This window comes from Absicoccus porci (assembly GCF_003725415.1).
Taxonomy (GTDB): domain Bacteria; phylum Bacillota_I; class Bacilli_A; order Erysipelotrichales; family Erysipelotrichaceae; genus Absicoccus; species Absicoccus porci.
On sequence record NZ_RJQC01000001.1, the window covers coordinates 288,205 to 345,875 of the forward strand.

The following is a 57,671-nucleotide window of genomic DNA, read 5'->3' on the forward strand; positions in this document are numbered from 1 at the left end:
GACGTTTCCATGCGTTAAATGGATAAGTGGATATCGATTCGATATCAATTCAGGTGGTACCGCAGAATTTGTATTTTGTCCTGTATGCGTTTATGCATACAGGCTTTTTTTGTTAGAGAGGGAGGATGTGTATGAAGAAATTATTAGCTATTCTATTGGCAATGAGTTTGTCTTTGTCTTTGAGTGGTTGTCAATCCGTGACGCATGATAAACCGGTTGTATCGGTAGCTCAATTGGTTTCGCATCCATCGTTAAATTTGATTCGTGATAACTTTAAAAAAGAGATGAAACGATTAGGTTATGTGGATGGGAAAAACATTGAATTGAATTATGCCGATGCATCGGGTCAAGTGGCAAACTTAAATTCCATTGTGAATCAGTTTGAAGATAAACAAAGTGATGTGATCGTAGCAATTGCGACGCCAACAGCTCAAATGGCTGCACGTGTATCCAAAGATATACCCGTGGTATTTTCGGCTGTATCGGATCCAATCGGTGCGCAATTGGTTTCGAATTTAAAACATCCAGGCGGAAATATTACCGGTACAAGTGATGAGGTGCAGATTGATCAGATCTTGGAGTTGGCTAAAACGTTGACTCCAAATATGAAGACGGTTGGATTTTTGTACAATGCGTCGGAAACCAATAGTGTGGCCAATTTAAAAAAGGCAAAAACCTATTGTGCGAGTCATGGCTTAACATTGATTGAAGGAACGGGAAAAGATATTACCGAATTAGAAACTTCGGCTTCGGTTCTTTGTCAGAAGGTAGATGTCCTTTTATCGCCAAACGACAATACAGTGGCAAGTGCCATGCCTTCTTTATCGAAGACCGCAACCGATGCGGGCATTCCGTATTATGTAGGTGCGGATTCTATGGTCAAAGATGGTGGATTGGCTACGGTTGGTATTGACTATGCCCAATTGGGAAAAGAAACTGCAGATATGGTCGATCAGATCTTAAAAGGCAAAAAAGCGGGTGACATTCCAGTGAAAGTCTATAAAAAGAATTTATTCATTTATGTGAATAAGAAGACATTAAAAGCACTGAATATTACTTTGCCAGATTCGGTAGCACAAAATAAAAAACTTCAAATAGTAGGTTAGAGGGGAGAATTTATGTCGAGTGCAGTTATTTTAAAAGCGATAGAACTGGGATTGGTTTTATCTGTATTATCTTTAGGCGTATATATATCGTTTCGAATTTTGGATATTCCGGACTTAACAGTGGATGGTTCTTTTTCAACCGGAGCAGCGACGGTTGCTGTTATGACGATGGCAGGAGCGCCGATGGTGGGTTTATTTGCCGCGTTTTTAGCGGGATGTGTTTGTGGTATCATTACCGCTTTGTTGCAGACCAAGATGCATATTCAGCCCTTATTGGCAGGTATCATTACGATGACAGGGTTGTATTCGATCAATTTGCGAATCATGGGTAATTTACCAAATATGCCACTGATTTCTTTAGATCCAGCCAATGCGACATTATTTGATAAAATTGATCAGCCATTGTTGGCTTTGATTCCCATCGTTGCGGTGATTGGATTGTTGCTGTATTGGTTTTTCAAGACGAATTTGGGATTAGCGATTCGTGCAACAGGTAATAATGAGGCAATGGTTCGTTCGAGTTCCATCAATGCGGATACCATGAAGATCATTGGTTTTGCGATTTCCAATGGTTTGGTTGCTTTATCGGGTGCATTGTTTGCCCAATATAATCATTTTGCGGATGTGACTGGTGGTACCGGTATGATGGTCATTGGTTTAGCAGGTATCATTGTTGGTGAGGCCATCTTACAGAAACATACGATTGGATTTGGTTTGTTTGCGGCAATCTTAGGTGCTTGTATTTATCGTTTCTTGTATACACTGGCTTTACAGTTTGGTGTGCCTTCGGGCGATATGAACTTGATTTCCGCTATCTTAGTTGCGATTACGATTTCGATTCCGTATCTACGTAAAAGAAAGGGGACAGAAAATGCTTAGTCTACAAGATGTATCTGTTACTTTTAATGAAGGTACTTCATTAGAAAAGAGAGCTTTATCACACGTCAGTGTGGATGTTAATGATGGCGATTTTATCACGATTTTAGGAAGTAATGGTGCTGGTAAATCCACTTTCTTTAATGTGATTGCCGGAAAGCTACCAGTCAGTGATGGTAAGATCATTTTGGGTGGTAAAGATATCACCCATGAAAAAGAGCATGTGCGAGCTCGCAACATTGGTAGATTGTTCCAGGATCCTTCCATGGGTACGGCGAGTCGATTGAGTGTAGAAGAAAACTTGGCATTGGCATATTCTCGTTCCAATCGTGGTTTATTTTCAATGGCGGTCAATAAAAATGAACGTGCTTTCTTTGCAGAAAAGTTAAAAACGTTGAATATGGGATTGGAAGATCGAATGAAGACGCCGATTGGTTTATTATCAGGTGGTCAACGACAGGCTGTAGCTTTGATGATGGCGGTTTTAAATCCACCAGAAGTCTTGTTGTTGGATGAACATACGGCTGCATTGGATCCGAATAGTGCGAAAAAAATATTAGAAATCACCAATGAGTTGATCAGGGAAGAACATATTACGGCATTGATGATCACGCATAATATGAAAGACGCTTTAGAGAATGGCAATCGTTTATTGGTATTCCATGATGGCCAGATTCGTAAAGACTTTCATTCTGAGGAAAAAGCCAAATTGAAGCCAGCGGATTTGTTGGCGTACTATGAAGTTTGACAAAATAGGACTTTTATCATAGACTGAAAACAGAGGTTAGGACAATGTCACATATTTTAAAAGAATTGAAGCATGCGAATCTTCCAAAGCGAATTGATACAACGATTGAGTATAAATGTAAGACGGATGAAGATAAGGAAGCTGTTTATTCCATGCTCCATGATATGTTGGAAAATCATTTGGAAGAATTTGCGAAAGTCACATATGATTTAGAACCAGATAATGTTGTAAAAGTAGAAGTTATCGAAAATAGATAACTTCTATTTTTTATTCTTCTTCTTTTAAGCGGTTTAAGATCGTCATGATGCCATAAGAAATGGTATATTGCGGATTGGGACTGATAAAAAAAGGAACATTAAGTTGTTGACGTAAAATGGTATCTATATGGGGAATTTCCATTAATCCGCCACAGCAGACGATGCCTCGTTTTAAAAGGTCGCCTTGTTGTTGATTGGATAAGGTCGTTAAGAAGGTATAGATCCATTGACTCCAAGCATAAACAATGCGCGATAATACTTGACCGATTTGGTTTTGGGTGATGGTAATCCTGCGATTTTGCTGGGTACGCATGTCGGTGCCATGAATCACGATGGCTTCTTTGGTTTGACCAAACTGCAACAATAGATTTTCGATAAATGGTTGACTGACTTGGAGATCATAGTTGGTTTGGATCCATTTATTGAAGGCATGCAGAATTTGTGCACCGCCATATGGAGAATGACTTTCTTTTTGAATGATGCCATTAGAGAAACAAGCAATATCACAGGAAGCATGTCCCATGTACAACATACAGGCGGATACGGATGTGTTGATTTGTAGTTTAGCACCAATGGCTGCACACCACAGTTCTTTGTCATAGATAACTTGGGTTGCACCTTGTTCCAAAATGTGATTACGGATTTTTTCGCATTGTTTTTTATCAAAGGTAGAAGGAGTTGTAAAGAAAACGGTTGTTTTATGAAACAAACGAAAACTATCGTAGCGCGTAAAGATTTCATCTAAATAACTATAGAGTTCGGATAGACGTCGATAGCTACGAACATGACGAGTACCGCGTAGTTGACTGGCTTCGGTACCGATGGCCATTGTTTTTTTATTGGCGTCGAATGCCAGTAGGGCGGGTTGATCAAATAAAATATTGTTATCTTTGATGTAACGAATGGTGTGTGTACCAATATCTAATCCAATGTATTCCATATATCTATTTTACTATTGAAAAAAGAATGCTACAATACATTTACAAATGGAAGAATTAATGAAGTTTCCACAAGGAACATGTATGATTGTTTTATTGGATGCATTGGATAAGCCAAAGAGTGAGCGTGCGTTACGTCTTTGTATGGAATGGCAGCCACTATTGGAAGAAATGGGTGTTCCAGCGTATATTGTTTCTTCTTCGGATACGCGTTTGTATTCCATTCCTTATTTTCAATTGTGTTCGGATCTGGATTGTCATTTGCATCGTCGTTTTGGTGCCATTCGTTCAAAAGTGATTTATGGCAAATCAAGAGATTGTATCCAGGGTACGATCGTAGTGATGCAAGATAAGGATGTCGTACAAATCAATCATCGTGTGAATGAAAAAGCGATGCGTGCGGCGTGTATGTGTGCTTTAAAGAAAAGATATCAAGAGTTATTAAAAAAAGTGCAGAAAATTAATTGACAAAGAGTTTGTCTCTTGGTAATATATAAAAGCGCTAAGCAATACGGAGGTTTAGCTCAGTTGGGAGAGCATCTGCCTTACAAGCAGAGGGTCAGCGGTTCGAGCCCGTTAACCTCCACCATTTAAATATTTTTCTGGAGAGGTAGCGAAGTGGCTAAACGCGGCTGACTGTAACTCAGTTCCTTCGGGTTCGACAGTTCGAATCTGTCCCTCTCCACCATTCATTGGGGTATAGCCAAGCGGTAAGGCACAGGACTTTGACTCCTGCACTCGTTGGTTCGAATCCAGCTACCCCAGCCACTTTTTTATGCAGGTGTAGTTCAATGGTAGAACTTCAGCCTTCCAAGCTGACTACGTGAGTTCGATTCTCATCACCTGCTCCATCTGGAGGTTTAGCTCAGTTGGGAGAGCATCTGCCTTACAAGCAGAGGGTCAGCGGTTCGAGCCCGTTAACCTCCACCATTTCTTATTTGCCGACTTAGCTCAATTGGTAGAGCAACTGACTTGTAATCAGTAGGTTGAGGGTTCAATTCCTTTAGTCGGCACCATCGTGACCCGTTAGCTCAGTTGGTAGAGCATTTGACTTTTAATCAAAGGGTCAGGCGTTCGAATCGCCTACGGGTCACCATTTTTTTATGCAGGTGTAGTTCAATGGTAGAACTTCAGCCTTCCAAGCTGACTACGTGAGTTCGATTCTCATCACCTGCTCCATTGATTTGCCGACTTAGCTCAATTGGTAGAGCAACTGACTTGTAATCAGTAGGTTGAGGGTTCAATTCCTTTAGTCGGCACCATCTTTTTTTTTGACCTGTTAGCTCAGTTGGTAGAGCATTTGACTTTTAATCAAAGGGTCAGGCGTTCGAATCGCCTACAGGTCACCAAATGCATGAAACAGGCTTGTCCTGCTTTTTTTTTACTTGGCAAGGCGTATAAAGTTTAGTATAATGGTAATTGGCTTTTTATGCCTATCATTTCATCAGAAAAGGAGGAGTCAAGGTTCATGGCTAAGCAAGATGTGATCGAATTAGATGGTATCGTTGTTGATACTTTACCAAGTGCTGCTTTTAAAGTGAAATTGGAAAACGGACACGAAATCATGGCTCACGTTTCTGGTAAAATCCGTATGCACCACATTCGCATTTTACCAGGTGATCGTGTAACCGTAGAAATTTCACCCTATGATTTAACACGTGGGCGTATTACATTTAGAAGAAAGTAGGAGGTTATTAATATGAAAGTAAGACCATCCGTAAAACCAATGTGCGATAAATGTCGAGTCATTCGACGTAAGGGAAGAGTCATGGTAATCTGTGAGAACCCAAAGCACAAACAGNTATGAAAGTAAGACCATCCGTAAAACCAATGTGCGATAAATGTCGAGTCATTCGACGTAAGGGAAGAGTCATGGTAATCTGTGAGAACCCAAAGCACAAACAGAGACAAGGAAACTAACAGGAGGAAAAAATGGCACGTATTGCAGGTGTAGATATTCCAAACAATAAGCGTGTAGTGGTTTCATTGACATATATCTATGGCATTGGAAACAGTACCGCAAAGAAAGTATTGGAAAGCGCAAATGTCAGTGAAGATATTCGAGTAAAAGATCTGACAGATGAGCAGATGAATGCGATCCGAAAAGAGATCGACAACATCAAAGTGGAAGGAGATCTTCGACGCGAAGTCCAATTGAACATCAAACGATTGATGGAGATTGGATGTTATCGAGGAATCCGACATAGAAAAGGATTGCCCGTACGAGGACAGAGAACGAAGACCAATGCGCGTACGCGTAAAGGAAAAGCCAAGACAGTGGCAAACAAGAAGAAGTAGGGAGGTTGTGTAGAGTATGGCACAGAAGAAAACCAAAGCGAAACGTCGTGCAAAGAAGAATGTTGCGCGTGGAGTTGCACATATCCACTCAACTTTCAACAACACGATCGTAACGATCACAGATGAACAAGGAAATGCTGTATCATGGTCCAGTGCAGGAGCATTAGGCTTCAAAGGAAGCCGCAAGAGCACACCATATGCTGCGCAGTTAGCGGGAGAAGCAGCTGGAAAAGCGGCAGCCGATCATGGTATGAAGACGGTAAGTGTAGAGATCAAAGGACCAGGTCCAGGACGAGAAGCAGCGGTACGTGCTTTGCAGGTAGCCGGACTTGAGATCAAAATGATCAATGATGTTACACCAATTCCACATAATGGATGTCGTCCACCAAAACGACCTCGTGGATAGTAAAGGAGGACTAGAATGCAGGAATTTGAAAGAGCCATTTTTCATCTAGAGTCTTGTAATGATGAAAATACTTCTGGTTCCTATATTTTCGAACCATTAGAAAGAGGCTTTGGAACAACGATTGGCCACACGATTTGCAGTGCAATGATGTCCGATTTGCCTGGTTGTCGTGTAATTGGTTTCCAGGTGCAGGGAACGGATGCCAATGCTTTGACCATTGATGGTGTATCGGAAGATACCACTATGATGGGTTTGAATTTAAAATCAATCAAATTAACAAGTGAAGTTGACGGTCCCGTCACGTTGCATATTTCAAAACAAGGGCCTGCGCTGGTCCAAAGTGCAGATTTGATTTGTCCAGAAGGTGTATCCGTTGTTGATCCGGAACAAATCATCTGTAATTTAGAGAAGGGTTCCCATTTAGAAATGGATATCTTAATTGCCAAGGGAACTGGATATAAAAGCGCACAGGAAATTAAATTCGATTATGACTTGCCAGAAGCGTATCGTGCTTTAGATGTTAAGTTTACACCAATTGAGAAGGCTGATTATTTATCTGAACCAGCTCGTATTGGATTTGACAAAAAGTATGATAAAGTTCATATCTCCGTAACTACCGATGGATCGATCACTCCATTGGATGCCATCAGTGAAGCAGCGGGTCAAGTGATTGATTATTTAGATGCAATCATTCCAGTTGCTGATTTGGAATTGGAAGAAAGCTTCTTGGTACAAGAACCAGTGGAAGAAGAAACAACAAAGGTCAATACGATGATGATCGAGGACTTGGATTTATCTGTCCGCTCCTATAACTGTTTGAAACGTGCTGGTATTCAAACAGTGGATGAATTGACACAAAAAACAGAAGATGAAATGATGCATGTCAAGAATTTAGGTAAAAAGTCATTAAAAGAAGTAAAGGACAAGATGTACCAATTGGGTTTGTTCTTTAAATCGTATGAATAAGGAGGATCACGATGCAGAATCGTAAATTAGGTCGTACTGCAGATCATCGTAAGGCTTTGTTGCGTAACATGGCCACTTCTTTGATTGAAGCAGAACAATTAGAAACGACAGAAATGAAAGCGAAAGAATTATCTGCTGTCATGGATCACTTGATCACATTAGCGAAACAAAATGATTTAGCGGCTCGTCGTAGTGCAGCTGCCTATGTTCGCAATGTAGAAGTGGACGACAATGGAACAACCGCTTTACAAAAATTGTTTAACGAAATTGGACCTGCCTATGCAGATCGTAATGGTGGATATACACGCGTAGTCAAAACGAGAATTCGTCGTGGCGATGCAGCGCCAATGGCCATCGTTGAATTGGTGAAGTAGAACTTTCTACTTCACTTTTTTTGAAAGGAAGAGAGTATGGTATGGATCAGTGTTCATGGTCTAAAAAAGACCATTAATGATCGGACATTATTTGAAGATGTGGATCTGACTTTAGAAGATCGTGATAAAGTCGCGTTGGTTGGTACCAATGGTACAGGAAAGAGTACGTTATTACGGATCTTGGCCACACAATCGGATTATGATCAGGGTGAAATCATCTGTAAAAAGGGTCTAAAGATCGCGTATTTGCCCCAAAATCCTGTGTTTGAACAAGAGTCCATATGGGATGAAATTCATCAATATCGCAAAGACAAAGAGGATTTTGAAGTGAAATCCATTTTAACCAAATTGGGTTTCAGTGATTTTTCTTTAAAGGTCGAAACTTTATCGGGTGGACAAAAAAAGCGATTGGCGTTGGCCATTGTTTTGTTGCAACCTTGTGATGTCTTATTGTTGGATGAACCAACCAATCATTTGGATGAAGATATGGTGGAATGGCTAGAGAATTATCTGCAACATTTGCATTGTGCTTTATTCATGGTCACGCATGATCGCTATTTTTTAGAGTCTGTATGCACCAAGATTGTGGAAATCGACCAAGGACATTTCTATGTGTATTCAGGCAATTACGAGGCCTTTTTAGAGGCGAAAGCCCAACGAAAAGAACGAGAGCAAGCACAGGCACATAAAGCTTATCAATTGTATAAAAAAGAATTGGCGTGGGTGCGTGCAGGTGTACAAGCACGATCCACCAAGCAACAAGCACGGTTGCATCGTTTTGAGGATTTGCGAAAAGAACGGTTTATGATCAATGAAAAAAACTTGCAACTGACATCGGTCTCTTCTCGTTTGGGTAAAGAAACTATTGAATGGGAGCATATGGGCTTTCAATATGGAACACACGAGTTATTTCATGATTTTTCATATCGATTAAAACGGAATGATCGTATTGGCATCATCGGTCCAAATGGGTGTGGAAAAAGCACGTTATTAAATCTTCTTGATCAAGATTTACAACCAACACAAGGTTCTATTTCATATGGGCAAACGGTGCGTATTGGTTATTTTCGCCAAGGTGATGATCAGGTAGACCTTTCGATGCGTGCCATTGATTATATTGAAGAAGTAGCGCATGTGATTTCTTATGGAAAAGAATCATTAACGGCTTCACAGATGATGGAACGGTTTCTATTTGACAAGAAGATGTACTATATGCCATTGGGGCGATTATCCGGTGGTGAAAGAAGACGATTGTATTTGTGTCGTGTCTTGATGCAAGCCCCTAATATTTTATTATTGGATGAACCAACTAATGATCTGGATATCATGACATTGGAAGTATTGGAAGATTATTTGGATGCTTTTAGTGGCGCCATTATTACGGTGAGTCATGATCGTTATTTTTTAGATCGTGTTTGTGATTCAGTCTTTGTTTATCAAAACGATCATACATGGGAAATGTATTTGGGTGGATATTCGGATTATAAAGCAAAGCTCCAACCCATCAAAAAAGAAACAATAAAAAGAGGAACCACACCAAAGCGCAAGACAATGCCGTATGCTGAGAAAAAGGAATTGGAACAATTGCCGGCTTTGATGGAAACCTATGAAAATAAAATCAAGGAATTAGACCAATGGATGCAAGAAGCTGGTGCCGACTATTCCAAGTTGCAACCTTTATCGATTCAACGAAATGAATTCGAATCCAAATTAGAAGCCGCAACCGAACGTTGGATGGAATTGGAAGAAAAGAAAGAGGCCATGAAATGACGATTTGGAAGAAGTCTTGGTTTGTGACTTTGATTGCTGTTTTTTGTTGCTCATTATGGGGATCAGCGGGTCCTTTTATTAAAAAAGGATATGCTTTATTTGCGGTAGATCCACAGGATACAGCTTCTATTCTTGTTTTTGCGGGACTACGCTTTACATTAGCTGGTATCTTGGTCTTATTGGTGGATTGGCTTTTACATCCACAGAAAGAGTGGAAAATAAAACCTAGTTCTGTCCTTTGTTTAGCTATCTTTCAGACAACAGCTCAATATATTTTTTACTATTTGGGATTGGCACATACCAGTGGAGTACGAGCCGCTATTGTGAACGGGACAGGCGCCTTATTTGCTTTATTATGTGCATGTTATGTATTTCATACCGAAAAAATGACAAGCAGTAAACTGATTGGAGTCATATCTGGTTTTGTTGGCATTTTGATCATGAATCATTTTTCCTTTGGATTGGAACTCGGAACCATCTTGGTCTTATTATCGCAGGTCAGTGCCGCTATTTCTTCTTGTTTGATCAATCGTTTCACCCAAAAAGAAGATCCCGTACAACTGAGTGGTGCACAGTTTTTATTGGGTGGCTTATTACTGATTGGCATTGGCTTATTGCATGGTGGACACAGTCCGCATGGACCAATGAGTGGTTGGTTTGTTTTGATTTATTTGGCATGCTTATCGGCAATTGCCTATACATTATGGAGTCTGTTATTACAGTCGAATCCCGTTAGCAAGATTAGTATTTTTAATAGTTTGATTCCTGTTTTAGGCGTATTTATTTCTGCCTTCTTATTACATGAATATGCTCAGGCATTTGCATGGACCACATGGGTCGCTTTATTATTTGTCAGTGGCGGTATTCTTTTTGTGACAATAGGAAAAGATAAGAAAGTTAGGAAGTCTGTATGATGATTTTCTAACTTTTTTTATGACATTGAATATAACAAACACTTGTTTCATGCTATTTATAAGAAAGGTAGCAAATAGATATAGACTCAATGGATATAAAAATGAAGGACATGCTGAGTGTTTTCAGAGGCTACAATCATTTAAAACCCTCCTGAAATACGTTTATTTGAAAGTGGAAGAGAAGGTGCTCATGCCTCAGTACAGGAGAACGGATCATAAACTTTTCGTTATTTGGTTAAAAGGTTTACAGAAACACCCAATAGGAATGAATGATTTTATTTAAATTCAATGGCAACGATAATAATAATAATACTTTCTAAATATCTAACACGTTGTGCAGAAAGGAAACTTCATGTATATAGAAGTAGAAAAGGCCCATCAATATTTTTTATTTGGGATTTTGGCCATAGCGATTTTATTATGTTGAAAATTGATAAGCACGCAAACATTACCGGAAATCTGTAGGAAATTCTAGGGAAGCTTTTCGGCTTGTCATCCTTATTGTCGTAATTTTGGCAACCCCGGATGGAAAAAGTTTTGTACATGATTTTTTCATTGGTTTGTCCATTATAACTATTGCGATTGCCCAGTTGGTACTTAGTGGAATCCGAGCTGATCCTGGGTATTTTTCTTATACTGTACAGCTTGTATCCACAATTATTACTTATGTGCTGACTGGTATTTTTGAGGAAATCTTGTTTTGAGATGTGGTGCTAAACGCTTTTCAGAATGCTTTGAAAAAAGAGTGCCAAGACCATCTGGGTATTGCTCACTTTATCTGCACTAGCATTTGGGATGCATCTTATAAATCGGGTCTCAGGACAAAATGGTGTGGGAACATGAATGCAGAAGCGTCTATCCTCAGCATTTTGCCGTCCCTTGTTACTTTAGTCGGGCTTACCCTGTTTCTCTTAAGGAAATCTAAGATGGGAGAAACGGTTGATGAAAATCGTGATGAAAAACGCAGAATCAAATCAAACGTCTGCATCTACGAATAAACAGAAGCAGTTGCATGGAAAGATGATATGTACTGCAAAACATTACTTTATTTTCAGAGAAACATCTCTTCAACAGTCATAATAAATGAAAAAAGAACTGCAACTTTCTGACTGCGTATTGGTCAAAATGTTTCCGATTTTATATCATCTGTTCATAAAGGAGAGGGCGTATCTCAGAAAAAGATAACATCTCTACCTATTCCACCTGATGATTGTTTATGCAATCGAGTTAATGATATCAGCCAGAATATGATTCCATTATCAAAGACATGGATAGAAACACGATTCAATGTGGACTATGCAGTCTCTTTTATAGCGTCAGACTAAATAAAATATGTGTTAAAATAGGCGTTTACCATTGAATAAATAGATCTCTTGTTTCATGGTATAAATAAGAAAGGTAGCAAACTTATATGTAGGTTATAGGATACATATATAATTTTTTATGCACCAGCGAATACTTGAAATAACGAATCCTTGTGAATTACATATCCAGAATTACCAATTAAAAATTATACAAGAAGATCAAATTTTCTTTGTTTCGATTCATGAACTGTCCATAATAATTGCACAGGGACAGAATATCCGATTATCAACCATCGTTTAGTCATTAGTGAGTGATAGCTATGTCTGAAAGCCTCAGTTTTCAGGGGTCCTGAAATAAGCCCCTCTGAAAACTTAAAATCAGAATATGAAAGTGCTGTTAAAGAAAGTCTCTTTCCGAAAGGAACTACATACAAAAATGTGGTGATACATGAATTTGGACATATAATTGATCGAAACAATCCAGAAATCAGACAAGATATTCTATATGTATTGCAACAGAAAGCAAGGAATGCTAATCTAGAATTGGACGAAATAATAGAAGAAAATATCTCAACATATGCGGCTATTAGAAATAACAATAGCGCAAATTTTACAGAACTGGTTTCTGAAATGAATAATGCGTATAATGGTATCAATCCAAATTTTGTAAAAGATTTGATTTATAAGGCAGGTGTTAAATTATGAGGATCGATCGTAATTATATGAAATTTGCTAAGCATCATGAATTCTACACTTTTGAGCCCGGAAAAATGTACATGCCTACAAAAAACTGCCCAGATGATTTAAAGAAAGCAATTGATGAATATAATTCATATACTTTTCCGGATCAATACAAAAAAAGCAAAGCAAGAAAGCACGGTTGAAATCGTGCTTTTTTAGTGCAAGAAATAGAGGATTAAGCATGAATAATGATTATAAACCTAGAAATGGGATAAGCTTTTGTGAAGCCTTGACCATCACTTTTATCGTGTTAAAACTGTGCCATGTTATTGCCTGGTCGTGGTGGCTTGTGTTATTGCCCTTATTTATTCAAATTGCCATACTATTTGTTTTCAGGGGCCCTGACATAAGCCCCTCTGAAAACAAATAGGGACGTAGGAAAAATAAAATTTAAAATCAAGGAGTGGTTGGAATGAAAGCTAAATGGAAGGGAAAAACAAGTTCTTTTATGCTCACCCATAATAAAGTTTACGATGTCATATCCATAGAAAAGGGGTGGTACAAAGTGGTTGATGATTCTGATGACGACTATTTGTATCCACCAGAAGGATTTGAGATCGTGGACCCAAATATGGATGGAGTTCTGGTAAAGGATTAACTATGTCTGAGATCATCAAATTGATCTACCGAATACTTAAGATCCTCGAGAAGGTTTTCAGGGGTCCTGAAATAAGCCCCTCTGAAAACTCAATTTGATGCTTTCGGACATAGCTAGCTTTATCTTTCATGGGTTTGTCAAGAAAAGTGTGTATTTAATATTTTATGATCGATTTTAATAAGTTCTAAATCTTGTTTTGAAATGATGTTTTATGCCGAGAAAACTTGTTTATAATGAGCGACCCTAATGTACGCTTAAAACGGCCAGCTGAAAATTGATTTTTTTGACTGGCCGTTTTTTCAGGTTCTTAGGGGCGGAGGCTCATTGTAAACAAGGAACTTGGAATATATATCATTTCAAGATTCAGTATTGAATGTACTTTTCGATACGATCCTTAAACTGATCGTTGACCAACAATTGATTCAATACCATCGACCAATTATTCAAATGTCCTTTGTCCCATTTTTTCTGTAGTTCCTTCACCCGTAAATAGAGCAGCTTGAATACAGCTTCATGATTTGGAAATGACCCTTTTTTCGTCACTTTTCGAAAGGAGGAATTTACCGATTCGATCGCATTTGTCGTATACATAACTTTTCGAACAGCAGATCCATAATCAAACAGCTGTTCTACATGAAGGAAATTCCTTTTCCATACTTCGATCGCTCCAGGATATTGTTTCCAGTTGTCGCAGAATGTGTCGAACGCAGTCTTAGCTGCTTTTAGTGAAGAGGCTCCATATACTTTTTTAAGATCGGATGTGAATTTTTTGTAGTCCTTAGTTGGTACATATCGGATGGAGTTCCGAATCAGATGAACGATACATCTTTGTACGACAACTCCGGGGAAAATAGCTTTGGCACCCGATTCAAGACCGGATACGCCATCCATAGAAATGAAAAAGATATCTTCGACTCCTCGTGCCTTGATCTCATCAAATACCTGCATCCAGTAGTTCTTTGATTCCGTGGAATCCATCCACAAACCAAGAATTTCCTTTTGTCCCTGCAGGTCATACCCAAGAATCACATAAACGGCTTCTTCTTTGGCTTCATAATCGTTTCTGACAGAAACATACATACAGTCGACAAAAACAAATGGGTAACATTTTTTGAGCGGTCTGTTCTGCCATTCTTCCACTTCGGGAAGGATAGCATTGGTTATATCCGAGATCATATCGTGTGATACTTTAAAACCATAAATATCCTCGATCGTTGATGAGATATCACGTTGTGACATTCCACGTGCATACATGGATAATACCTTTCCTTNGAGATCATATCGTGTGATACTTTAAAACCATAAATATCCTCGATCGTTGATGAGATATCACGTTGTGACATTCCACGTGCATACATGGATAATACCTTTCCTTCGATATCGGAAACATCCTTTGATCGTTTGGGAACAATGACTGGTTCGAAGGATCCATTCCTGTCTCTTGGCGCATTGATTTCTACTTCTCCCATTGTGGTTTTTAAAGTTTTGGGATTGGAACCATTTCTTCTGTTCTTTGTAGATTTTGGCTCTTTTGAATTGGATTTATAACCAAGATGATTGTCCATTTCCCCCTGAAGCATGCCTTCAAACAATGGACCAAAGATTTCTTTGAGAGCATCCTGCATATCGGCTAATGAATCACAGTCATATTCTTTAAGGATTTCATTGGCAATCTTGACAGCGGCGGGATTTCTTTTAATTTTACTCATTTCATTCATTTTCCTTTTTCTCCTTCAACCATATCATGAGATAGGCATAATAAAAACTGTGTTCATTAGTTAGCCGTACGCATCTAACTAACTTACACAGTTTAGATTACACTCTCTCCTCTCGGGACTAATTTAAAATAATAAGGTCCAATTATTTGTCCTTGCCCTCAACCTACCGCCCTCTCATAAAGAAGACAAGCTCTAAAAAATCACACACATATTTGTTTTTATAAAGCTAATAACTATTTGACCAACCCTTTTTCATGCTTAGAATGTAACTTGTTTCCGAGAAGAATCTGGGTTGTTGAATGATTTAGCTTTTCCCTATAGCCATTTATTCTTCAACAATAGCGATTGTTTGAACATCATAGGTTTGTAGAACATCAACCATTTCTTTTGTGATGATTTCACCACTCACAGCAATTGGAATTGCTGGTGGACAAGAGACCGAGGGTTCGCTACAGATGTGGCCAATGGCTTCATTTACAGGTACGAATTTTTGACGGCTTAAGATAGCTTGGCGAATCGAAAGTTTTCGTGTTGGCTTTACCTGGAACAAAGCTTGTTGCGTGGATGGTAAAGGTTGTTTATGTGGTGTTTCTAGTAAGGTTTGTTTCAAGCGTTCAAAATCGATGGGTCGGTTTTGTGGTGTGAACATACACACTAGAAAATCACTATCTGCAAATTCAGGTTCGGCATGATGGGCACGCAATCGTTCGGCGAGTTCATAGCCATGGATGCCCATTTGTGAAGCATGGATCGTTACCTTGGTTTTTTCTGAAGGTAAAACCGGAATGTTTGCTTGTATTAGTTCTGCTTTTAATTGATCTAGTTTTTGAATTAAAGCTTTTAATTCCGAACGAAAAGAAGTATCTAAATAGGCATTGCATCGATCTAAAGATTGCAAGATCAAATAGGATGGACTGGTTGACCCAAATAACATCATGGATGCTTTGGCCATTGGACCAACTTCTTGATTGGCTTGCTGGGAAAGATGCAAATAAGAGCCTCCCGTTACGACAGGAAGGGTCTTATGGGCAGAATCGCAACTCATATAGGCGCCTAGGTCGATAGGATGTTGGGATTCGGGTAAAAAGTGTAAATAGGCACCATGTGCATTATCGACTAATAAGGGTACATCATATTCTTTGCAAACTTCGGCAAGTGCTTTGATATCACTCATTTGGCCAAGATAGTCTGGACTAGTGATATACAGACCAATGGGCAAAGTATCGGCTTGTTCGAATTTTTGTTTGACTTGTTCCGGTGTTACCACAACAGAACAAATAGATACTTGTTCTTCGTTAGGCATGATCCAGTCAATATCAATATCTAATAGGGCACAGGCATATAATAAAGCTTTATGGGCATTACGACCGGCTAAGAGTACAGGTCGGTTTTTTAATGGTTTTCGTTTGTATGCCAGGGCAATCATGGTACGAATGCTTAGACTCGAACCTTCAGCTGAATACAATGTTTTTCCGGTATGGAAAAGCTTGGATGCATTTTCTTCACTTTGAGCAATAATGCCATCGGCTTCATATAAAGCATCAGCGCCTTTGATTTCCGTAATATCTAAACTTTCAAAACCAAGAATATTTTGGCCTTTATGACCAGGCATATGCAAACGAGATGTTTGACTTTCCTGATAGGCTTTTACAAAATCACAAATTGGCGTCTTCATCTTTAATTTTTCCACCTGTTGGGATTTTTTCTTTATATATGCGTACCAAAGTGCCACTGAGTAATAATAAGGCAATTAAGTTTGGAATGGCCATTAATCCATTTGCGGTATCGGCTAGATCCCAAACAAATTCTAGGCCACCGATAGAACCTACAACAATAAAGGCAATCCATATCCATCGAACGGGTAATACGGCCTTTTTGCCCCAAATAAATTCACCGGAAACTTCGCATAGGAAACTGGAAGTAATCAAGCAACTATAACCAAACAAGAAAGTACTAATCAAAATAAAATAATTACCAATATGGCCAGGCATGAATGTAGAGAAGGCATGCATGGCTAATTCCGTACCAGATATACCTGTGACCCATTTTCCTGATAACACAATGACAAGTCCAGTGACGGTATTGATGATCATGGTATCCAAGAATACTTCTACAATGCCCCAAAAGCCTTGGTTTTCAATATAGTCTACATCAGCAGAACAGTTTAGTGTTGGACTGGAGCCCATTCCGGCTTCATTTGAATTTAGTCCTCGTGCTAATCCAACTGTCATGATTTGCATGACGGTAGCTCCAGCAAATCCACCCGCTGCTCCTTGCGGAGTAAATGCACCCGTAAAGATAGTAGCAAAGGCATGTGGTAATTGTGGCAAATGTAAAATTACAATGATTCCACCAACAAAAATATAAATCAGGCTCATTAATGGTGTGAGCCATTCGCATACATCGCCAATACGAGTAATACCACCTAAAATAACAATGGCAGTTAGGAAAGCCATGATAATACCGGATGCCAATGGGGGAACATGCCATTGGGCTTGAATACCTAGTACAATACTGTTGGTGTCAACGATGGCACCACAGACCATGTAAGAAAAAATAGCCATGATACAGAAAAAATAGGCCATCCATTTGGATTTGAGTCCTTTATAGATGTAAAACATGGCACCACCAATGTATTCGCCACGTTCATTCTTTTCACGATAATATAAGCCCAATACAATTTCGGCAAATTTTGTCGCCATGCCAAAGAAAGCCGATAGCCACATCCAGAATAGGGCACCAGGACCACCGGTAGCAACAGCAGTTGCCACACCAGTAATATTTCCCGTTCCAACGACACAGGCAATGGAGGCAAGTCCAGCTTTGGCACTGGCGATGGTACCGTGTTCGGTTTGACGTCGATGGTCTTCTTTCATTCGTCCCAAAGTAACTTTGCGAATATCTTTGATTCTTGATAATTGTGGGAATTTGAGACGAACAGAAAGGAAGATACCGGTTCCTAACAAGAGGGCAATCATGATTGGCCCCCAAACGATATCATTCACAAAACTGTTTACTTCATTAATAATTTCCATAATTTCTCTCCTTTGTGTATGATCACATTTTAGTATTTAATCATAGGTTGCATGGATATGCTAATAAAAATATAAGTATTTCTTTTTTTCGAAATCACTGAAAAAAAACCGACAATACATTGCATCGTCTGTACTGTCGGTTGCTGCTTTTAGATCATAGATTATTTAGTCATGATAGGTTGTTACGCGAATAATGCCATCCAATGTGTTTAGTTTTTGAAGGGATTCAGCTAATGGTTCTTTATCTAAATCTAACATTGTCACTGCTACATCGCCACGTGACTTATTGATCATGTTTTCAATGTTATTGGTTTCGGAGAAACTATCTGTTATCTTGCTGATCATTCTTGGTTTATTGACGTGAATCACGGATACACGATAGTTATGATTCCATTCCATTTCGCAGCGTGGCAAGTTGACAGAATTAGCAATATTGCCATATTCTAAGTAGTCCATGACTTCTTTGGCTGCATTGACTGCACAGTTTTCTTCACTTTCTGCTGTTGATGCACCTAAGTGAGGAATCGGAATGCAATGGGGATGAGCAGCAAGCTTCGGTGTAGGGAAGTCCGTTACATAAATAGCGACTTTTCCAGAATCCAAAGCTTCTAGCATATCTTCTTCATTGACCAATCCACCACGTGCCATGTTTAAGATTTTCACACCATCTTTCATTTGGCTGATTGTTTCTTTATTGATGGTATTCATGGTATCTGGGGTTTGTGGAATATGGATGGTAACGAAATCAGCGTCTTTCAATACACTTTCCATCGTATTTTCATGTTTGACCCAACGAGATAAGCTCCATGCGGCATCGACTGTCATATATGGATCATAACCATGTACTTCCATATCAAAGCGTAAAGCGGCATTGGCTACACGACGGCCAATGGCACCACCAACACCGATGATACCTAATGTTTTACCAGCTAGTTCATGGCCAGCATATTTTTTCTTTTGTTTTTCCATATCTTTGGCAAGATTTGGATTGTCTGTTTGGCTTTTTGCCCATGTGATGGCATTGTAGATATCACGAGATGCCAATAACATTCCGGCAAAGACTAATTCTTTAACGGCATTGGCATTGGCACCTGGGGTATTAAATACGGCAATACCTTTTTTTGTACATGTTTCAATATCGATATTGTTGACACCAGCTCCAGCACGGGCAATGGCTTTTAGGTTTGGATTATAGTCGATATCGTGTAAATTTGCACTACGTACGACAATGGCATCTTCATTGGTTTTATCATCGCCAATTTCGTATTGATCGGTAAATTGATCCAATCCAGCTTTGGCAATGTTGTTATAGAGTTTGACCGTGTACATTATGCATTCTCCTTTTCGAATTTCTTCATGAAGTCAATCAAATAATCTACAGCTTCTTCGGTAACGGCATTGTAGATACTTGCACGCATACCACCAACCGAACGATGGCCTTTGATATTCGCAATACCAGCTTTTTTTGCTTCGGCAACGAATTTCTTATCTAATTCATCATCACCGGTCACAAATGGAACATTCATAAGTGAGCGGTCTTCTTTGTTGACATTGTTTGTATACAATTTTGAATTGTCAATGTAGTCGTATAATTTCTTAGCTTTGCGTTGGTTGATCTTTTCCATGTTTTCCAAGCCACCAATGACTTCTTCTAACCATTGGCAAGTTAAGCCAACCATATAGATGCCCCAAGTTGGAGGCGTATTGAACATAGAATCTTTTTCGGCATGTACTTTATAAGACAACATGCTTGGTAATTTATCTTGATCTGCACGATCTAATAATTCTTTTTTAAGAATAACGATGGTTACACCGGCAGGTCCCATATTTTTTTGTGCACCAGCAAAGATCAAATCATATTTTGTGACATCAACGGGTTCTGAGCAGATGCAGCTAGATAAATCGGCAACTAATAATTTTCCATCGTGTGGTGGTAATTGTTTATATTTAGTTCCAAAAATAGTATTGTTTTCGCAAATATAAACATAATCCGTTTTTGGATCTAAATCTTCTTGTTTGATTTTTGGAATATATGTATAGTTATCTTCTTTACTAGAAGCTGCAACATGAACATAACCAATTTTCTTTTGTTCTTTGATGGCTTTCTTTGTCCACTGTCCGGTATCGATGATATCAGCACCATTTTGTAACAAGTTCAATGCAACCATGAAGAATTGCGTAGAACCTCCACCTTGTAAAAATAAAATGTCATAGTCTTCGGGGATGTTCATCAAGCGACGAAGGCTAGCTTTGGCATTATCTATGATTTCTTTGAACTCAGCAGATCGGTGTGACATCTCCATGACGGACATACCACTTCCGTGATAATCCAACATTTCGGCTTGGGCCTTTTTTAATACCCATTCGGGGATGGCAGCTGGTCCGGCTGCAAAGTTATAAACTCTTGTCATTTTTTATACTTCCTTTCATGACTGTACTTTTTTATTATACGTATTCAATCAATAAATGCAAGAGAAATGTTCATAAAATAAAATCAAATGTATACATTTGGTGCACATTACTTTATGGCTTTGTTTTGTTATTTTTCAGTGTTAAAATTGATTCGTGGAGGTGATATCTATGGAGAAAATTACACAAGAAAAGTTGCAAGATGCCCTGCAAAATCAAGATTCTTTTTTAGCATTCTATGTGGATGTAGAACCCGTTGATTTAGCACTAGCTATAGAAAATCTAGATGATGACGATATTCAAAAGATTTGCCAATGGTTAGAGGATGAGCCTTTGAGTGAATTGATCGAAGATGCAGATGATGATTTACGACTTCGTTTATCTTCTTTCATAGATGATCATCGCTTGCTTTCTGTATTTAACTTTATGCAGAAGGATGATATTGTCGATATTATTGGTGATTTGCCCACTGGCCGAAAGAAAGCATTGATCAATTTAATGCGTTCGGGTGATCAAAAGATTATTAAAGAATTGTTGAAATATCCAGAAGAATCGGCTGGTGGTATCATGACCACTTCCTATATTGCTATTAAAGCCAACTGGACGGTTGCTCAATCTTTACAGCGTATTCGTGAAATTGCAGATAAGTCCGAGGTTATCGAAACGTTATATGTTATCGATGATACGAAACGTTTGATTGGTGAAGTAGATCTTCGTAATATGTTGGGTGCACAAAAGGCACAGCGAATTTCAACGATTATGGATGATTCAGTTATTTCCGTTCAACCTGAAGTGGATCAGGAACAAGTGGCTCGTTTGGTTTCGCGATATGATTTAACTTCCATTCCGGTTGTCAATAAACGAGGGGCTATCTTAGGTATCATTACTGTTGATGATGTTATCGATGTTATCGTTGAAGAATATGAAGAAGATATGTTACAGATGGCCGGAGTCAATCGGGAAGAGGATCTTTCAAGTACTTTATCCGAATCAATCCGTATGCGATTGCCTTGGTTGATGGTTAATTTATTGACGGCTTTTTTAGCTTCGTTTACTGTTAAGATGTTTCAAAATACAATTGAACAAGTTGTGGCTTTATCCGCTACCATGACCATTGTAACAGGAATGGGTGGTAATGCTGGAACACAAACGATGTCGATTTTAGTTCGTGAACTAGCGAAAAGAGAAATTTCTTTAAAAGAAAATTGGAAAGCTCTAGTAAAAGAATTGCTATTAAGTGTTGTAGATGGTGCTGCAACTGGTATTGTTACGGCTATCATTGTGTATTTTATGTATGGAAATTTCTATTTGGCTTTGATCATTTTTATTGCCATGATTGGTAATTTATTGGTTTCTGGTTTATTTGGCTTCTTGGTGCCTTTAGGTTTAAAGAAGTTACATGCAGATCCAGCTATTTCATCGACGATATTTGTTACAACGGCAACGGATGTTTTAGGCTTTTTTATTTTCTTAGGTTTAGCAAAATTATTTATATCGCACTTAGCAGGGATGTAGAAGTATGAACGTTTTAATGAGAATTTGGTTTGTAACCTTTTTAGTAATGTGTGTATTTGGATATTTGATGAATCAGGTCCAACCCATCACGACTCTATCTAAAAAAACGAGTGCCAGTACCAACACGGATTCGTTTACGGTCATGGGTGTAGGGGATAATCTTTTGCATGATGTGATTTTTCGCAACATGGATCAATCTATGAAAGATGTCGACTACAATGATTTCTATAAAACAATTAAAAAATATACAACAGCGGATTTAAACTATATCAATTACGAAACGATTTGTGCGGGCACAAAGAATGGCTTATGGTTGGATGGTTATCCTTCGTTTAATGGACCAGCCAAATTTAATGATGCCGTTGCGAATGCTGGATTCAATTGGTTCAGTCTATGCAGTAATCATACCTATGATCGGGGAACGTTGGGTGTGCAGACAGAATTGGATTATATCCAAAAACATTGTAAAGATGTTACGGTAACGGGTGCTTATCAAACCAAGAAGGCATCTGAAACACCGACTGTTGTGAAAATTCATGGAATTCGGGTTGGTTTGGCAAGTTATGCCTATGGATTTGAGTCTCAGCCGGATGATTCGGATACAGCCTGGATGGTCAATAAAATCAGTAAAACAAAGATTAAAAAAGATATGAAAAAGTTGAATAAGGTCAGTGATGTGCAGATTGTTACCATGCATTGGGGCACGGAATATCATACCGATGTCAACGATATGCAAAAAGAGTATGCGAAATTATTGAATTCGTTAGGTGTAGAAGTGATTATTGGTACCCATCCACATGTGATCGAACCGGTTGAATGGATTCGGAGTGATAAACAAGATACATTGTGTTATTATTCTTTGGGTAATTTTATAAGTGCGCAGAATGCGAATGATAATATGATTGGTGGTATGGCATCTTTTAAGGTGACCTATGATCATGATAAGAAAAAGGCGACGGTCAGTGATGCTGCATTTACACCAACCATCACATATTATGATTCCAATTATAACAATTATCAGATGTATACCATTCATGAATGGACGAATAAAAAGGCAAAGACACATGAAGTTACGGTAAGTGAAGGACAGGATATTTCGAAAGAATATGTGCAAAAATATGTTAAGAATGTAATGAAGGATGTAAAAGGAGTAAAGATTGTTACAGAATGACTAATCGAAAAATAGTAGTAGAAAATCGAAAAGCGCGTCATGAATATGAATTGTATGATCGTTATGAAGCAGGTTTGGAATTAAAGGGTACGGAAATCAAGAGCATTCGTTTGGGGAAGGTTCAATTACGAGATAGTTATATTAGTATTCGTAATGGGCAAGCATTTATCAAGGGTATGCATATTTCTCCCTATGAATTTGGAAATCGATTCAATCATGAAGAAGATCGAGATCGTCGTTTATTGTTGCATAAAAATGAAATTTTAAAATTGGATCAAGCAACACGAATCAAAGGATATACGGTCGTTCCGGTTTCTTTGTATCTTTCCAAAGGGTTGGCAAAAATGGAGATTGCGTTAGCGAAAGGTAAAAATTTACACGATAAGCGAGAAGCAAATAAAGCGAGAGATGCGAAACGTGAAATTCAAAAGGCCTTGAAAAATCGGTATTAGGATGGTATGATTAAGTACCTTCTGGGGGTGTATTTTGGTATTCGATGAGTATTTGTTTGGATACTGCCACAGTCGCGAAGGAACGCGTAATAACCAAATTAAATTAATTGCTAAAAACAAACTTGCTAATGTATTTGGTGCAAACCAAAGCATGGCTTTTGCTGCTTAATTGAGTCGTAGATAGACCTTGCAGCCCGGTTGACTGATCTTTGCTTTCTTTGTCAGCAACACGCGTTAAAACTAAGAAGATAGGGATAAGTGATCATTCTAAGCTTGTCATGAAAATTCTAGAATGGCATCAATGAGCAATCGTTTCTATCCGGTTCCATTGATCATAAAGATAGAAAAAACTGTAAACGCAATATCGTGGGACGATGCTTAGACAGGAGTTCGACTCTCCTCACCTCCACCAAAGAAAATAAAGCCCTTTCTATAAGGGCTTTTTTGTTATACATTTTTGGAATTGCATTCGTCGGATGTTAAAGGGATTCACTGGATTTTCAGGAGTAAAATCCTAGACACGTGTGTAAAATTTGAATACTATTATAAGTGAAAAGAGGAAATGTGTATGTCAAAGAAATATTTAATTGTATATTATAGTCAATCGGGAAATACAAAGTCTGCTGCAGAATTGATTCAACATGTAGTGGATGCCGATCTTTATGAAATTGAAGCGCAGGATCCTTATCCAACCAATTATAAAGAATTATTAAAACGTGTTCGAGAAGAAATGGATGAAAATGTGGATGTGGCATATAAACCTGTATCCATTGATGTATCTTCTTACGATGTGATTTTCGTAGGTACACCAAACTGGGGTGGGAAAGTGGCCTTACCATTGGCAACATTCTTGAAACAACAAGATCTAACCGGAAAGACTATTCTGCCATTCCTATCACATGGAGGTGTTGGCAAACAAGACATTGAAGACGATTTGAAAGAATTATGTCCAGGTGCTAAAGTGGGTTCAGCCTATTCTGCTTTTCAAAAAGTAGAAGAAGATGATGTCGAAGATGTCATTGCTTGGATGTATCAATATATGGATCGTGCATAATATTTTAATTCTAAGAGTCCACCAGTTTGTCTGGTGGATTTTTTAGACAGATCATTTGTTAGGATGCATACGAAGAAAGGAAGAAATCGTATGTATATGACAAAAGAAGAATTAGAAGCTCGTTATGGTTCGATGGTATGTTTTTATAAAGAAGATCCCGATGAAAGAATTTGGCATACGTATCCAATGAAAGAAAATTTTGTGACTTATTTTTTTAGTTTCAATCGTAAAATTATTTATCAATTCTGGGAGGATTTTCCGCAGAATTTGACCAGGGAAGAAGTATATTTATTTACGAAGGAAAATCCAAGAATGGCTGAATTACGTGGATGTCGGATCATACATGGTCAATTGATTTGTGAATAATGAAAAGAAAGATGGATAATAGGTCCATCTTTCTTAAGCTGCATATAATGCTTGTACTTTATCGATATCGGTTTGTTGGATGCCATAATAGGAACCGGCTGATTGCATGACCGAGATTTCCGAATCATTATGATCCAAACCAATCACATGGCCTAATTCATGTTCGGCGGTATTTACGATTCGATCATTCGTATAACCATAATATGGATTTTCAATCAAATAATAGGAATTCAGTGTAATCGTTGCGTGTGTAATTTGATTGGTTAGTGCATTCCTTTCAGTTTCGGTGAGTCCTGCGGCGGATGAATTAGAATCTGAAGCATCCGAAGCAACTATATCTGCGCTGGATTCATCATCTGCCATCGTAAATGTAAATACGCCTGTATTATTCCAATTGGCGATGGCATCTTCATAAGCAGAGCGCAATGTTTGATTGGTTGATGCGATATAGATGGTTGCGGTATCCGATGGCCATTTCATACCCGTATAATAGGAATAATCATCAGTCGATAAATTGTTTGTATTTGCATTATTATTGTCGTTTGCAAGATAGCTAACAATCTCATTTTCAGTTAGTGTAATGGATTTTGCTAATTGGGAATCGCTATTTTGGGCATAGATGTTTAAACCAGCTAAAAGTATAAATAAAACAAGAGCAATCTTAAATAAACCCCAGATTATATGCAGGACAATCCGAAAAAGAAGCATTGGAATAAAAAATATTGTTTTTAATATTCTTTTCATTGTATCCCTCTTTTCTGGTCTTGAAACTTTAACAAGTATACCTTAAAAAAACTTTAAAATATAGATTTGAAAATATTTTATAAAGTCCCATTTTTTGGATACATCTTTCTATATATTGATAATAGAAAAGGGGTTCGTTATATACGAACAAAAGGAGACAAAAGATGAAAAAGGGATGCAAAGCATTGTTTTGTGCAACCATGATCATGGGAATGGGTTTAAGTCCTATTTATGCGCAAACACCAAAACACGAATCATTGAGTGAAGTATCGATGAAGCATAAGTACTGGCGGAGTGGTATGTATAAGATTGGTACGGATTTGCCAGCCGGAGAGTATTATTTAAAAGGTAAAGGATATTGGGAAATCGATGCCGATGCTTCGGGTGAATTTGATAGTATTTTGGCTAATGATAATATTGATAGAGCTGCCATTGTATCAGTTTCAGAAGGGCAATATCTAAAGACTGTAGGTCGTATCAAAATTTATACGTATGGGGATAATCCAACCATTAATGTACATAAATCCGGTATGTTTAAAGTGGGTGTCGACCTTCCAGCTGGAGAATATCAATTGGTCATTGATAAAAAATCAAAAAGTTTAGAAGATACAGGCTTAGGTGGATACTATGAAGTGTCTGTTGATGCAACGCATCAATTAGACAGTATCATTGCGAATGGTAATTTTGAAGATAGTACGTATTTATCTGTATCGGATGGACAGTATTTGAAATTAAGTAATTGTCATATTTCTGAATAGGGCGAGGAAGTTTTCCTCGCTTTTTGATTATAAGTTGAAAAAATCGTATTACAAGACATGTATGAAAAAGAACTATGGCAAGTTATAGTGAATTGTGATGCTTCCCAGGATGGTCCATTTTAGAAAACAAGGAGAATTTATTGTTGGCCTTCATGCAAATCATAATAATCCTCTATCGGCTTATTGGAAGCGAAGAAATATTTGTTGGCATTCGAAAAAATGATAAGATAACTATATGCAAGATGTATTGATGCGATATATTCTAATTAGTTTGTTCCTGTTGATTGTCTGGATCGTAAGCCTTGTTTTTGTGATTACAAGAGGAATTGACATCAAAAAGCCATTCTTTCAAACACATAAAGAAGGTATTACGATTATTACCGGTATTGTATGGAATGGCATCTTTGTGATTTTGTTTATGTCTTTGATCGTACCTACAATTTTAGATTTATCGTATATGCATGCCCATGCGTATCCCATGATTACAGGGAAAATTGCTCAAATTGAAGATAAACAAGTAACAATACAAGGAGACGAAGAACGAATTACCTTAGACATGGACATAAAAAATCATAAGGTAGGAGATATCGTTCAAGTACAATATTTACCGAATCTTCATAAAGGAATAGAAATTGTGAGGTGAGAGTATGCATCGCTCGATTATCATTGGTCAGTTGAGTTTGATTGTTTGTTGCATCTTTTATTTGATTTGGTGGAGTTTGTGTTATAAACCAAATGTAGTCGTTGATCGTTTAGATGGAATACGGGGTGCTTTATTATTGATTACGGCACTTTGTGGATTGGTTGGTGTTTGTTTAAGTGTACATGGAATGGGTATGTTAAGTGTTCAACATCTAATGTTTTCTGGTTCAAAGATCATTGGTGTTGGCATATTAACGTATATTGTGCTCTTATTGATCACGGTATTTGGTTTTCATCGACCAGTAACCACGGAACTCTTGCTCATTACCGGGTGGATGATGTTGGAAACATGCCTAATCAATGATTTATATGGTGCGCAAATTGTATCCAGTTCACGATATTGGGTCTTAATAGTTGTTCTTGTGTTGGCTTTTTTTGTGAGCATGGTTTTGTATGTACTTTATTATCGTATGGAACCGATGAAGGCCTATTATGCAGCCATGGTTCCATTGATAACGGAAGCTATCAGTATGGCTATTGTTTTGATTTTGAGTTTTTAATGATCGATTGCTCTATGGCTTTGATCATTTTTTTTGCACGTCTTTTTTGCGCACGAAGGGATGAAGCAGGGAGTTCTTGTTGATCAAACCGACTATATTCTTCTGTATATGTCACTAAACAATGTTTTTCATCGATGGATGTCAATTGATAATGAAGAATAGATTTATCTATTGATGTAGTGAAATGAACCAGATATTCTTGATCCGGCAGGAGTTTTTTGACATGAACTTTGATCATGCTTCCTTTTCGTTGTGTTGATTTCTTCTTATATCGATAGCCGAGCAGTTCTTGTTCCGTTATTGTATGATGGGTCACATTTTGAATATCATTGATCAACGATTGAATCAATAAGGTATAAAAATCATGTGCGCTCACTTTTAGTTTCATTTGAATTTCCATATGTTACACCCTTTCTGCAGTTCCAATCACTTTTCCCATACAATAAATTTCTTGACCTTCTTCGAAGGGAATATCGGCATATTTTGGATTAAGTGAATGAAGATGATCAATTTGAAATTGTTTGATCCAAACATCGCCATCAATCACAAAAATACCTATTTCATTGGTTTGAATGGTTTCTTGTTTTTTGACAAGAACATATTGGCCACTATGAAATTTTGGTTCCATACTATTGCCATCCACTTGTAAAATATAATCGGCTTTTCGAGCCTGTGGAGTATCGATAATTTCCATCTGTTCTTCTTCATTATCCATCATATAGTTACCTATACCAGCACTTGGACGAGCACTGAAAAAAGGTAAGGTCCATGTTGGTAGGTTTACTTCTTTATGGCGTTTTGCTTCAATAGATAATAAAGATAGAATGGCTTCTTGAGCGATGTCGTCTAAACTGCGAAATTGTTTGATCATATCTTTTTCTCTTGTTGAACAAACAAATTCTTCTTGAATATGGCAATTCAATAAGTCGGATGCCGATATTTCTAAGACTTCACACAATTGCACGATCTTATCGGCATCTGGTTTATTTAGATCGCGTTCCCAATTACTAATCACACCGGCTGATTTTACACCTACTTTTTTGGCGAGATCTTTTTGTTGATAGCCATGTTGTTCGCGAGCTTGTTTGATTCGTTGTCCTAAACTCATAATTATTTCCTCTTATGGATACTATACAAATATTTTATATTATAATCAAGAAAAACTTGATTGATTCGTTGACAAACAAGAAATAATGATTTAAAGTGAAATTGTTCAAGAAAAACATGAATCGATTATTGACATAAATAATGTCGATTCCACTTATATACTGACAATCGAGGAGGAATTATTTATGAATATACATAAACTACATTACAATCTAAATTTGTTGGTGTTGGCATTGGGAAAATTGATCGTATTGGGGACTGTTGAGTTAGTAGCGGTATTAGCTATTTGTGAGTATTGTTTGCGTTGATAGGTAAAACAAACGGACAAGTACAACACTTGTCCGTTTGTGTCTATTGCAACAAGGCTTCCAAATCTTCTTTTGAAATGGTCGTATTGCTCATTTGTTCGCCTGATAAAATATCATCGGCTAATGCTTGTTTCTTTTCTTGTAGTTCTAAGATTTTTTCTTCAATCGTATCTTTGATAATTAATTTATAAACGGTCACATCATTTTTTTGGCCAATACGATGGGCTCGGTCCGTTGCTTGATTTTGGGCAGCGGTATTCCACCATGGATCATAATGAATGACGATATCGGCACCAGTCAGATTCAATCCTGTTCCACCGGCTTTCAAAGAAATAAAGAAGACGGGTACATCGTTTTTATTGAAGGCATTGACGCGGTCAATGCGTACATTTTTCTTTGTGGCTCCTGTTATTTCATAGTAGGCAATTTGTTTTGCTTCACAATCTTTTTCTAGTTTATCCAACATGGTCGTAAATTGAGAAAAGACTAATATCTTATGGCCTCCTTCAATCGCATTTTCAATCAGATCCATACAGGCTTCTCGTTTGGCACTGGTTCCATCGTAGTCTTCTAAACAAAGGGATGGATCGCAACAAACCTGACGAATACGAGTCAATTGTGAAAGAATTTTAAAGCGTTGTTTTTTGAAGTCTTCGTCATTGGTCTTTTTCAATAATTGTTGCAACTTGGTGACTTGTCCATTGTATACATGGGTTTGTTTCTTATCCATGGAAACATATTGCACTTTTTCCAATTTGTCGGGTAAGTCTTTTAATACGTCTTTTTTCAGTCTTCGTAAGATAAAGGGGGAAATCATCTTACGAAGTTGTTCCAATTGTTGTTGATCTTGTTGTTTAACGATAGGTACTTCCATATTCTTTCGGAAATAATCATAACTATAGAGGAAGCCTGGCATTAAATAGTCAAAGATGCTCCATAATTCTTGTAGTTGATTTTCAATCGGTGTTCCGGTTAAGGCCAAGCGGCATTGACTGTTGATCAATTTCACGGATTTTGCAGCTGCTGTTGTATGGTTTTTGGTATATTGTGCTTCATCAATAATTTCAAAATAGAAATGTGTATCTTCATATTCGGCAATATCTCGTTTCAATAAATCATAAGACGTGACTAAGACATCATAGTTTATATAGTTTTCTATAATTGTTTTTCTTTCTTTTTTTGTCCCGCTTACCAATGCGGTTTGTAGTTGTGGGGCAAATCGTTCCATTTCTGCTTTCCAGTTATAAACTAAAGATGCTGGACAAATGACCAAAGAAGGTGATGGTTGTTCTTCTTTATGAGCGGCCAATGCGGTAATGACTTGCAGGGTTTTTCCTAATCCCATTTCATCGGCTAAGATACCACCGAAATGATAGGCTTCCAAAGTTTTGATCCATTGATAACCTTCTTCTTGGTAAGGACGTAATTCAGCATGTAATTCTTTTGGTAAGGCAAATTCTTCATTTTTGAATTTTTTGATGGTGTTTTTAAAACTAGCATCTTTACGTTGGCGTAGATCATTTTTTTCCGCTAACATGCGATCTAGATAGAAAGCGCGATACATCGGCACATTCATTTTGCCAGAAACCAATTGTTTCGGTGTCATATGTAAAGATTCCATCATTTGTTCTAGGGACTGTAAGCTTTGCGCATCCATTTGAACAAATTTACCAGAAGATAAACGATGATAGGTCTTTTTTTCTTTATAATGCGATAAGATTTCAATTAACTCATCCTGGGTTAGATCATCACTAGTGATTTGAATGTCCATTAAATCACTGTCTACTGATACACCAACTGTGATCTTTGGTTTAGTAATGATTTGTAGGTGTTCAAAACGAGTGGTTGCTTCTACGGTTCCGTATTGTAGAAGGGTATCAATGCCTTCTGTTAAAAATTTGTAGACATGATCGTCATCTTTGATGCAGAGCATGTGTTTGTCCTGATAGTGAAAATCAAAGTTTTGGAGGATTTGAAACATGTCCATTTCTCGTTCCACATAACGATGTTCTTTATTGGATGGATCATAATAATAGCCTTTGGCATCATTTGTGATTTCATCGGTCATTCGGTATCTTGATTTATCATAGATAGCCTCTATGGTACAGATCATGTAATCATCATCCGCATCGAAATAAAAAGTGAAGTCCGGTTCTGGTGGTAGGATGGATTCAATGGTTTCTGGTTCGATGATTTCCACATGCGAGGTTTCTTGAATCTTTGGTAATTGATCGTAATAAAAATGAGCTAGGTGTTTGTTGCCAATTTGGAAAGTAATATCGTCATTTTCATTACGAGGCATATGAATGAATGAATCGGCTTGGTCTAACGGAATTCGATAGAGGGTATTGTTTTCGAAATAGTAGCCATAGCGGATGCCTTTAATAATTGTTGGTACATGGCCTGTGACTTGTATGCCTTGCGTAGATTGATTTTGCATCAAGGGTTTAATCGTAAAAGAAATATCCAATTGGGTTGTTTTGGTTTGGATGTGTTTCTTTTCATATTCCACGGGAATGGTTTGCGCAATATCATAAAAAGCGTCAATTGTCTGGCCGGAAAGGTCAATTTCGGCACCAATATGCAGTGGTTCATATCCATACCGAACGGGTGTGTTTTCTCGTTCAACAACTTTGGCTTCAATCAATTCCAGTAAGGGAATGTATTCGGGATCAAAGCTTTCTTTATCCAACTGAAATTGCGTTTTTTTACTAATTACATACGGCGTTTGGGTATGTAAGTTATGGACAAAGCTAGAAAAAGATCGAATTTTATATAAGCGTTGATTTCCTAGCCAAACGGAAAAGGATAGGGAATCGATGTCAACATTTAAATGGGGCACTAATTTTACATGATGATCTATATTGGTGGTTTTTGTCGTATTAAATGTTTCTAAAAACACAAAGCCATTGCGATCGGTCCGATCACCGGGATTGTTTTGTAAGATATATTGGATCGTTAAATATAAAAGGGCGGCTTCGTGTTCACAAATTGGTTGTGTGCGTGCATAGTAGGTATCATAACTATTACGGCATTCATAATCACGACAACTGAGGCGTTTGATTTCGTTGTGTCGCAATTCTAAATAGGCGCTCATCCGATTCTTATAATAGCTTTGGACGACGAGATATTGGGTTTGATCTTCATCGACCCATTCGCTCAAGGTTAATTTAGGCTCATCGATAGTTATTGCGTGGTCATGGACCAATTGCACGCCTTTTTGCCATGTATCATAACGAATGGGAAGGGAGTTTAGCACTTTTCCCATATCAAAAAAATAATCATTTTTTGTAAAGGCTTTTTTGATTTGAGGCAAAATTTGTATTTGGAATTTTTCGTATTCTTTTTCTTTTGATTCTGTTCGCAATTGATCATCATAGGCAAAAAGCACAGCGGCTTCGTGTTTACAATAGCTATGATCTTCGGCATAGGGACAACTGCAATCAGCGTGAAGAATGGATTGTTCATCTTCATTGAGTTGAATGGTTACATAATAGGTATCATAGCCATCCACTTTTGCAGTTAATGTATGCTCTTTTTTTTCAAGATCATAGACTTGTCCCGAATAAAAATAGGATTTACCACGATTTAATATACGGACAGGAAATAAGTGTTTCCATTTCATTTGCATCACCATTTCAATTATATCAAGTTCTGTAGTATAATAGAAAAGCTTTATAATGTTATAACATTTAAAGGAGAGCCTATGAACACAAATAATATACAATCGTTATCTTTGGATGAATTAGAAAAATTAGCTGCTTCCATTCGTGCTTTCTTGATTCAATCTATTTCGCAAACGGGTGGTCATTTATCCAGCAATTTAGGTGTGGTGGAATTGACCATTGCTCTGCATTATGTGTTTCATTCGCCCCAAGATCAGATGATCTTTGATGTGGGGCATCAATCGTATACACATAAGATCTTGACAGGACGGATGGATCAATTTTCAACATTGCGACAAAAAGATGGATTGTCCGGTTTTCAAAAACGAAAAGAAAGTATCCATGATCCTTGGGAAGCGGGTCATTCTTCAACGTCTTTATCGGCTGCTTTGGGTCTGGCCATTGCTCGAGATATGCAACACAAAGATCATCAGGTCATTGCCATCATTGGTGATGGAGCCTTAAGTGGTGGGATGGCTTTTGAAGCTTTGCAGGATATTGGTTCGAAACAAAGGAAGATGATCATTGTTTGTAACGATAATCGCATGTCGATTTCGGAAAACAATGCCGGTTTTGAGAAAGGTTTCTTGGATCGCTCTTTATTTGAATCATGTGGATTGGATTATGTGGGGCCTTTAAATGGGCATGATTTGAAGGCATTGATCCAAACGTTTGAATCCATCAAGGATCATCAAGGGCCCATCGTTGTTCATGTATTGACTCAAAAAGGCAAGGGGTATCCATTGGCCGAAATTGATATGGAAGGAAATTGGCATGGTGTGGGTCCGTTTGATGTGGCAAGTGGAAAAATGAAGAAGAGTGGGTATTCTTGGTCTGCATTAATGGCGGATGCTTTGATGGAACTGGCCCAAAAGAATGAAAAGATCGTCGCTATTACGCCGGCCATGGCACAAGGTTCTAAATTGTATGGTTTTCAAAAAGCATTTCCAGATCGTTTTTTTGATTGTGGGATTGCTGAGCAGCATGCCATCACGATGGCCAGTGCCATGGCCCAAGGTGGTATACGCCCTTTTGTGAGCGTATATTCTTCTTTTCTTCAACGAGCTTTTGATTCTTTGTTGCATGATGCTTCACGAATGGATCTTCCCATTGTGATTGGTGTGGATCGCGCCGGTTTAGTGGGGGCCGATGGTGAGACGCATCAGGGTGTTTTTGATATACGGATGATGGAAATGATGCCACATATGATCTTGTCACAGCCAAAAGATGGCAAAGAAGCTCGAAATCTTTTGTATACGGCATTTTGTCAAGATCATCCCTTTGCGATTCGATATCCTCGAGGCAATGTAGAAAAAACAGATACTACTTTTGCGTGTATTCCCATTGGTTCTTGGACCAAAGAAATCGTGGGTTCGCATCCGTTTTGTATTGTGATCACGTATGGTCCCAAAGTGGATGTATTGATCCAAAAAGCAAAGGAAGAAAATCTGTCTTTGGTTGTTGTGAATGCGCGTTTCTTTAAGCCTGTGGATCAAAACATGTTGGTAGAATTGGATCGGATGGATTTGCCCATTCTGGTATGGGAAACTGATCAAATAGGGAGTTTATTGGATGTAATTCGCCGAACAATTTGGAAGCCAATCACCGTGATTGGAATTGGTGATCATTTTGTGGAACAAGGCGATATTCCTTCTTTGGAAAAAGAGGAACACATTGATGTGGATACGGTCATCCGGGTTGTGAAAAAGAGAAAAACAAGCATACTTTAGATGAATGGAGGGTTTTTATGAAAAAAGATTTAGGTGTTCAACAAGCCATTTTTCCTATGCCAGTATTAATGATTGCAGCGTATGATGAAAATGGTCAGGTCAATGTCATGAATGCAGCTTGGGGACAGATTGCAGCAAGTGATAAAATTGCTTTGTTTATTAGTGAGCCTCATAAAACAACGAAAAACATTCGCAAAACCAAGGCATTTACTGTATCGATTGCGGATGTCGATCATATGGATGTGGCGGATTATTTTGGGATGGCTAGTGGCAATACGGTCGAAGATAAGTTTGAGAGAACGAAATATCATGTAACCAAAAGTACACATGTCAATGCGCCAATCATTGAAGAATTCCCGGTTTGCATGGAATGTGAATTAGAAGATATCGTGGATGGCAGTATTCATGCCGTGGTTGGTAAAATTGTCAATGTATGTGCCGATGAATCGGTATTGGATGAAAATGGTAAAGTGGATCCTGGTAAACTTCATGCGTTGATTTTTGATAATTTCCAAAGTGGCTATTATGAAGTAGGAAAAAAAGTGGGCCAGGCTTGGAATGCTGGCAAGAAATGGTTGTAAAAATATGATAGAGTAGACATGAATCAAAATGATTTGTGTCTTTTTTGTTAGGAGGATGTTTATGTTTCGAAAAATGCGTCGTTTCAAACAAGAAATTTCCCAAGAAGAATGTATCCGCGTCTTGAAGGAACAACCCCGTGGAGTTTTATCAATCATGGGGGAGGATGGATATCCGTATGGGGTTCCATTGGATCATTGGTATGATGAAAAAACGGGAACGATTTGTTTCCATGGTGCCAAAGAGGGGCACAAGATCGATGCTATAAGAAAGAATAATAAAGTGTCGTATTGTGTATATGATCAAGGCTATCGCAAAGCGGGGGAATGGGCTTTGAATATTCAGAGTGTCATTGTATTTGGAACCATTCATGAAGTGAAAGATCAGGATCGTGCCATGGAAATTTGTCGGCAATTGTGTTTAAAATTTACCGATGATCAAGACTATATCGAAAAGGAAATCAAAAATGCGGGTTCGCGTGTCTTGTGTTGGGAAATTCAAATCGATCATATGACGGGAAAGTTGGTCAATGAATCCTAGTTGATATCTATGTTGAGTTTAACGAAGTATGTCGAGTGGATGGCATTTGTTTCCTTTGATGAACATGTCTTTGATGTGATGGATAGTATTATTTTGGCCCAATTTGCGTATTTGGATATGAAAGATGTCTGGCAACAAGAGCCTATGAAGATTCGTGATTTGATTGAGAAACAATCTTCGTATTCGATGCAGATGGTACCAGATGGACAAGATCATGATGACTTTATAAAAATGGTTGCACGATCGGATCGTTATGGCCAAATATGGGTCAAAAACAATGTGGATACGTTTGATGAAAAGGAACATATTCAATTTGGGGCGATGACCTTACAAATCGATGAGGATCACGATCTGATCCTGTTTAAAGGAACGGATGATTCCATCGTTGGTTGGCGTGAAGATTTTATGATGTCTTTTACCAAAACATTTAGTCAAACGGCATCTTTAGCTTATTTGGAAAGTGAGATCCAACCGCATAAACGGTATTATGTGGCAGGCCATTCCAAAGGGGGACATTTAGCTATCTATAGTACATCGCAATTGATGGAAGAAAATTTGGCACATATTCAAGCTATCTATGATTTGGATGGACCTGGACTATGTAAAGATGTGATGGATCCAGAATTGACTGCGCGTATCGATGCGATCACCATGCGGGTGATTCCCCAATACTGTATCGTGGGAAATATTTTTGAACCGCATTTTTCCAATGTCCATATTGTCAAAAGCAATGCACAGGGTACGATGCAGCATAGTTTATCCAGTTGGCAAGTGGATCATAAGGGGTTGATTGAAGCCAAAGAGGAAGATCCACAAAGTGTATGGATTTCAACATCAATCAATGAATGGATGAAAAATGTCAATCAAGCCGATCGTAAGACATTTGTAGATCAAATGTTTGATGCCTTTTCCATCAATGGCAATGTGAATTTTGAAGAAGTGAAAAAAGGAAATTTAATGGATTTTCACAATTTATTGATGGCTTTTTTAAGAACCGATCCTGTGACAAAGAAGACAGCGGTCGAATTACCAGTGACTGCGATTGCGAATTCAGGTCCTATTGTCAAGCAGAGACTCTGGGAACGAATCAAAGAACGAATGAAAAAATGAGGTCTGGATGACTTCATTTTTTTATTGACTTAAACCATACTTTAAGTTTTATGATACAAACAAGGAGGAATCATGGCTAAGACATATAGTATTTCAGAAGTGGCTTCCATGATGGGAGTAGCCCCTTCTACACTTCGGTATTATGAAAAAGAAGGATTATTGCCCAATGTGAAACGGGTCAATGGAAAGCGTATTTTTGAAGAAAAAGATTTTGGTTGGTTACGGGTGTTAAATTGTTTGAAAAATACAGGTATGCCCATTCGACGCATCAAGGAATATGCACTATTGAGCCAAATGGGTGATGAATCATTGAGTGCCCGATATGAATTGATCAAGGCACAACGAGAATATGTGCAAGACCAAATTGATCGATTGAATTATTACATGAAAGAGTTGGATTATAAGGATTGGTATTATCGAACGGCCATAGAATTGGGTTCGGAAAAGGCTGTACAAAATACAAGCAAGGCTAAAGAAATGAATCTGGATACGATTCCAGAAAAGGAGGACTTTAAATGAAAACGTTAGTTGCTTATTTTAGTGCAACTGGCACAACCAAACAGAAAGCAGAGCACTTGGCACAAGAAAAAGGGGCTGATCTTTATGAAATCGAGCCAAAAGTAAAATATACGAAGGAAGATCTGGATTGGATGAATGCGAAAGCCCGTTCAACCCAAGAGGGAAAAGATGAACAGATTCGTCCTGAATTAAAAGAAGAAAAGGTAGATTTAGATGCATATGATGAAATTTATCTAGGTTTCCCAATTTGGTGGTATCGTGCACCGAATATTATTTATAGCTTTATTGACCATAATGATTTAGAAGGAAAAACGATCCATTTGTTCATGACTAGTGGCGGTTCTTCTATTTCAAATGCACAAAAACAATTAAAAAAAGCATATCCAAACTTAAATATTGATTAAAGTCCAATTATTTACCCATATAAAAATGTATACTATAATCGTGATAAGGGAAAGGGATAGTATACAAGTTGGGGCATTACTTGTATGGAGGGTGTAGCCGACATTTTTTGATGTCGGCTATTTTTTCATAAAAAAATCATGTCAATAAAAAAATTTATGTGTCTTAAAAAACGGATATATTGTATGGTAATATACAAAAAACTAAAATATGACTTATTCTTGAAAATCATTGGCATTTAAATATTGTTATAAATTGATATAATTTAAATAATATAAACTAAAAAGGAGAGAAAAAATGAAAATTAAAAATTTAGAAAATGAAATTCGAAAGATTACAGAAAGAAAAGAAAACTTTAGCGTATTAGAGTATATACAAGATGCGAGTGTTTCTATGTATACAGCGCAAACGTCTTACTTTATGAGCAAAATGAATGTACATCGCCGTCAAGTTCTAATTGAGCTAGATGAAAAAAATCCTGTTATTATTCAGTCAGGGGCCATGCAATGGATGGCTGGTGATATTCATGTTGGTACTGGAGTAAAAGGTGTCGGTGATTTTGTGGGTAAAATGTTTAAAGGGGCCGTCACAAAGGAAAGTGCTATTAAGCCGGTATATTCTGGTACGGGTTTATTGGCATTAGAACCAACATATAAATACATTATCTTGATGGATGTAGGTTCTTGGGGAAGAAAAGGAATGACAATTGAAGATGGACTTTTCTATGCTTGTTCTGCAACAATATCACAAAAACTAGATCGTCGTAAGAATTTATCTTCTACAGCACTTGGCGGCGAAGGTTTCTTTAACTTGAGTTTGGTTGGAAATGGTGTAGCGGCTTTAGAAAGCAATGTACCTTATATTGAATTAGTGGTTGCTGAATTAAATAATGAAGAATTAAAAATTGATGGAAACTTAGCAATGTGTTGGTCGAGTGATTTGGATTTTACTGTCGAAAGAACCACAAAAACATTGATAGGTTCAGCAGCTAGTGGTGAAGGGTTCGTTAATGTATATCGTGGTACAGGTAAAGTATTGTTTAGTCCTGTAGCACCTACAAGTTCGTTGTCGCAAGCAACGAATACGATGTCAGCAAAAGCAGCTGCAAAAAACAGTAATACATTAGGAAAAAAATAATGACTTTTAAAATAGAAAGAATTTATTTATTCATGACATGATTGGTGATAAAATTGCTAAAAAAAATAGGAAAAAGGTTATAAGCTCTATTTTTTACTAGAATATCCATGTAATTAAGACAAGGAATTTTATACAAGTTGGAAGATTAGGTAGATGGAAGGTATAGTCGGCATGATTAATGTCGGCTATTTTTTTCGTAAAAAAACATGTCAATAATATTTATGTGTCTTAAAAAACGGATATATTGTATGGTATTATATAAAAAACTAAAATATGACTTATTCTTGAAAATCATTGGTATTTAAATATTGTTATCAATTGATATAATTTAAATAATATAAACTAAAAAGGAGAGAAAAAATGGGAGAAATAACTTTAGGCCTTGATATTGGAGTGGGTTCAGTAGGATGGGCATTAATTAATCAAGAACAAAACCACTTGATTGATATGGGAGTACGTATCTTTAACCAGGCTACACCGGCACAGGAGTCGCGATTAGCTCGTGGTGCAAGACGAAATCAGCGACGCAGAAAATGGCGTGAAAGACAGTTATTAGATGCTTTTTGCGATTTTCATATTGTGTCAAAGGAAGAAATATCTCAACCAGATTATCTATCATATACTGTAAACTCTGATACTTTTCATCGACCAAAAGACGATACCGTTTATCATTTACGAAAAAGAGCGTTGAGCGAAGAAGTATCAACACGTGAACTGATTCTTTGTCTTTATAATATTTGCAAGACAAGAGGTCATTTTTTAATGGAAACGGTTAATTTTGAAAAAGAATCAATTACTTTTCCTCTATTTGTCGAAAAATTTCATGAATTAATTGATTCCTATGTAGATTTTGATGATCAACAGGGTTTTGATGAGACAGTACTAAAGAAGTTGTTTGAACAAAGAAAGATTGGCCAATCGGAGATTAAGCGCTATATAACTCATGGTAATTATGGCAAGACGGAACGTGATGATTCTGCATTAAAAGAAGTTTGCAATTTATTAAATGAGTATAAAGCAAAATTGCAAGTTTTAGATGAGAATTTAGATTTAGAGAAAACTGTAAATATCAATGATTTATTAAAACGCGATGATCTGAGTGATCTTGAACAAGGTCTTATCGAATTGCATGATTTGATTCGAATAGCGCAAACCTTAAAAAGTCATAATTATTTATGTGAAATTGCAGTCGAAAAACTAGATAAGATGAAAGATATCTATGCTTTGGAAACATCAGATCCTGAAGAATATAAAAAAGTTAAAGATGACATTCAAGGACGGATGAATCTGTCAGACAAAAAGAAAAAACAAGGATGTAAATCTTTGAAAGTCGTCAAAAATTTGACAAATAATTATCCAAACGGATTGTATGTGAAAGAAGCACGTGCCATTCTACAGCAGCAACAAAAATACAATCCAAAGATTTCTAATTCATTTATTGATATTTGCTTGGATATAATTAAAGCTCGAATTCCATATTATGTTGGACCATTATCAGAAGATGGTAAAAACGCTTGGATCAAGAAAACAGGAAAATTCAAATACAGTTATCAATATTCTGAAAAGCAAGCTGTTGATTTAGAGGATACAATTACAGCATGGAAACAACGTATGATCTCTCGTTGTACGTATCTTCCTGATGAATATGCTTTACCAAAGGGTTCATTATTGGCGGAGGTTTTCAGTATTGCCAATGAAATGAATAATCTTATGGCTTCAGATAAAAATGGGGATACATATTATTTGACGCAAAAGGATAAAGTAGTTTTATTTGACAAATTGTTCTTAGTAAAAAAACAAGTTACATTTAAAGATGTTTGTGGCGCATTAGATTTAGATGCTTTTGGCACAAATATGCCATCGAATATAAAAAGATTTAATAATTCGATTACTTTATACCAATCCATTGTTAAATTAATTCCTAAATTAAAACTGGATTCAGTAATGGAAATTTTTGAAAATAGTAGCAAAATTGATGAAATAGAACAAATTATTTTATATATCAATTTATATGATGAAGAATTGACAAAGCGTGAATATTTTGAAAAGTTATATGAAAATAAAGATTTAGCTTCAAAATTAGCTCGTTTGCAATCGAAAGGATTTTATTCATTCTCAAAACAATTTATTTTTAAAGAAGTGATGGATGTTAATGGTAATACATTGTTGGAAAAATTGTTTAGCGATAATAAAAAAGATGTCAAAAATGAACAAATGACCATTATCACAAATGCTACAGATATTAATGGAAAACCAAGAAATTTCTTATCTAATAAGTATATAAAGAAATTACAAAAGGATAACCGATTAGGTATTGATTTGTTGATGGAAGATGGAAAACCAGTGATTCCTGTTGCACGTCCAGTTATTCGTTCTCTAAATGAGTGTCTAAAAGTCTATAGTGGAATTCTTGACATTTATGGTGTTCCAGATCGTGTGGTTATTGAAACGGCTAGAGATTTTGATAATGAAAATAAAGGTAAGATGACAACTAACCATCATGATCAGATGAAAAAATTGTATGATGATTTGATGAAACAAATCCATGAAGATAAAAAAACATAGATTACATCCAAATAAACAATTATCAGAATGGGACACAATTGAGTCTTATTTATCGAAAAATAGACAGAAAGTGGAATTGTATATTCGACAAAACGGTCGAGATTTATTATCAGGAGATCCAATAGATATTAATCGTTTAGAAAACTATGAAATTGATCACGTATTACCTCGTGGGTTTGGTGACAATTCAATGGGCAATTTAATGTTGATTACACATGAACATAATGCTAAAAAGTCGAATCGTTTGCCTTTACAATATATTGAATCCGGCGAATGTAGAGATGAGTCTGGTCATATTGTAACTTCTAAAGAATATGAACAACGTATTAAAGAGCTATATGAGTTGAAACTGATTAATGAATTAAAACGAGAACGTTGTTTATTAGCAGATACGGATAGTTTAGAAGGATTTATCAATCGTAATTTGGTGGATACACGCTATATAATTAAAGAATTTATGAGTATCCTTCGTGCCTATAATCAAGTCAATGAATTTAAGACCCATATTGTTGCTTTGCAGTCAAAATATACGAAAGTATATCGTCGCGCTTTCAATATGAACAAAACACGTAGTTTGGGTGATCAGCATCATGCGCATGATGCTGCCATGCTAGCCATTGCAGATCATGTATTGTCCAATTACTATCCGAATTATGACAGACGTCCTAATTTTAAAGCCTATCAAAAATTCATGGCTCAGATGTCTAAACGAGATCGAGATGAAATAATGACAACCAATCATTGGGTACGTGTAATGTATGAGAATACATATAATGAATATGTTAATGATAAAGACTCTTTGATAGCACAGATAAAATCATGTGTACCTCTATATTCATTAAAAGCGGAGAAAAATTTCAAAGGTGCATTCTTTAATGCAACGATTTATCCACAATCAGATAAAAAAGAGAAAGGAGTATTAGAACTATTAGGAATAAACAATGATAAACATGTTTTTAGTAGCATCGAATGTGCTGCGGTTGATTTTTATAAGCTGAAAGATAAAAAAGGCAAAGCAAAACATGTTGCGATTCATATTCCAAAAGTGATCATTGATCCAGATGGTAATATTAATAAAGAAAAATATATTAAACTGGTTCGAGACTACTACAAAGAATCAGATTTAATTGATGAAAAGGGGGATATTAAAACATATTATTTCCGCTTCCGAGCATTTCGAAATGATATTATCTACGATACATGTACACAAATGCCACAAAAGTTTAATATTGGTAGTATAGTGAATCAAAAACTAGAATTAAAGCATATTTATAATTTCAGTTATAATGAGATTTATGGGGATATGTTAGCGAATAAAAAAATGATTGAAGAGCAATTTAATTTAAAAAATAAATATAATAATGCCCTCAATGCACGCTTGTTTAAAGATATTGTTCCTGATCAAATGATTGACTATTGTTTGGATAACTTGATTGTTATTGAAGATCGAAAACGATTAGAAGCATCCGTTAGAAAGTTCCTGAAAACACATATGAATAATTTCTGGGAATATTTAGAATCTCTAGCCTTTGTAGGTCTTGTTATTAATCGTCCATGCACCCCAAAAGAATTTTATGGACAATATAAGCCAGTAGTGAATAATCTAAACATTAAACCAAAAGACATTCATGATTCGAAAAATGATACGGAATATGTTAAATTGAAATACTCGATTCTTGGAATTCGTTATTGGAAGACAAAAGATGGATTACAAATTGCGGGACCTAATCGTGCAGTAAATCAATATTCAAAAATAAGAAAAGAAAGCTATAGTCTAAACAACGGGTGATGGACGGATTTTCTGATTTACTTTAACATTAAACAAATAAATAAGGCTAAAGTATTACTTTATTAGTATCGCTAAAATAATTTTCTTAATTGTTGAGCATATACAACAAAGTGGTCTGGTCATAGAGATATGGCCAGATCTTTTTTGTTTTTCTTTTTATATCTGTCAATATATGAGAGAGTCATCTACTGAATTGTTGAATTATCTATCTTATTTATCGTGTAAATAAATGAATTTTTTATGTATATGGTATATAATATGTATATATGATTTATATAATTTAGAATATGAGAAAGCAGAGGTAGACAGAATGAGGTGCATATTATGACAAAGAAGAAAATGCTTTCCTTCAAAGTGGACGAAGAAGTGTATCATCGACTGAAACAATATGCTTTTGAGCAACATCAGAGCATGAGTTCGATTATTACCAGGTGGATCATGGAAGCACCTGTAAAAAATGAAGATGATTACAAGCAAAGCGAGTTGCCCGCAAAAGAAAAGTAATGAAGTAATAGTAATAATACAAAGGAGATTTGATTTATGGATTACAACCCAAAGAATTTAAACCAACAGACTACAACAAATATCAGCAGACTTTCCAATATGTTCTGGAATATTGCTGATCTTATCAGAGATATATACAAGAGACATGAATACGGCAACGTAATATTGCCTTTGACCGTCATCAAACGATTCAATGATGTATTGGCACCAACAAAGCAGAAGGTTCTTGATACGTATGAAAACGTAAAGAACTTTGAAGTATATGATGGTTTTCTGAAGACAGCATCAGGATATGACTTTTATAATATCAGCCAGTTTGATTTCAATAATCTTCTGGATGATGCCGATCATATCGAGCAAAACTTCAAAGATTACTTGAATGGTTTTTCTGATAATGTGCAGGATATCCTTGAGAACTTCAAATTCGACAATGAGATCACGACATTGGCTGAACATGGTGCTTTGTATGAGATCATCAAAGAATTCAACAAACCAGAAGCTTATCTAGGAGCTGATAAAGTAACAACAGCGGACATGGGATATGTCTTTGAGGATCTAGTCAGACAGTTCTCTGAATCAACCAATGAAGAAGCAGGAGCACATTTTACATCAAGAGATATCGTGTATTTGATGTGCGACCTTTTAGTTGCAGAAGATGCTGAAACACTTAGAGAGAATGGTGTAGTCAAGACTGTATACGATCAGACCATGGGAACATCACAAATGTTGACATGCTGCGAAGAGCGTCTGAAGGCTCTGGATAAGAATGCACAGGTAAAACTGTTTGGTCAGGAAATCAATCCCTTCACATTTTCCATTGCAAAAGCAGACAGCTTGATTCGTGGTGCAGATGCCAATAATATGCGTCTAGGTGATACTCTTTCTGATGATAAATTCAAAGATTTCAAGTTTGATTATTGTTTAAGTAATCCACCTTTCGGAGTCAACTACAAAATTGAACAACAAGCCGTGAAGAAAGAATCAAAACAAGCAAATGGAAGGTTCACAGTAGGATTGCCTCGTGTTTCTGATGGTCAAATGCTGTTTGATTTAAATGGGCTTTCTAAACTAAAAGATGACGGCCGTATGGTCATCGTTCATAATGGATCATCATTATTCACTGGTTCTGCCGGCTCTGGTGAATCTGAAATCAGACGATATATTATTGAAAATGACTGGCTGGAAGCAATCGTCCAACTTCCTGAATCAGTATTCTATAATACAGGGATCACTACGTATCTCTGGGTAATGTCAAAGAACAAACCAGAATGGAGACAAGGAAAAGTGCAACTGATTGATGCATCTGGTATGAAAGTATCAAGAAGAAAAAACATTGGCAATAAACGGTATGATCTGACAGAAGAAGTAAGAAACATTATCACAAAGATGTATGGTGATTTTAAAAATGCCGAATATGATGAAAATGGACTTCATTGTGAATCAAAGATCTTTGACAATGAATATTTTGGCTATCAAAGAATCACCGTTGAATCACCACAAAAAGATGAAGATGGAAATATCATCACAGATAGAAAAGGAAATCCAAAAGCGGATTCAAAGAAACGTGACTATGAAAATGTACCGCTAAGTGAAGACATTCATGAATATTTCAATCGCGAAGTAAAGCCTTATAACCCTGATGCCTGGATTGATGAGAAGAAGTCAGTTATTGGCTATGAGATTCCATTTACACGCGTTTTCTACAAGTTCGTTGAGCCTGAAAGCACGGAAGATATCGCAAAGGAAATCAAAGCAGCTGAAAAGGATATCATGGAATCGCTGAATAAGCTTTTTGGCGAGGTGAATTAAATGGCAAGAGAAATGAAGGACAGTGGCATTGAATGGGTTAAACGAATTCCCAAAGAATGGCAAATTAGCTCAAACTCACATTTATTCTCTTTTGAAAAGAAAATAGTTGGTAATGAATGGACTAAAACACAGCTTCTTTCATTAACTAAAAAGGGGATTGTTACAAAAAATATAAATGACGAGGGTGGCAAACAACCTGAATCTTTTTCAACATATCAGCAAGTGCACAAAAAGCAATTGGTTATGTGTTTATTTGATTTGGATGTTTCTGCTGTTTTTTCAGGCGTAAGTAACTATGATGGAATGATATCGCCAGCTTATAAAGTATTTAGTATTAACCAATCTTTGCTTTATCCTAAATATATTGATTATTATTTTCAGGCAATATTTATTAATAGAAACTATGTAATGTATTCTAAATCGTTGCGAAAAACGATAGATACTGATAACTTTATGTCTATAAAAACCATTGTCCCCCCTCTTTCCGAACAGCAGAAGATCGCCGACTACCTCGATGAAAAGGTAAAGGAAATCGACAATGCTATTGAAAAGACAAAGGAAACGATTGAGCTGTATAAGAAATACAAACAGGCGATTATTACTGAAGCAGTGACAAAAGGACTGGATTTGAATGCGGAGATGAAAGATAGTGGTATTGAGTGGGCAGGAAAAATACCTGTTAATTGGTCGATTAGAAAAGGAAAATATATTTTAAATCTTTTGAATAGATGTGTTGAAGAAAATTCAGGCGTTGTAACCTGTTTTAGAGATGGACAGGTTACGCTTAGAGAAAATCGTCGTACTGAAGGATTTACCAATGCTGTTAAAGAAATCGGATATCAAGGAGTTAAACCAGGCGATTTGGTTGTTCATGGGATGGATGGTTTTGCAGGCGCTATTGGAATAAGCGATTCTATCGGGAAAATGTCACCAATAATTAATGTTTTAGATTCTAATCAAAATAAAAAATACTTAATGTATTATTTACGAAGTATGGCCTTTAAAAATGTTTTTTTGGCAACCGCAACAGGTATTAGAGAGCGCTCATGCGATTTAAGATGGAATAAACTTGCAAACCTGGAATATCTTATCCCACCTCTTCCCGAGCAGCAGAAGATCGCCGACTTCCTTGATAAAAAATGTATATATATTGATTCATTAATTGAGAATAAAAATAATCTATTAAAAGAAATTGAAAACTACAAAAAATCCCTCATCTATGAATACGTAACAGGCAAGAAAGAAGTGAAGTAAATGAATAATAAAGAAAAACGCTTTGAGGAAGATATCGAGTCTTCTCTTCTTAAATCAGGCTATGAAAAAGGCGATCTGAAGACGTATGACCGTGAAAGAGCTATTGATATGCCTAAGCTGATCACCTTTATCCGAAAGACTCAGCCTAAACAGTGGATACGATACACAAAGATATATGGTGATAGTTCCGAAAATAAATTATACAGACGTTTTCAGGATTCGGTGGAAGCAAATGGTCTTCTCTATGTGTTGAGACATGGTTTCAAGGATAGAGGTGTACAGTTTAAAGTATGTGCGTTTAAGCCAAACAGCACACTTTCTGATAAAGTCATGGCTGATTATGATGCCAATATTCTTGAAGTAACAAGACAGTTCAACTATTCGACTGAAAATGAAAATTCCATTGATATCGTTCTTTTACTGAATGGTATTCCTATCGTTGCACTTGAATTGAAAGACCAGCTTACTGGTCAAAGTGTTGCTAATGCAATGAGACAATGGAAAGAAGACAGAAATCCAAGAGAATTATGTTTTCATCGTGATTCCCGTTTTTTGATATACTTTGCCGTTGATCTTTATGAAGTAGAGATGACAACAGAACTCAAAGGCGATGCTACTTATTTTCTTCCTTTCAATCAAGGATCAAATGGTGCTGGAAATGTTGGTGGAGCTGGAAATCCAGAGAATCCAAACGGTTATGCTACTGCTTACTTGTGGGAGCATGTCCTTCAAAAAGATACACTCATGACGATCATCCAAAAGTTCATGCTGCATGAATTCAAGGAAACACTTGATAAGAATGGTAACAAGCATACTAGAGAACGTATGATCTTCCCACGGTATCATCAACTGGATTCAGTTACGAAGATGCTTGATGATGCAAAGAAAAATGGAGCCGGAAAGAATTATCTGATTCAACACTCTGCTGGTTCTGGAAAGAGCAACAGTATTGCATGGCTTGCTTATGGACTGTCAAACTTGTTTGACAGATATAATGAATCAATATTTCGTTCTGTAATCGTTGTAACAGATCGCCGTGTACTTGATTCACAATTGCAGGATACGATCTACCAGTTTGATCATGTCCGTGGCACAGTCGTCAAGATTGATAGAAACAAAACATCCAAGGATCTTCGTGATGCCATCAACAGCGGTGCAAAGATCATCATCACTACTCTTCAAAAATTCCCTGTCATCTTTGATCAGATTGAAGGAACAGAAGGCAAGAATTTTGCCGTCATCGTTGATGAAGCTCATTCATCACAGACTGGTAATTCTGCAAAGAAGTTGAGAGCTGCACTTGCTGATAAAGAAGCTTCACTAAAAGAATTTGCTGAGATGGAAGCAAAAACAGAAGCAGAAGTGAAAGATGAAGAGGATATCATCGTAGAACAGATGCTTGCCCATGGAAAGCATAAGAATCTAAGCTTCTTTGCCTTCACGGCCACACCAAAGCCTCAGACACTTGAGACATTCGGAACGAAAGATCCAGAAGGACATTTCAGACCATTCCATGTGTACAGTATGAAACAGGCAATTGAAGAAGGGTTCATTCTAAATGTTCTGGATCATTATATGACGTATCAAGACTGCTATAAGCTGGTCAATGAAACACCAGAGAATCCGGAAGTTCCTGTATCAAAGGCCGTCAAAGTGATCAAACGGTATGAATCGTTGCATCCATATGTATTGAGCCAGAAAGTTCCTATCATTGTCGAAACATATCGATCTATCACAGCTCATAAGATTCATGGCCGTGCGAAAGCAATGGTAGTCACTGCATCAAGACTTCATGCAATCAGATACTATCAAGAGATCAAGAAATACATTAATGAAAAAGGATACAAAGATGTAGATATTCTTGTAGCATTCTCAGGATCTGTTGAAGCTGATGGTGTTGAATATACAGAACCAGGTATGAATATACGTTCAGACGGCACTCATATCAAAGAAAATCAGCTGCCAGAAGAATTTGCTGGTGATGAGTATCAGATGCTTGTTGTTGCTGAAAAGTATCAGACTGGATTTGATGAGCCATTGCTTCATACGATGTTCGTTGATAAAAAGCTCAAAGGGGTCAAAGCAGTCCAAACATTATCCCGCTTAAATCGAACATATCCAGGCAAAAATGACACGTTGATCATTGATTTTGCTAATACGAAAGAAGATATTCAAGCAGCTTTTCAGCCATATTATGAAGAGACAACACTTGATAAGGCTGTCGATGTCAATTTGATCTATGACACCCAGACAAAGCTGAGAAACTTCAGACTCTATGATGATACGGATGTACAGGCATTTATTGATATCTACAAGAAGCAGCAGTCTGATACAGATCTTGGTAAAATTACCAGTATCTTGTTGCCTGTCATCAATGGATATCAGAAGCTTGCGGATGATGATCGTTTCATCTTCAAGAAGACGGTTCGAAATTACTGCAAATGGTACAGCTACATTACGACCGTGACAAAGATGTTTGATCGTGAACTCGAAGAGGAATATATCTTCTGTCAGTATCTGGACAAGTTGCTTCCATCTATCCATGATCCAGATATGGAAAATATTGAAGACAAGCTGAAACTTGACTATTTCAAACTTAAACAGACATATGATGGTGAAATTGAACTTGAAGAAAGTTCAGATGAAAGCGAATTGAAGAATCCAAAGAAAGTGGAAGTCAAGCCTCGTGATGAAAATGACGAAGAGCTGAATCAGATCCTCGATAATATTAATGAACATTATAATGGAATCTTCACAGAGCAAGATAAAGTAATTGCCACAACACTGATTCGAAAGGTGCAGGAAGAGGATCAGCTAAAGACATTTGCTCAAAATAACGACAAACAGGTCTATGTGCAGTCTATCTTCCCTGAGATTTTCAGCAAGATTGCACAGGAGTGCTATGTTCAGTCAATGAATGCATTCAAGAAACTATTCGAAAATAAAGAACTGTACAATGCAATCATGAATTCCATCGGAAAAGAATCATTCTACGATTTCAATAAACAAGGAAAAGCTGATGAGTGACATTATCAGCTTTTTGTTTGGCTTTTAATAAAAAACGTTCAAACAGGCCTATAGACGGCCAAAATAGTTTTCTTGTATAAATTTATCATGGAAAAGAAAACGAACGTCTATGACACTGTAACTGGGCTATTTTGCAATGGATCTACTTAAAAACGAAAAAATAGATAAAAGACGGAGATGCCGTTTAATATGTTGTGAGAGTTTTTTATGCCAATTCAGCATCTCCATTTTTACTATAAACAAGAAAAGTGAATTTTCCGTGAAGATTAAAGAAAAAATCGATTTTTTTCGATTGTGGTATTGGATATGCTACAATTCAGGTATCATGTATGATAAAAGTGAAATTCCATTGAAGAAGTATATACAGAAAAACATTGCCGCAATAGAATGGTATCGTCTTCGTACAGAACTGTTTCAATTCATGCAGACATGTATCAAAGAAGGCCATTTTAATGAGCAGGAGCAGACAAAATATGAACGAATGCTGGAAGATTTTACCCGTTTTGAAAATGCCTTCGAGGAGAATGACAGTTTAAATGATACATTCAAAGAAACAGTATTTGAAGAAGCAAGTCTGTTGTATGGTGTATATCATTACATAGGTAAATATCCGTATGAGAAAAAGAAAGAACATGCTTTGATCGAACTGATGGAAGAAGCACTTGATAAATGTAAAGAAATAGAGAGGATGTATTGGTCAATTGACTAATCCTCTCTTTTTTTATGATATTCTATTGGGAATCTTCATCTTGTGTAACATTCCAATCAGCAACCAGAGAGGCAATGGCGTCCTGTAGATCTGGTTGCTTCTCGATCTCTTTCATCAAATGCCATGTCTGTCCTTTTTTGGCTCCATAGAATTTATGCATACCACATTTTCTGGCAAGTTCTTTTAGCTGGCTGCAAGGAAGATTCTGCAAGAATTCTCTAGTATTGAAGTTTTCATTGAATGCTTCTGAAGTAAGGTAGTATTTGTAGCTCTTTTTCTTTCTTCTCGCTTGTTCTGTTTTTCGCTCCAGATTAGCGACATATTGGGCGGAAGTATGAGAGAAATCGTATTCTCTGCTTTGTAGATCTTTAACATAAATATTCTTCTTTGTTTCTAATATTTTCATGAAGATCTGTTCGGCGTCTTCTCTTGTGGATGGCAAAGTACCATGATCTGCTCTCCAGTTGGCTCTCATACATTCCCATGCGATCCATCCGTCCAGATTTTTGGATGATACATTCCGTTTTCCTGTACGAATATCAGCCTTTATCATATCGTGGAATTGATTGACACGAGCCAACGACAGGCTGTTTTCTTTCTTGATCTTACTGAACTGCTTGTATCCCATTGTGAAAGATCCATTGATCAGGATGTAGTCCAGTCGCTGCTCATTGTAGTATTTTTCGATGGTTGGCTCGTCTCCTTTACATTCTGCCAGCACATCAACATAATTGGAAGGTCTGACATAATGGAGAATATTGTTTCGCTTGCACCACTTGTCATAAAGTCCATTTGCATCAGAACAGAGATATGATACGCCGGAAAGATGAGGGGCGATGTATGCATTAAAATCTGTCGCTTTAGCAGCTCCCACTCCAACATATTTTGCAACCACATGACCACTGTGATCTACTGCACACATTACATTGTTCCATTCTGGTCCAAGAGATCCAAGCTTGCTGGCTGTTTTACGTTTTCTTGGTTTACGTGTTTCTTTTGGATGGATCGGATCTTTTAACTCTCTTGATCCCTTCTGAGCTTCATGAAATACTGTTTCATCGCATTCTACGACACCAGATAGTGTTGGCTTGCCTAATGCACGACATGCTTCAATGGTCTTGTTCTGCCAGTTGAGAATCGTCTGTTTTGTGATCCCAAAGAGCAGATAATCGGCTTCAAGGTTTTCCTTGATCATTTGTACAGATGCATTGTGAAACATCAGATGAATGACTTCAATCCATGCATCCCAGCTGTATTTCGTCTTTTCCAGGATAGTTCCAGTGAAATATGTGAAGCGATGCCCACAGTCTTGACATCTTAAACGTTGGACACCATTTTCTCTTCGACCATCAGACACGATCAAAGTAGAACCGCATTTTGGACATGAATGACCCATATCCATCTGTTTTAAATGTTCCTCAATGTTGATATTGTTGATTATAGACAACTGCTTTTTATAAGGTTCACGGGTGCCTTTTTCTTTGATAGCTTTGGTAATCAACTGCTGCAGTTCTCGATCGGTCATTGATTCTGTTGATTGCAGCATTTCTTCCAATGTCTTCTTCTTTGCCGTCATGATCATCGTCTCCGATCTATGTCTCTATTCTGTTCTATAGTATAGTATCAAAATTATATGTCATCATAGTTTAGATTTTATTGGTTTTTAGCATCATTGATGATCTTGTCATGCTGGTCAAGATATGAAGCAATGATGCGTTCCATTGCTTTTGTGCGAGCGAGTCCTGTCTTTTCGCAATAAGCGTCAAGTCTATTCAGTACATGCACATCCATTCTAATTGAGATCATCTTCCAATCTTTTCTTTTTTCCATAGTACATTCCTTTCTTTCTACTTTTATTATATCATCAAATGATTGACATGTACAGACATGTATATACAAAAAGATAAAATATTTTTATTTTTTCGCATCAAAAAAGTCTAAAAACCGGTGAATTGTTCAAAATGCGATGGTTAAAGCGTATCAACAACTTGAAAAAAATCTATCACCCGATTTTTTGACTATAGCTAGAAAAGAAAAATTTTCTTGGCAAATTTGCCGGGAAGTGATAAAATAAAATCGATCAAATAATACGAATTAATGGAATGTGGAAGAATAAGATTAATTCGAAAACTATCAGGAGTAGCTAATAGTGGCTACTCCATTTTTTTATTTATAGGTTATTACTATGAGTTGGAAAACGATAGTAATTGGTGCTGAGTGTAAAGTGTCATTGAATATGAATCGAATGAAAATTACGATGGGAGATGAATATCATAATATACCATTGACGGATCTAGACACGGTAATCTTTTCACATAATAAAACGGTTATCACAATTCCTTTGATTACAAAACTTATGGAAAATAATGTAAATATTGTTATATGTGACCAGAAAAATGATCCTGTAGGCGTATTTCAACCGTTCAATATGCATTCATTGGTATTCAAACAGTTAGATAAACAGATAAATTGGAAAATTACACGAAAGAAAAAATTGTGGAAAAAAATTGTGGAACAAAAGATAAATTCCGAGATACAGGTGCTTCAATTGTTGAAGGTGAAAGAGGCTCCTATTGATACCCTTAAACAATATAGAAATACAATCTATAATGATGATCAAACCAATCGAGAGGGAGCAAGTGCAAGAATTTATTTTTCTGCATTATTTGGAAAAGATTTCATTAGAGGAGATCCAGATGCAATAAATTTTGCTATGAACTATGGATATAAAATCGTCGCCAGTTATATTTCTAAATGTATTGTATCAAGAGGATTGATTACACAATTAGGTATTCATCATAAAGGTGAATCCAATGCATTTAATCTAGTTTATGATTTTATAGAACCATTTCGAGCAATCATAGATGCATGGGTTGCTGTAAATATTACAAATGATTTCACGATTGTGCAAAAACAAGAAATTATAGAAATATTGCAATGTAAGATATTTATCAATAACAAGTGGTTTCGATTAAATGATGCCATCGAAGACATGGTTGATGCATACATTGGTTTTTTAAATTATACTTCGGATCAATTGCTATTCTTTGATCTGAGTAAAGGTATTCTTTTTGATGATGAATAATTTTCGATTTATGAGATTATTAATATTTTTTGACTTACCAGTCAAGACGAAACCACAAATAAAACAATATCGTGAATTTATTAAATATCTTAAGAATGATGGATTTATCCGCGTTCAATATTCAGTATATGCGAAATTATGTATTAACAAAGATTGTGCACAAACTATTTCCAAAAGAATTCGACTGAACGCACCAGCGGAAGGTGATATTCGATATATGATCATATCCGAATTGCAATATCAACACATAACAAATATAAATAATACGCATAATCTTGATGAAAACATCACTACTGCTGATAGGACACTCATAATAGGAGGATTAAATAATGAAGATTCTTAATGGTTTGACAGGACATGTGTTTGTACTGCCGTTGGAGTCAGATGTAAACATTATAGCAACTCAAAATAATAAAGATGAGATGCTTTCTTGTTTAATTCAAGCAACTAATGCAAAAAGAAAATTGAAAGATTTGAAATTAGAAACAAATGATGGAGAACCCCTTGAATTAAAATTATCTCTAATCTATTTTCCATATAGTTCCACAAATATAGAAGCAAATTTGAACTTTAAAGCAAAGTCACAATTTTCTATAGAGCTGTCTGATTTTATTTCTCAAAATCCAGAAAAATTTCTTTCAATTGAAACCATACGTAATGGTATACATGATTTAAAAACAGATTCTGGTATTTATTCTTTTGAAAGAATTTTAACAACAGGATTAAATCATCATGTTTTTTTAGAGCTAAATGATTTTAAGATTGAATCTATTCTTGGAATGATGCAAATTGAGGATGATCAACTAACATTGAGTGAGAAATATGTGATGTTGTATAACTTAGAATTATTTGTTCATAGAAATGAATTAAAAATCGTTTATATTGATTTTCCAGTTGATGATGAAACAATTTATTGGATTGGTTGTCAAAGAAATGATGATACTATTTTTTTGATTGATAATGAAAGTATTAATGCAGATAATCTAATAAACCTCCTACCATGTAATTTTATTAAACTATCTTCTGTCGATTTTAAAGAAGACTATGAAATTGAGAGTCATGATATTCAATCCGTGTCCTACTTATTTCATGACTATATTCTCAATAATATTAACCAACAAACAGAAAAAAATATTCGATTCTTAAACCAATTTAGAGATAAAAATACAACTTTTTTGCTAAAATTCAATGACATAAAATACGCTGAAGTCCTATAAATAAGGCACATTATGTGATAGAATAAGCTCAGATGTTCTTGAGCATCCCATTTATTGGTATTATTTGATCTTCGATCATCGAGGATAAAGAGACCGAGCGGTTCTTGAGCATCCCATTTATTGGTATTATTTGATCCCGACCGGATAAGTATATCCAGTGGAATCCGTTCTTGAGCATCCCATTTATTGGTATTATTTGATCTCTTCACATGGAGATTCCTTTTTCTGTTAAGTTCTTGAGCATCCCATTTATTGGTATTATTTGATCCCTTGGTGCTCATGTTGATGATGGCATGCTGGTTCTTGAGCATCCCATTTATTGGTATTATTTGATCCAACATCGTTGTAATTGACCCCCTCGGAATGTTCTTGAGCATCCCATTTATTGGTATTATTTGATCGAAAATTCTATAAATTCGGATAAAGATTTTGTTCTTGAGCATCCCATTTATTGGTATTATTTGATCGGCAATATATGGATACAATGAAAGCACGCTGTTCTTGAGCATCCCATTTATTGGTATTATTTGATCACACCAACCTCATTGATGAGCTGAGACTCGGTTCTTGAGCATCCCATTTATTGGTATTATTTGATCTTCTTGCCCTTTTTTTGTGCTTCCTAGCCAGTTCTTGAGCATCCCATTTATTGGTATTATTTGATCCGCAACGGCACGTATTTCTGAAATTGTAGGGTTCTTGAGCATCCCATTTATTGGTATTATTTGATCAATGACATGTCTATGAGTGCTACGTACACGGTTCTTGAGCATCCCATTTATTGGTATTATTTGATCACAGACCTGGCCAATGGAACGCTGCGTCCTGTTCTTGAGCATCCCATTTATTGGTATTATTTGATCCTCAGGATGCACTTCATTATGGCATGAGTTGTTCTTGAGCATCCCATTTATTGGTATTATTTGATCCCATTGCTATTGATGGCAATCAGATTATCAGTTCTTGAGCATCCCATTTATTGGTATTATTTGATCAAACATGGCTAAGAGGTATAACCTTATTAGTTCTTGAGCATCCCATTTATTGGTATTATTTGATCTAAAAAGACAAAAGATCATAGATGGTATTTGTTCTTGAGCATCCCATTTATTGGTATTATTAGATTATGACTTGAGCAGGTGAATTATCAGCATAAATTAATTTTATATCATTTAATGTTTATTTATCTTATACAGATGTTTTTAAAAATGATACTTTTTTAGTTGACAATTCATCATTCTTCTTGTTAAAGTGTCATTGTACTTATACGACTGACGGAATTGTGGAGCTTACCACGTGAAGTATAAGAGATTATAGCCGACCGTCTGGGCAATTTTGTCTGGAGGTACGGCTTTTTTTGTATCTCTGGGAAGAAAGGAGTATATGAGTTGACAGTGGAATTGTTATAAGTTAGTCTTAACTTATCAATAATGTTCTATTCAAGGAGGTACAATATGAGAACAGAATGGAATGGATTTACCGGAACAAAATGGCAATCAGAAGTCAATGTTCGTGATTTTATTCAAAATAACTACACACCCTATAATGGGGATGAATCTTTTTTAGAAGGCCCTACTTCAGCAACTTCACAATTATGGTCTGAACTACAAGCTCTACAAAAAGAAGAACGAGCCAATAAAGGTGTTTTAGACATGGAAACAGATGTTGTTTCTTCCATCACCGCGTATCCAGCTGCGTATATGGATAAATCTTTAGAAAAGATCGTTGGTCTACAAACGGATAAACCACTAAAACGTGCCTTTATGCCATATGGCGGTATTCGTATGAGTGAAGAAGCTTGTACGACTTATGGATATAAGCCAAGTGATAAGTTACATGAAATCTTCACCAAATATCATAAAACACATAATGATGCGGTTTTCCAAGCGTATACACCGGAAATGAAATTATGTCGACATAATAAGATTCTTACCGGTCTTCCTGATACGTATGGTCGTGGTCGTATTGTGGGTGACTATCGACGTGTTGCCTTGTATGGTATTGATTTCTTGATTGAAGAGAAGAAGAAAGATCTTGCTCGTTGTGGCGCAGGTAATATGATCGATACCGTCATTCGTCAACGAGAAGAATTAGCGGATCAAATTCAATCTCTAAAAGATATGAAGACAATGGCTGCCGATTATGGATTTGATATTTCCGTACCAGCAAAAAATGGCTTGGAAGCAGCTCAATGGTTATATTTTGCGTATCTAGCTGCCATTAAGACACAGAATGGTGCAGCTATGAGTGTGGGTCGTATCTCTACTTTCTTAGATATTTATTTCGAAAGAGATCTTGAAAATGGTACATTCACCGAATCTGAAATTCAAGAAATTGTCGATCATATGACCATGAAATTCCGTATGGTAAAATTTGCGAGAATTCCTAGTTATAATCAATTATTCTCTGGGGATCCAGTTTGGGCAACATTGGATGTGGCAGGTCTTGGCCAAGATGGCAGAAGCCAAGTTACCAAAACTTGTTTCCGATTCTTGCATACCTTAGAAAATATGGGACCAAGTCCAGAACCAAACTTGACTGTTTTATATTCTTCACGCTTGCCAGAACCTTTCAAGAAATATGCAGCAAAGATCTCCGTTTTAACAAGCTCTATTCAATATGAGAACGATGATGTCATGCGACCTATCTGGGGTGATGACTACAGTGTATGCTGCTGCGTATCCGCTACTCAAACTGGAAAAGAAATGCAGTTATTCGGAGCGCGTGCCAATTTAGCAAAATGTTTATTGTATGCGATCAATGGTGGTGTGGATGAAAAGACCGGCATGCAAGTAGGACCGGAATATCAACCAATCACTAGTGAATATTTAGATTACGATGAAGTGATGCATAAATACGATCTAATGATGGATTGGCTAGCTAAAGTCTATGTCA

Annotated in this window: 58 protein-coding genes, 10 tRNA genes, 1 other RNA gene, 1 pseudogene, 1 CRISPR repeat array, 1 riboswitch and 1 other annotated feature (2 of these 73 only partly in view); of the genes and pseudogenes, 57 read left to right on the top strand and 13 right to left on the bottom strand. The window is 36.8% G+C overall.

Annotated elements, in window-relative coordinates; all coding sequences use genetic code 11:
- Positions 1-86: a binding site (T-box leader), on the top strand (it extends 122 nt beyond the left edge of the window).
- A gap of 45 nt (positions 87-131) precedes the next feature.
- The 4 genes from EDX97_RS01490 to EDX97_RS01505 are packed head-to-tail and all read left to right on the top strand — an operon-like array spanning position 132 to position 2,987.
- Positions 132-1,106: an ABC transporter substrate-binding protein gene (locus EDX97_RS01490; protein WP_128519432.1), complete on the top strand. Its 975-nt coding sequence runs from the start codon at positions 132-134 to the stop codon at positions 1,104-1,106.
- 12 nt (positions 1,107-1,118) lie between these two features.
- Positions 1,119-1,985: an ABC transporter permease gene (locus EDX97_RS01495; RefSeq protein WP_128519433.1), complete on the top strand. Its 867-nt coding sequence runs from the start codon at positions 1,119-1,121 to the stop codon at positions 1,983-1,985.
- Positions 1,978-2,730, top strand: a complete 753-nt coding sequence (locus tag EDX97_RS01500; RefSeq protein ID WP_128519434.1) for an ABC transporter ATP-binding protein — start codon at positions 1,978-1,980, stop codon at positions 2,728-2,730. The genes EDX97_RS01495 and EDX97_RS01500 overlap by 8 nt, the downstream gene beginning before the upstream one ends.
- A gap of 44 nt (positions 2,731-2,774) precedes the next feature.
- A complete protein-coding gene (locus EDX97_RS01505) occupies positions 2,775-2,987 on the top strand; it encodes a hypothetical protein (protein ID WP_128519435.1) in 213 nt (70 codons plus the stop codon).
- A 10-nt stretch (positions 2,988-2,997) separates the two neighbouring features.
- Here EDX97_RS01505 and EDX97_RS01510 read toward each other — a convergent pair whose 3' ends face one another.
- Entirely contained in the window at positions 2,998-3,927 is a 930-nt protein-coding gene (locus EDX97_RS01510; protein ID WP_128519436.1) for a rod shape-determining protein, read from the bottom strand.
- A 58-nt stretch (positions 3,928-3,985) separates the two neighbouring features.
- Here EDX97_RS01510 and EDX97_RS01515 point away from each other — a divergent pair, with 58 nt between their 5' ends.
- From EDX97_RS01515 to EDX97_RS01625, 25 genes are all read left to right on the top strand, one after another.
- The gene (locus EDX97_RS01515; protein WP_148039792.1) at positions 3,986-4,393 is read left to right on the top strand and encodes a hypothetical protein; all 408 of its coding nucleotides are present in this window, start codon (positions 3,986-3,988) and stop codon (positions 4,391-4,393) included.
- Positions 4,394-4,438: 45 nt separating this feature from the next.
- Positions 4,439-4,514, top strand: a tRNA-Val gene (locus EDX97_RS01520).
- 15 nt (positions 4,515-4,529) lie between these two features.
- Positions 4,530-4,613 (top strand) — tRNA-Tyr (locus EDX97_RS01525).
- A 5-nt stretch (positions 4,614-4,618) separates the two neighbouring features.
- A tRNA-Gln gene (locus EDX97_RS01530) sits at positions 4,619-4,693 on the top strand.
- 9 nt (positions 4,694-4,702) lie between these two features.
- Positions 4,703-4,776: transfer RNA gene (locus EDX97_RS01535), tRNA-Gly, on the top strand.
- A 3-nt stretch (positions 4,777-4,779) separates the two neighbouring features.
- Positions 4,780-4,855 (top strand) — tRNA-Val (locus EDX97_RS01540).
- Positions 4,856-4,865: 10 nt separating this feature from the next.
- A tRNA-Thr gene (locus EDX97_RS01545) sits at positions 4,866-4,941 on the top strand.
- A 4-nt stretch (positions 4,942-4,945) separates the two neighbouring features.
- Positions 4,946-5,021, top strand: a tRNA-Lys gene (locus EDX97_RS01550).
- A 9-nt stretch (positions 5,022-5,030) separates the two neighbouring features.
- Positions 5,031-5,104: transfer RNA gene (locus EDX97_RS01555), tRNA-Gly, on the top strand.
- 7 nt (positions 5,105-5,111) lie between these two features.
- A tRNA-Thr gene (locus EDX97_RS01560) sits at positions 5,112-5,187 on the top strand.
- A gap of 11 nt (positions 5,188-5,198) precedes the next feature.
- Positions 5,199-5,274: transfer RNA gene (locus tag EDX97_RS01565), tRNA-Lys, on the top strand.
- Between the two features lie 119 nt (positions 5,275-5,393).
- The gene (gene infA / locus EDX97_RS01570) at positions 5,394-5,612 is read left to right on the top strand and encodes a translation initiation factor IF-1 (protein WP_128519438.1); all 219 of its coding nucleotides are present in this window, start codon (positions 5,394-5,396) and stop codon (positions 5,610-5,612) included.
- A gap of 12 nt (positions 5,613-5,624) precedes the next feature.
- Positions 5,625-5,726: 50S ribosomal protein L36 (gene rpmJ, locus EDX97_RS01575; RefSeq protein ID WP_128520008.1), on the top strand; the 102-nt coding region annotated here is incomplete at its 3' end.
- Positions 5,727-5,728: 2 nt separating this feature from the next.
- Positions 5,729-5,845 carry a 50S ribosomal protein L36 gene (gene rpmJ / locus EDX97_RS01580; RefSeq protein WP_081637596.1) on the top strand — a complete coding sequence of 39 codons (117 nt, stop codon included), beginning with the start codon at positions 5,729-5,731 and terminating at the stop codon, positions 5,843-5,845.
- A gap of 12 nt (positions 5,846-5,857) precedes the next feature.
- A complete protein-coding gene (gene rpsM, locus EDX97_RS01585; protein WP_128519439.1) occupies positions 5,858-6,223 on the top strand; it encodes a 30S ribosomal protein S13 in 366 nt (121 codons plus the stop codon).
- Positions 6,224-6,239: 16 nt separating this feature from the next.
- The gene (gene rpsK / locus EDX97_RS01590; RefSeq protein WP_128519440.1) at positions 6,240-6,629 is read left to right on the top strand and encodes a 30S ribosomal protein S11; all 390 of its coding nucleotides are present in this window, start codon (positions 6,240-6,242) and stop codon (positions 6,627-6,629) included.
- A gap of 15 nt (positions 6,630-6,644) precedes the next feature.
- The gene (gene rpoA / locus EDX97_RS01595) at positions 6,645-7,595 is read left to right on the top strand and encodes a DNA-directed RNA polymerase subunit alpha (RefSeq protein ID WP_128519441.1); all 951 of its coding nucleotides are present in this window, start codon (positions 6,645-6,647) and stop codon (positions 7,593-7,595) included.
- A gap of 11 nt (positions 7,596-7,606) precedes the next feature.
- Positions 7,607-7,969 (top strand): 50S ribosomal protein L17, encoded by a 363-nt coding sequence (rplQ, locus tag EDX97_RS01600; RefSeq protein WP_128519442.1) that lies wholly within the window; start codon positions 7,607-7,609, stop codon positions 7,967-7,969.
- Between the two features lie 36 nt (positions 7,970-8,005).
- On the top strand, positions 8,006-9,739 hold the full coding sequence (locus tag EDX97_RS01605; protein WP_128519443.1) for an ABC-F family ATP-binding cassette domain-containing protein: 1,734 nt from the start codon (positions 8,006-8,008) through the stop codon (positions 9,737-9,739).
- Positions 9,736-10,653, top strand: coding sequence for a DMT family transporter (locus tag EDX97_RS01610; protein ID WP_128519444.1), 918 nt, complete (start codon positions 9,736-9,738; stop codon positions 10,651-10,653). The genes EDX97_RS01605 and EDX97_RS01610 overlap by 4 nt, the downstream gene beginning before the upstream one ends.
- Positions 10,654-11,492: 839 nt before the next feature.
- Complete coding sequence (locus EDX97_RS11630; protein WP_183164221.1) at positions 11,493-11,651, top strand: hypothetical protein; 159 nt, start codon at positions 11,493-11,495, stop codon at positions 11,649-11,651.
- A 744-nt stretch (positions 11,652-12,395) separates the two neighbouring features.
- A complete protein-coding gene (locus EDX97_RS01615) occupies positions 12,396-12,662 on the top strand; it encodes a hypothetical protein (RefSeq protein WP_148039793.1) in 267 nt (88 codons plus the stop codon).
- A gap of 17 nt (positions 12,663-12,679) precedes the next feature.
- Positions 12,680-12,841 carry a hypothetical protein gene (locus tag EDX97_RS11635; RefSeq protein ID WP_183164222.1) on the top strand — a complete coding sequence of 54 codons (162 nt, stop codon included), beginning with the start codon at positions 12,680-12,682 and terminating at the stop codon, positions 12,839-12,841.
- Between the two features lie 38 nt (positions 12,842-12,879).
- Positions 12,880-13,068: a hypothetical protein gene (locus EDX97_RS12135; RefSeq protein WP_221175862.1), complete on the top strand. Its 189-nt coding sequence runs from the start codon at positions 12,880-12,882 to the stop codon at positions 13,066-13,068.
- A 42-nt stretch (positions 13,069-13,110) separates the two neighbouring features.
- Positions 13,111-13,296, top strand: coding sequence for a hypothetical protein (locus EDX97_RS01625; RefSeq protein WP_128519446.1), 186 nt, complete (start codon positions 13,111-13,113; stop codon positions 13,294-13,296).
- A 363-nt stretch (positions 13,297-13,659) separates the two neighbouring features.
- On the opposite strand, the gene EDX97_RS01630 is transcribed toward EDX97_RS01625, so the two are convergent.
- From EDX97_RS01630 to serC, 6 genes and pseudogenes are all read right to left on the bottom strand, one after another.
- A partial coding sequence (locus EDX97_RS01630) for an IS256 family transposase (protein WP_128520010.1) occupies positions 13,660-14,567 on the bottom strand: 908 nt, incomplete at its 5' end.
- Between the two features lies 1 nt (position 14,568).
- A pseudogene (locus tag EDX97_RS11640) lies at positions 14,569-15,014 on the bottom strand (transposase); the annotation flags it as partial.
- Positions 15,015-15,339: 325 nt separating this feature from the next.
- Positions 15,340-16,689 carry an Orn/Lys/Arg family decarboxylase gene (locus tag EDX97_RS01635; protein WP_128519447.1) on the bottom strand — a complete coding sequence of 450 codons (1,350 nt, stop codon included), beginning with the start codon at positions 16,687-16,689 and terminating at the stop codon, positions 15,340-15,342.
- On the bottom strand, positions 16,670-18,049 hold the full coding sequence (locus EDX97_RS01640) for an alanine/glycine:cation symporter family protein (protein ID WP_128519448.1): 1,380 nt from the start codon (positions 18,047-18,049) through the stop codon (positions 16,670-16,672). Before EDX97_RS01640 ends, EDX97_RS01635 begins: the two co-directional genes overlap by 20 nt.
- A 165-nt stretch (positions 18,050-18,214) precedes the next feature.
- A complete protein-coding gene (locus EDX97_RS01645) occupies positions 18,215-19,378 on the bottom strand; it encodes a 3-phosphoglycerate dehydrogenase family protein (protein ID WP_128519449.1) in 1,164 nt (387 codons plus the stop codon).
- Positions 19,378-20,460: a 3-phosphoserine/phosphohydroxythreonine transaminase gene (gene serC, locus EDX97_RS01650; protein ID WP_128519450.1), complete on the bottom strand. Its 1,083-nt coding sequence runs from the start codon at positions 20,458-20,460 to the stop codon at positions 19,378-19,380. Before serC ends, EDX97_RS01645 begins: the two co-directional genes overlap by 1 nt.
- Positions 20,461-20,629: 169 nt before the next feature.
- Here serC and mgtE point away from each other — a divergent pair, with 169 nt between their 5' ends.
- The 6 genes from mgtE (at position 20,630) to EDX97_RS01680 (ending at position 25,016) form a co-directional block, all read left to right on the top strand.
- Positions 20,630-21,973 carry a magnesium transporter gene (gene mgtE, locus EDX97_RS01655; RefSeq protein ID WP_128519451.1) on the top strand — a complete coding sequence of 448 codons (1,344 nt, stop codon included), beginning with the start codon at positions 20,630-20,632 and terminating at the stop codon, positions 21,971-21,973.
- Positions 21,974-21,977: 4 nt separating this feature from the next.
- Entirely contained in the window at positions 21,978-23,144 is a 1,167-nt protein-coding gene (locus tag EDX97_RS01660) for a CapA family protein (protein WP_128519452.1), read from the top strand.
- Entirely contained in the window at positions 23,141-23,596 is a 456-nt protein-coding gene (gene smpB / locus EDX97_RS01665) for an SsrA-binding protein SmpB (protein ID WP_128519453.1), read from the top strand. Before EDX97_RS01660 ends, smpB begins: the two co-directional genes overlap by 4 nt.
- A 23-nt stretch (positions 23,597-23,619) precedes the next feature.
- Positions 23,620-24,008, top strand: a transfer-messenger RNA (tmRNA) gene (gene ssrA / locus EDX97_RS01670).
- 156 nt (positions 24,009-24,164) lie between these two features.
- Positions 24,165-24,650, top strand: coding sequence for a flavodoxin (locus tag EDX97_RS01675; RefSeq protein ID WP_183164224.1), 486 nt, complete (start codon positions 24,165-24,167; stop codon positions 24,648-24,650).
- Positions 24,651-24,740: 90 nt separating this feature from the next.
- Positions 24,741-25,016 carry a DUF7675 family protein gene (locus EDX97_RS01680; RefSeq protein WP_128519455.1) on the top strand — a complete coding sequence of 92 codons (276 nt, stop codon included), beginning with the start codon at positions 24,741-24,743 and terminating at the stop codon, positions 25,014-25,016.
- 33 nt (positions 25,017-25,049) lie between these two features.
- Here EDX97_RS01680 and EDX97_RS01685 read toward each other — a convergent pair whose 3' ends face one another.
- Entirely contained in the window at positions 25,050-25,760 is a 711-nt protein-coding gene (locus tag EDX97_RS01685; protein ID WP_128519456.1) for a matrixin family metalloprotease, read from the bottom strand.
- 164 nt (positions 25,761-25,924) lie between these two features.
- On the opposite strand from EDX97_RS01685, the gene EDX97_RS01690 reads away from it, so the two are divergent.
- The 3 genes from EDX97_RS01690 (at position 25,925) to EDX97_RS01700 (ending at position 27,720) form a co-directional block, all read left to right on the top strand.
- A complete protein-coding gene (locus EDX97_RS01690; RefSeq protein ID WP_128519457.1) occupies positions 25,925-26,518 on the top strand; it encodes a hypothetical protein in 594 nt (197 codons plus the stop codon).
- A 235-nt stretch (positions 26,519-26,753) separates the two neighbouring features.
- On the top strand, positions 26,754-27,161 hold the full coding sequence (locus EDX97_RS01695) for a hypothetical protein (protein WP_128519458.1): 408 nt from the start codon (positions 26,754-26,756) through the stop codon (positions 27,159-27,161).
- A 4-nt stretch (positions 27,162-27,165) separates the two neighbouring features.
- A complete protein-coding gene (locus EDX97_RS01700) occupies positions 27,166-27,720 on the top strand; it encodes a hypothetical protein (protein ID WP_128519459.1) in 555 nt (184 codons plus the stop codon).
- On the opposite strand, the gene EDX97_RS01705 is transcribed toward EDX97_RS01700, so the two are convergent.
- Complete coding sequence (locus EDX97_RS01705; RefSeq protein ID WP_128519460.1) at positions 27,695-28,120, bottom strand: DUF3284 domain-containing protein; 426 nt, start codon at positions 28,118-28,120, stop codon at positions 27,695-27,697. The two genes, EDX97_RS01700 and EDX97_RS01705, sit on opposite strands and share 26 nt — an antisense overlap.
- A gap of 3 nt (positions 28,121-28,123) precedes the next feature.
- Entirely contained in the window at positions 28,124-28,828 is a 705-nt protein-coding gene (locus tag EDX97_RS01710) for a helix-turn-helix domain-containing protein (protein ID WP_128519461.1), read from the bottom strand.
- 184 nt (positions 28,829-29,012) lie between these two features.
- Here EDX97_RS01710 and EDX97_RS12090 point away from each other — a divergent pair, with 184 nt between their 5' ends.
- Positions 29,013-29,135 (top strand): hypothetical protein, encoded by a 123-nt coding sequence (locus EDX97_RS12090; protein WP_273344851.1) that lies wholly within the window; start codon positions 29,013-29,015, stop codon positions 29,133-29,135.
- A gap of 43 nt (positions 29,136-29,178) precedes the next feature.
- On the opposite strand, the gene EDX97_RS01715 is transcribed toward EDX97_RS12090, so the two are convergent.
- Positions 29,179-32,760, bottom strand: a complete 3,582-nt coding sequence (locus tag EDX97_RS01715; RefSeq protein WP_183164225.1) for a DEAD/DEAH box helicase — start codon at positions 32,758-32,760, stop codon at positions 29,179-29,181.
- An 81-nt stretch (positions 32,761-32,841) separates the two neighbouring features.
- Between EDX97_RS01715 and EDX97_RS01720 the strand changes: the two genes are divergently transcribed.
- The 14 genes from EDX97_RS01720 to EDX97_RS01785 all read left to right on the top strand — a co-directional run bounded on the left by EDX97_RS01720 (position 32,842) and on the right by EDX97_RS01785 (position 50,474).
- Positions 32,842-34,530: a 1-deoxy-D-xylulose-5-phosphate synthase gene (locus EDX97_RS01720; RefSeq protein ID WP_128519463.1), complete on the top strand. Its 1,689-nt coding sequence runs from the start codon at positions 32,842-32,844 to the stop codon at positions 34,528-34,530.
- Between the two features lie 17 nt (positions 34,531-34,547).
- Positions 34,548-35,111: a flavin reductase family protein gene (locus EDX97_RS01725; protein ID WP_128519464.1), complete on the top strand. Its 564-nt coding sequence runs from the start codon at positions 34,548-34,550 to the stop codon at positions 35,109-35,111.
- A gap of 61 nt (positions 35,112-35,172) precedes the next feature.
- On the top strand, positions 35,173-35,649 hold the full coding sequence (locus EDX97_RS01730; RefSeq protein ID WP_128519465.1) for a pyridoxamine 5'-phosphate oxidase family protein: 477 nt from the start codon (positions 35,173-35,175) through the stop codon (positions 35,647-35,649).
- Positions 35,650-35,688: 39 nt separating this feature from the next.
- The gene (locus EDX97_RS01735) at positions 35,689-36,759 is read left to right on the top strand and encodes an Mbeg1-like protein (RefSeq protein WP_221175863.1); all 1,071 of its coding nucleotides are present in this window, start codon (positions 35,689-35,691) and stop codon (positions 36,757-36,759) included.
- Positions 36,760-36,831: 72 nt separating this feature from the next.
- Positions 36,832-37,278, top strand: a complete 447-nt coding sequence (locus tag EDX97_RS01740) for a MerR family transcriptional regulator (RefSeq protein WP_128519467.1) — start codon at positions 36,832-36,834, stop codon at positions 37,276-37,278.
- Complete coding sequence (locus EDX97_RS01745; RefSeq protein ID WP_128519468.1) at positions 37,275-37,682, top strand: flavodoxin; 408 nt, start codon at positions 37,275-37,277, stop codon at positions 37,680-37,682. Before EDX97_RS01740 ends, EDX97_RS01745 begins: the two co-directional genes overlap by 4 nt.
- A gap of 295 nt (positions 37,683-37,977) precedes the next feature.
- Positions 37,978-38,817, top strand: a complete 840-nt coding sequence (locus EDX97_RS01750) for an AIM24 family protein (RefSeq protein ID WP_128519469.1) — start codon at positions 37,978-37,980, stop codon at positions 38,815-38,817.
- 360 nt (positions 38,818-39,177) lie between these two features.
- On the top strand, positions 39,178-41,382 hold the full coding sequence (gene cas9 / locus EDX97_RS01755; protein WP_128519470.1) for a type II CRISPR RNA-guided endonuclease Cas9: 2,205 nt from the start codon (positions 39,178-39,180) through the stop codon (positions 41,380-41,382).
- A complete protein-coding gene (gene cas9 / locus EDX97_RS01760) occupies positions 41,363-43,171 on the top strand; it encodes a type II CRISPR RNA-guided endonuclease Cas9 (protein WP_128519471.1) in 1,809 nt (602 codons plus the stop codon). The genes cas9 (EDX97_RS01755) and cas9 (EDX97_RS01760) overlap by 20 nt, the downstream gene beginning before the upstream one ends.
- Before the next feature lie 324 nt (positions 43,172-43,495).
- Entirely contained in the window at positions 43,496-43,675 is a 180-nt protein-coding gene (locus EDX97_RS01765; RefSeq protein ID WP_128519472.1) for a hypothetical protein, read from the top strand.
- Between the two features lie 36 nt (positions 43,676-43,711).
- Positions 43,712-45,484, top strand: coding sequence for a type I restriction-modification system subunit M (locus EDX97_RS01770; RefSeq protein WP_128519473.1), 1,773 nt, complete (start codon positions 43,712-43,714; stop codon positions 45,482-45,484).
- Entirely contained in the window at positions 45,485-46,738 is a 1,254-nt protein-coding gene (locus EDX97_RS01775; protein WP_128519474.1) for a restriction endonuclease subunit S, read from the top strand.
- A complete protein-coding gene (locus tag EDX97_RS01780) occupies positions 46,739-49,765 on the top strand; it encodes a type I restriction endonuclease subunit R (RefSeq protein WP_128519475.1) in 3,027 nt (1,008 codons plus the stop codon).
- A 325-nt stretch (positions 49,766-50,090) separates the two neighbouring features.
- Positions 50,091-50,474 carry a hypothetical protein gene (locus tag EDX97_RS01785; protein WP_128519476.1) on the top strand — a complete coding sequence of 128 codons (384 nt, stop codon included), beginning with the start codon at positions 50,091-50,093 and terminating at the stop codon, positions 50,472-50,474.
- Between the two features lie 22 nt (positions 50,475-50,496).
- Here EDX97_RS01785 and EDX97_RS01790 read toward each other — a convergent pair whose 3' ends face one another.
- Together EDX97_RS01790 and EDX97_RS11645 are read right to left on the bottom strand one after the other, a co-directional pair.
- The gene (locus EDX97_RS01790) at positions 50,497-52,050 is read right to left on the bottom strand and encodes an IS1/IS1595 family N-terminal zinc-binding domain-containing protein (RefSeq protein ID WP_128519477.1); all 1,554 of its coding nucleotides are present in this window, start codon (positions 52,048-52,050) and stop codon (positions 50,497-50,499) included.
- Between the two features lie 77 nt (positions 52,051-52,127).
- Positions 52,128-52,304, bottom strand: a complete 177-nt coding sequence (locus EDX97_RS11645) for a ribbon-helix-helix protein, CopG family (protein ID WP_183164226.1) — start codon at positions 52,302-52,304, stop codon at positions 52,128-52,130.
- Between the two features lie 355 nt (positions 52,305-52,659).
- On the opposite strand from EDX97_RS11645, the gene cas1 reads away from it, so the two are divergent.
- The 4 genes from cas1 to pflB form a co-directional block, all read left to right on the top strand.
- Positions 52,660-53,559: a type II CRISPR-associated endonuclease Cas1 gene (cas1, locus tag EDX97_RS01795; protein WP_128519478.1), complete on the top strand. Its 900-nt coding sequence runs from the start codon at positions 52,660-52,662 to the stop codon at positions 53,557-53,559.
- Between the two features lie 10 nt (positions 53,560-53,569).
- The gene (gene cas2 / locus EDX97_RS01800; RefSeq protein WP_183164227.1) at positions 53,570-53,902 is read left to right on the top strand and encodes a CRISPR-associated endonuclease Cas2; all 333 of its coding nucleotides are present in this window, start codon (positions 53,570-53,572) and stop codon (positions 53,900-53,902) included.
- A complete protein-coding gene (locus tag EDX97_RS01805) occupies positions 53,889-54,776 on the top strand; it encodes a hypothetical protein (protein ID WP_128519480.1) in 888 nt (295 codons plus the stop codon). Before cas2 ends, EDX97_RS01805 begins: the two co-directional genes overlap by 14 nt.
- 34 nt (positions 54,777-54,810) lie before the next feature.
- A CRISPR array of direct repeats spans positions 54,811-55,902; the repeat unit is 36 nt; unit sequence GTTCTTGAGCATCCCATTTATTGGTATTATTTGATC.
- A gap of 131 nt (positions 55,903-56,033) precedes the next feature.
- Positions 56,034-56,114, top strand: a riboswitch (ZMP/ZTP riboswitch).
- Between the two features lie 116 nt (positions 56,115-56,230).
- Positions 56,231-57,671, top strand: partial view of a formate C-acetyltransferase gene (gene pflB / locus EDX97_RS01810; protein ID WP_128519481.1) — the 5' portion only. It continues 797 nt past the right edge of the window; only the first 1,441 of its 2,238 coding nucleotides appear in the window; the start codon lies at positions 56,231-56,233; its stop codon lies off the right edge, out of view.

Excerpts from the sequence above, each read along its gene's own strand:
- EDX97_RS01515 (WP_148039792.1), top strand. The coding sequence starts at position 3,986 with ATGAAGTTTCCACAAGGAACATGTATGATTGTTTTATTGGATGCATTG.
- EDX97_RS12090 (WP_273344851.1), top strand. The coding sequence starts at position 29,013 with ATGAATATACATAAACTACATTACAATCTAAATTTGTTGGTGTTGGCA.
- cas2 (WP_183164227.1), top strand. The coding sequence starts at position 53,570 with ATGAGATTATTAATATTTTTTGACTTACCAGTCAAGACGAAACCACAA.
- EDX97_RS01495 (WP_128519433.1), top strand. The coding sequence starts at position 1,119 with ATGTCGAGTGCAGTTATTTTAAAAGCGATAGAACTGGGATTGGTTTTA.
- serC (WP_128519450.1), bottom strand. The coding sequence starts at position 20,460 with ATGACAAGAGTTTATAACTTTGCAGCCGGACCAGCTGCCATCCCCGAA.
- cas1 (WP_128519478.1), top strand. The coding sequence starts at position 52,660 with ATGAGTTGGAAAACGATAGTAATTGGTGCTGAGTGTAAAGTGTCATTG.
- EDX97_RS01735 (WP_221175863.1), top strand. The coding sequence starts at position 35,689 with ATGGCATTTGTTTCCTTTGATGAACATGTCTTTGATGTGATGGATAGT.
- EDX97_RS01720 (WP_128519463.1), top strand. The coding sequence starts at position 32,842 with ATGAACACAAATAATATACAATCGTTATCTTTGGATGAATTAGAAAAA.
- EDX97_RS01715 (WP_183164225.1), bottom strand. The coding sequence starts at position 32,760 with ATGAAATGGAAACACTTATTTCCTGTCCGTATATTAAATCGTGGTAAA.
- EDX97_RS01660 (WP_128519452.1), top strand. The coding sequence starts at position 21,978 with ATGAACGTTTTAATGAGAATTTGGTTTGTAACCTTTTTAGTAATGTGT.
- EDX97_RS01680 (WP_128519455.1), top strand. The coding sequence starts at position 24,741 with ATGTATATGACAAAAGAAGAATTAGAAGCTCGTTATGGTTCGATGGTA.
- EDX97_RS01690 (WP_128519457.1), top strand. The coding sequence starts at position 25,925 with ATGAAAAAGGGATGCAAAGCATTGTTTTGTGCAACCATGATCATGGGA.
- EDX97_RS01635 (WP_128519447.1), bottom strand. The coding sequence starts at position 16,689 with ATGAAGACGCCAATTTGTGATTTTGTAAAAGCCTATCAGGAAAGTCAA.
- EDX97_RS01730 (WP_128519465.1), top strand. The coding sequence starts at position 35,173 with ATGTTTCGAAAAATGCGTCGTTTCAAACAAGAAATTTCCCAAGAAGAA.
- EDX97_RS01645 (WP_128519449.1), bottom strand. The coding sequence starts at position 19,378 with ATGTACACGGTCAAACTCTATAACAACATTGCCAAAGCTGGATTGGAT.
- EDX97_RS01695 (WP_128519458.1), top strand. The coding sequence starts at position 26,754 with ATGCAAGATGTATTGATGCGATATATTCTAATTAGTTTGTTCCTGTTG.
- infA (WP_128519438.1), top strand. The coding sequence starts at position 5,394 with ATGGCTAAGCAAGATGTGATCGAATTAGATGGTATCGTTGTTGATACT.
- EDX97_RS01675 (WP_183164224.1), top strand. The coding sequence starts at position 24,165 with ATGTCAAAGAAATATTTAATTGTATATTATAGTCAATCGGGAAATACA.
- EDX97_RS01710 (WP_128519461.1), bottom strand. The coding sequence starts at position 28,828 with ATGAGTTTAGGACAACGAATCAAACAAGCTCGCGAACAACATGGCTAT.
- EDX97_RS01705 (WP_128519460.1), bottom strand. The coding sequence starts at position 28,120 with ATGGAAATTCAAATGAAACTAAAAGTGAGCGCACATGATTTTTATACC.
- EDX97_RS01790 (WP_128519477.1), bottom strand. The coding sequence starts at position 52,050 with ATGACGGCAAAGAAGAAGACATTGGAAGAAATGCTGCAATCAACAGAA.
- EDX97_RS01605 (WP_128519443.1), top strand. The coding sequence starts at position 8,006 with ATGGTATGGATCAGTGTTCATGGTCTAAAAAAGACCATTAATGATCGG.
- smpB (WP_128519453.1), top strand. The coding sequence starts at position 23,141 with ATGACTAATCGAAAAATAGTAGTAGAAAATCGAAAAGCGCGTCATGAA.
- cas9 (WP_128519470.1), top strand. The coding sequence starts at position 39,178 with ATGGGAGAAATAACTTTAGGCCTTGATATTGGAGTGGGTTCAGTAGGA.
- rpsK (WP_128519440.1), top strand. The coding sequence starts at position 6,240 with ATGGCACAGAAGAAAACCAAAGCGAAACGTCGTGCAAAGAAGAATGTT.
- EDX97_RS01780 (WP_128519475.1), top strand. The coding sequence starts at position 46,739 with ATGAATAATAAAGAAAAACGCTTTGAGGAAGATATCGAGTCTTCTCTT.
- EDX97_RS01745 (WP_128519468.1), top strand. The coding sequence starts at position 37,275 with ATGAAAACGTTAGTTGCTTATTTTAGTGCAACTGGCACAACCAAACAG.
- rpmJ (WP_081637596.1), top strand. The coding sequence starts at position 5,729 with ATGAAAGTAAGACCATCCGTAAAACCAATGTGCGATAAATGTCGAGTC.
- EDX97_RS01490 (WP_128519432.1), top strand. The coding sequence starts at position 132 with ATGAAGAAATTATTAGCTATTCTATTGGCAATGAGTTTGTCTTTGTCT.
- rpsM (WP_128519439.1), top strand. The coding sequence starts at position 5,858 with ATGGCACGTATTGCAGGTGTAGATATTCCAAACAATAAGCGTGTAGTG.
- rpoA (WP_128519441.1), top strand. The coding sequence starts at position 6,645 with ATGCAGGAATTTGAAAGAGCCATTTTTCATCTAGAGTCTTGTAATGAT.
- EDX97_RS01770 (WP_128519473.1), top strand. The coding sequence starts at position 43,712 with ATGGATTACAACCCAAAGAATTTAAACCAACAGACTACAACAAATATC.
- EDX97_RS01785 (WP_128519476.1), top strand. The coding sequence starts at position 50,091 with ATGTATGATAAAAGTGAAATTCCATTGAAGAAGTATATACAGAAAAAC.
- EDX97_RS01805 (WP_128519480.1), top strand. The coding sequence starts at position 53,889 with ATGAAGATTCTTAATGGTTTGACAGGACATGTGTTTGTACTGCCGTTG.
- EDX97_RS01625 (WP_128519446.1), top strand. The coding sequence starts at position 13,111 with ATGAAAGCTAAATGGAAGGGAAAAACAAGTTCTTTTATGCTCACCCAT.
- EDX97_RS01725 (WP_128519464.1), top strand. The coding sequence starts at position 34,548 with ATGAAAAAAGATTTAGGTGTTCAACAAGCCATTTTTCCTATGCCAGTA.
- mgtE (WP_128519451.1), top strand. The coding sequence starts at position 20,630 with ATGGAGAAAATTACACAAGAAAAGTTGCAAGATGCCCTGCAAAATCAA.
- EDX97_RS01765 (WP_128519472.1), top strand. The coding sequence starts at position 43,496 with ATGACAAAGAAGAAAATGCTTTCCTTCAAAGTGGACGAAGAAGTGTAT.
- EDX97_RS01505 (WP_128519435.1), top strand. The coding sequence starts at position 2,775 with ATGTCACATATTTTAAAAGAATTGAAGCATGCGAATCTTCCAAAGCGA.
- EDX97_RS01750 (WP_128519469.1), top strand. The coding sequence starts at position 37,978 with ATGAAAATTAAAAATTTAGAAAATGAAATTCGAAAGATTACAGAAAGA.
- EDX97_RS01685 (WP_128519456.1), bottom strand. The coding sequence starts at position 25,760 with ATGAAAAGAATATTAAAAACAATATTTTTTATTCCAATGCTTCTTTTT.
- EDX97_RS01775 (WP_128519474.1), top strand. The coding sequence starts at position 45,485 with ATGGCAAGAGAAATGAAGGACAGTGGCATTGAATGGGTTAAACGAATT.
- EDX97_RS01700 (WP_128519459.1), top strand. The coding sequence starts at position 27,166 with ATGCATCGCTCGATTATCATTGGTCAGTTGAGTTTGATTGTTTGTTGC.
- EDX97_RS01610 (WP_128519444.1), top strand. The coding sequence starts at position 9,736 with ATGACGATTTGGAAGAAGTCTTGGTTTGTGACTTTGATTGCTGTTTTT.
- EDX97_RS01740 (WP_128519467.1), top strand. The coding sequence starts at position 36,832 with ATGGCTAAGACATATAGTATTTCAGAAGTGGCTTCCATGATGGGAGTA.
- EDX97_RS01640 (WP_128519448.1), bottom strand. The coding sequence starts at position 18,049 with ATGGAAATTATTAATGAAGTAAACAGTTTTGTGAATGATATCGTTTGG.
- EDX97_RS11645 (WP_183164226.1), bottom strand. The coding sequence starts at position 52,304 with ATGGAAAAAAGAAAAGATTGGAAGATGATCTCAATTAGAATGGATGTG.
- EDX97_RS01500 (WP_128519434.1), top strand. The coding sequence starts at position 1,978 with ATGCTTAGTCTACAAGATGTATCTGTTACTTTTAATGAAGGTACTTCA.
- EDX97_RS12135 (WP_221175862.1), top strand. The coding sequence starts at position 12,880 with ATGAATAATGATTATAAACCTAGAAATGGGATAAGCTTTTGTGAAGCC.
- EDX97_RS01510 (WP_128519436.1), bottom strand. The coding sequence starts at position 3,927 with ATGGAATACATTGGATTAGATATTGGTACACACACCATTCGTTACATC.
- rplQ (WP_128519442.1), top strand. The coding sequence starts at position 7,607 with ATGCAGAATCGTAAATTAGGTCGTACTGCAGATCATCGTAAGGCTTTG.
- EDX97_RS11635 (WP_183164222.1), top strand. The coding sequence starts at position 12,680 with ATGAAATTTGCTAAGCATCATGAATTCTACACTTTTGAGCCCGGAAAA.
- cas9 (WP_128519471.1), top strand. The coding sequence starts at position 41,363 with ATGAAGATAAAAAAACATAGATTACATCCAAATAAACAATTATCAGAA.
- EDX97_RS11630 (WP_183164221.1), top strand. The coding sequence starts at position 11,493 with ATGAATGCAGAAGCGTCTATCCTCAGCATTTTGCCGTCCCTTGTTACT.